The following is a 57,671-nucleotide window of genomic DNA, read 5'->3' as shown; positions in this document are numbered from 1 at the left end:
GGCATTTACAATACGCCCGATCGCCTCGATGAGTATACCTGGCAGGCCATGGATCTGGATGGAGAAATCCAGGGCGGACAGGGCCCCAATTACGCAAGATTTATCGTCGAAGAACTCAAACCCCTGATCGATAAAACCTACCGCACCCTCCCACAACGCGAAAATACAGCCGTAATGGGTTCCTCCTTGGGGGGCCTGATTTCCTTTTACCTGGGGCTGCACTATCCCCAGGTTTTTTCTAAAATTGGCATGATGTCCCCTTCGATTTGGTGGAAAGATCGCGTCCTTTTGCAAGAGGTTCCCAAACTTTCAAAAAAGCTTAAAATCTGGCTGGATATGGGCACCCGTGAAGGTCAAGCGCCTGAAATTATGCTTCAGGATGCCCGTGATCTCGCTCAAGCCCTTGAAAAAAATGGCTTTGAGCATTTTCGCAACCTGGCCTTTCATATTGAACCCAATGCAGGACACAATGAACAGGCTTGGGCAGCACGGATTTCACACCCTTTAAGTTTTTTTTATGGCTCACCCGCCTCAGCTTCGCTTTCGACCCGCACTTCACGCTAAGGACAGGCTCTGAAGCCGTTTAAATCAAGGAATTGGCGCTTGGAGTTTGTTGCCAAGCATCTGTATTCTTGGTTATACTGGATTCAACTACCACCACGCTCAAGATGAGAAAATACAACCTATGACACACCTTCTTCGCGTTCCCGAACGGATGCAGTATGTTCCTACCGTTGTCGAACAAACCGGACACGGTGAACGGGCCTACGATATATTTTCGCGCCTGCTGAAATCCCGGATTATCTTTTTGGGCACCCCGATTAACGATCAGATTGCCAATCTGGTGGTTGCTCAGTTGCTCTTCCTTGATGCCGAAGATTCCGATAAAGAAATCTCACTCTATATCAACAGCCCTGGTGGTTCAGTCACCGCTGGTCTGGCCATTTACGATACCATGCAACATATCCAATCACCGGTCGTTACGATCTGTGTCGGACAATGTGCCAGCATGGGTGCCGTACTTCTGGCCGGTGGAGAACCTGGCAAACGCATGGCTTTGCCCAATTCACGGATCATGATTCACCAACCCTTGGGAGGGGCTCAAGGCCAAGCCACAGATATTGAAATTCAGGCCCAGGAAATTCTGCGCATGAAGAAACGTTTGAATTATCTGTTGGCACACCATTGCAAGAGCGACATTGAGATCATCGAACGGGACACCGATCGTGATTTTTATATGACGGCTGAAGCTGCCAAGGAATATGGATTGGTCGATCAGGTTCTGGAATCTGCCGCTGTCAAAGCCGCAGAGAAAATGGAACAGGATCGTGAAGGTCAGGAGAAATCCGAAACCAGCCCAGATAAAAAGAAATAAAGTGAGTTCCCATGGCAAAGTATAAAGGTAATCAACCCAAGTGTTCTTTCTGCGGTAAAAGTCAGGATCAGGTTCGCAAACTAATTGCAGCTCCCGGCGTCTATATCTGCAATGAATGCGTTGATCTGTGTAATGAAATTCTCGAAGAAGAACTCTACGATGGGGAAGAATCTGCCCGCAGTGAGGGTGGAGCACCTTTTATTGACCTGAAGGACATTCCCAAACCCAAAGCCATTCGCAAAATTCTCGATCAGTATGTGGTCGGCCAAGAGAAAGCCAAAAAAGTCCTCTCTGTCGCCGTATACAATCACTACAAACGTTTGGCCAGCAATCTGAAAACCGATGATGTTGAAATTCAGAAGTCCAATATTCTGCTGGTAGGCCCTACGGGTTCAGGCAAAACCCTGCTGGCGCAGACCCTGGCAAAGATTCTGAACGTGCCCTTTGCAATTGCCGATGCCACCAGCCTGACCGAAGCCGGTTATGTGGGTGAAGACGTTGAAAACATTCTGCTGCGTCTGCTTCAGGCTTCAGACTTTGATGTCAAAAAAGCCGAACGTGGCATTATCTATATCGACGAAATCGACAAAGTGGCCCGCAAATCAGAAAACCCCTCGATTACCCGCGATGTCTCGGGCGAAGGTGTTCAGCAAGCGCTGCTGAAAATGATGGAAGGCTCTCTGGCCAATGTGCCTCCCCAGGGAGGACGCAAACATCCCTACCAGGAATTTATCCAACTGGATACTTCCAATATCCTCTTTGTCTTGGGCGGCGCCTTTGTTGGGCTCGAGAAGGTGATTGGCGCACGCGTCGGCCAGAAAAATATCGGCTTTGGCGCTGAAGTGGTCAGTAAGAAAAACAAAGATGACCAAATGTCTGAACTCTACGATAAAATGCTGCCCGAAGATTTGCTCAAATACGGCATGATTCCCGAATTCATCGGACGTGTGCCGATTGTGGCGACCTTGGAGCCCCTCGACAAAACGGCCCTACAAAAAATTCTGGTTGAACCCAAAAATGCGATCATCAAGCAATACAAAAAGCTGATGGCCATGGACGGGGTTGAACTGACCTTCACAGATGAAGCGCTTGAATCGATTGTAGAAGAAGCCCATAAACGCAAAACAGGCGCACGTGCCCTGCGAGCCATTGTTGAAGAGCTGATGCTCGATGTGATGTATGAAGCCCCCTCCCATGCAGAGCTAACCAAATGCAACGTGGACAAGGAATGGCTTGAGCACCATGGCAAAGGCGGGAATATCTTCAAACTGATGGCAGAAAACAAGAAAAAGCCCCCGGTTCAACAGGATGAGATTGCCTGAAACACCGGTCTATGCCAAAATCAGAAGCTAGCATTTCCAGCTCGGAGAAAAAAACAAAGCCCCCTTCCGCTCCTCGCCGCAAGGCCGGGACTGAACAATTGACTTTGCCGATTGTCCCCCTCAAAGAGATGGTGGTCTTTCCGCGCATGATTCTGCCCCTGTTTATTGCCCGCCAACCCTCAATTCAAGCCTTGGATGACGCGATTGCAAAAAACAGCCAGATTGCCCTTTTTACGCAAAAAAAAGAAAAGCATGCCTATCCCAGCCCAGCAGACTTGCCTGAGATTGGTATTCTGGCCCAAATTCTGCAAACCCTCCGCCTTCCCGATGGCAGTACCCGGATTATGGTGGAATGTCGTTCCCGCTTAAAGCTTTTGCGCTTTCAAAAAAAGACCCCCTATTTGCTGGGGCGTTTTGAAGCCATCGAAGAACCCACCTTGAAACTCAAACCCGATCAGGAAGTCTTGACCCGTTTGATGATGAAACAATTTGAGCATTATATGCAATTGTCTCATCAAATGTTCCCTGAGGCGATGGAGCAGGTCCCGGTGATTGAAGATCCCGGCGCTTTGGCCGATGTGATCGCCGCCTATATCAACAGCCCTGTTGCTGATAAGCAGATCATTCTTGAAACCCTTCTGCCCATTCCCCGCTTAGAAGCTTCTGGCCGCTTGCTCAGCAAAGCCTTAGAATTGGCAAGTCTCGAAAACCAGATTCACAGCCGGGTGCGCGAATCGATCGATAAACACCAAAAAGAGTTTTTCCTGCGCGAAAAGCTGACTGCGATCCGTGAAGAGCTGGGCGAAGAAAATGATCCCGAAATCAAAGAATACAAAGAAAAAATAGCCCTGCTACCCGCCGGTGAAGTTCAGGACAAAGCGAATAAAGAACTGACCCGCTTAGACAAAATGCACAGTTCATCCGCTGAAAGTGGCGTGATTCGCACCTGGTTGGACACCCTTTTGGCCCTGCCCTGGGAACCCGAACCCGCCCCAGATGTCGATCTCAAAAAGGCCAGCCGGATTCTCGATCGCGAACATTTTGGGCTTGAAAAAGTCAAAGATCGCATTCTCGAATACCTCGCTGTGCGTAAACTTTCAGGCAAAGCCCCCCATACCCTGCTCTGCCTGATTGGCCCCCCCGGAGTTGGAAAGACTTCTCTCTGCCGCTCGATTGCCCATGCCACTGGGCGAAAATTTGAACGGATTGCCTTGGGCGGTGTAGGTGATGACGCCGAAATTCGGGGCCACCGCCGCACCTATGTGGGGGCGATGCCCGGTCGCTTGATCGAGGCTGTTAAACGCGCAGGCACCTCTCATCTGGTCATTCTGCTGGATGAGGTCGATAAACTCACCCGGCATTACCACGGAGACCCGGCATCAGCCTTGCTGGAAGTTCTCGATCCTGCCCAAAACTCAGCCTTTCGCGATCATTACCTCGACTTGCCCTTTGACCTCTCCTCGATCTTGTTTTTATGTGCTGGCAATGTCAGCCATACGATCCCCAAACCCCTGCTCGATCGCATGCAGGTGGTTTCGCTCAGCGGCTATACCGAAGAAGAAAAACTGGCGATTGCACGGGATTATCTGATCCCCCGCCAACTTGAAGAAAGTGGCCTCAAAGCCCAGGGCATTCAAATCACCCAAAGCGCCCTGCGCAGCCTGATCCGCCGCTATACCCGTGAAGCGGGAGTGCGCGAATTGGAACGCAGGATTGGCTCACTCTACCGCCGTCTGGCCCGCCGGATAGTACAAAATGAAGCCGTACCGCATCGGATTCAAAGCTTAAAAACGCTGACAGAATTGGCGGGGCCGCCAAAGTTTGCGGAACCTGCAGCTGATAAAAACAGTGAAATTGGCTTGGTTCGTGGTTTGGCCTGGACAGAAGTCGGGGGTTCTATTCTGCCGATTGAAGTCGCCCTCAGCCCTGGCAAAGGCAAACTGCTCATGACAGGTCAGCTCGGCGATGTCATGAAAGAATCTGTGCAGATCGCCTTGGGCTATGTACGCCAAAAATCTGAAGTTTTGGGTATTACACGCAATGCCCTTCAAAATCAGGATATCCATGTTCATGTGCCTGAGGGCGCCATCCCCAAAGATGGCCCTTCTGCGGGAATCGCCTTGGGTACCGCTTTGATTTCAGCCTTAACCCAACGTCCTGTTCGCGCCGATATTGCCATGACAGGTGAAGTGACCCTGCGTGGAAAAGTCCTGGCAATTGGCGGTTTAAAAGAAAAATCTCTGGCGGCCTTCCGGGAAGGCATTACCCATCTGCTCGTGCCCTATGAAAATGAAAACGCACTTGAAGAAATTCCCCAGGAAATTCGCTCACAAATTGAATTTACCCTGGTCAAAGAGATGGCTGAAGTCTTGGATCAAGCACTTCTTCCCGCCCCGAAAACGGCAAGCCCGAAACGCAGCAGCTCCCGAAAACAGGTTTAGACACCGCGTGCAGCGCTGTTTCAAGTGTGGGAACCCACTCGTTTCAATTGAAACAGAAACCTGTTTGCGTTGCCAAGACTCATCTTTTCAAGCCCAGCCCCGTTTTTTAAAGAGTTTGCTCTGGATTCCCCTGGGATTGTTTAAGGTCTATACTGCTCCGCATCTCCGGAAGCTCGCGCTCTGGCCTTTGCTAATCAGCAGCCTGGCGCTTCTTTTATTGCTCTATCTGGGGCTAAATTTTGTTTTTCAAAATCTGAACCTCTGGCTCACGCAAAGTTTCACCCAAACGGCTTGGACTCAAGCGCTTCAAGGCATGCTGGTTTTATTCACAGGGCTTGCGCTCTCATTGTTCTTTCTCTATCTCTTTCTCCCTGTTTCAGCATTGATTTGTATACCTTTTTTAGACGCCCTGGCGCTTCAGTTTGAAGAAGATCTGCTGGGCCCCCAGAAAACGCCTCCTCCCGCTCCTTCACTGGCGTTTATGCTAAAAGAAATTTTTCGCCTGCTTTGTTTTAAAACCCTGGTTCTGCTGCTCGTGCTCCCCCTCCTGCTGATTCCGATCGTGGGGCCTTTGCTCTTTTTAATCCCGATCACCCTTTTAACGGCTTTGGATTTGCTGGATATGATTCTTGCCCGCAAAAGCTATCCGCTCCAGGAAAAGCTTCAGTTTTTCAAAAACAACTTCGCTTCCTTCTGTCTTTTTTCTATCCCACTTCTCCTGATCGGATGGGTCCCCTTCTTACAGCTCATTTTATTACCGGGAGCATCAGCCGGTGCTTTACTCTTTTATCTAAACTGCCCCTCTAAATTTCAAGCCCGGAAGGCAGAATGAAACCCGAAGAGACTGAAGCACAGCTCCAGAAGGCCCTGCACAATTTAAAAGCAGGCAAATTCCAGGAAGCCGAACAGGAGCTGCAAACCCTGCTGCAAAGCAGCTCCCATCCAGGAGCCTTGCTTTTACTTTCAAGTCTGAAACTCAGTCAGAATCAAGTTCAATTGGCGATTCAGCTTTGTCTGCAAGCCCTTCAGATCGCCCCCGAGGATCCAGATGTTCATTACAGCTTGGGACTGGCCTATTACGCCCACCAAGAAGTCGAACCAGCGCTTACCCATTTGCGCCAAGCCACGGCCCTCAACCCAAAACACACCCACGCCCTGCTCAGAATGGGTCAAATCTATTTGCGCCATGGCCTGCCCTTTCATGCCTTTGCCTGTCTTGAACAGGGGCAAGGTCTTTTGCCTGAACAAGCCGTCGATGCGCGGGCTTTCAGTCTGGCGGCTTGGCTCTGTGGTTTTTTCGAGCCCTTTCAGAGCTGGATTCAGCGTTATTTCAAGCAATTGAATTCCCCTCCGCTTCAATTGGAGGTCTGGAGCCGTTATCTTGATTTGCTGGCCTCTCAATCTGAGGTTTCAGATCAAACCCTTGAGACTCAACGCCTACAAATTCAATGGCCTGAATGGAATCAGCCCCCCTCCCCCCCAAAGCGTTCAGAAGCTTTACTCAAGCTGCTCTTTCTGCTCTCCGCGTCAAAAGCCCCCCCCACTCCCCTCTTAGAGGAATGCAAAAAAAGCCAGCGTTGGGAGATTCAGGTCCTTTACGCAGAAAGCCCCCAGCCAGGCACCCCCCTGGTTTGGAGAACTGAGCAGACCCAGCAGGCGATTGACCCCGTTGCCTTTTTACAAACCCAGCCTCCCAATTGTATTCTCGATTTATGCGGGCCCGAGTTAAGCGAAAGCCTTCAATTGGCCCCCTATGCACCGCAAACGGTCTGGTTAAAGGGCCTCGAAGCTGAAAACGGGATTCCTGAAATCAAGCCCATCAAGAGATTTAAACTGTCGCACAATCAGCTTTGCGACAAGAATTCCTGTTTGCCTTTGCTTTGGACAGACTCCCTGCCTGAGCTGCCTGTTCTGCCCTTCCCCCAAGGGGCCCCAGTGGCAGGTTATGCTGGCCCCTTGCGGTACCTTTCCAACCAGACCCTTAGCTATTGGGGAGATTTACTGCTGCACTTACCAGACCTAAGATTGTGCCTGTTTACTCAGGCCTTTGATGACCCCCTGATGCGTCAATATATTGAGCAGGTTTTCCAACGCCGGGGTATTTCAAGCTACCGTTTGCGTTTCTGGGGTGCTTGCACCTCTCAGGAACCCTTGCGCTTTTTTCATCAGCAGATACATCTGGCTTTGGCCCCCTTTCCCCAAAACAGTCTCAAGGCCAGTTGTCAAGCTCTGTGGCTGGGTCGCCCGCTGCTCACCCTCAACCACCCCAACTGGGAGCAAAGAAATGCAGCTGCAGCGGTATTAAACACCCTGGAACTTCGTGAATGGGTCTGCACAAGTCAAGACGAATTTTTAACCCGGGCTGAAAACCTGATCGCCCATCCTCCTGAAGGGACGCTCCTGCGGGAAAAACTTCAGAACTCCAGTTTGTTAAATCGAAAAAACTGGATCGATTGCTTTGATCATTTCCTGAAAAGAGAAAGTGAAGACCATGCTGCCTGAAAAACAATTGCAAGCACGCCTCAAAGAGCACAAACCCAGTTGGGAGACGGCGCCAGGTCCTTCATTGACCCCAGCAGCAGTCTTGCTTCCCTTGTTTTTTAAAAAGGGGGAATTGCATATTCTCTTGACCCAACGCACCCATAAGGTCAGCCACCACAAAGGCCAAATCTCTTTCCCAGGCGGAAAATTTGACCCTGCCTCAGATCGTTCAATTCAAGAAACGGCCCTGCGTGAAACCTGGGAAGAAGTGGGCATCGAACCCGAAGCTATCCGTATTTTGGGGCAAATGCAGGCCATGCCCACCTTGACTGAGTTTCTGGTCTACCCCCTTGTCGGCATTTTTCCAGAGGCCTACCCCTACCGTATCAATCCGGGCGAAATTGCAACCTTGATCGAAGTGCCCTTAAAGCATCTCTTAGACCGCAAAAATCAACGCACCCAACCCAAAAGTTTTGGCGGCAAAGTCTACCAAATCTACTATTTTGACTATCTCGAATTCACCATTTGGGGCATCACGGGTCATCTGCTCTATGACTTTTTAAATCTGACCGGTGATTTACTTGAAAATCTTTGAGTGAATCATAAAAACAAACTCACAAAGTGAAAAACCCCCCAAAAATTTGGGGGGTGTAAGCTTCAAACAAGGAAAGGGAAATAATTTACTTTGTGATGGATTTAATACCTTTATCATCTTGGCTGCGAGCAGCACCATAAATCGCATAACCGGCAGTACCGACAACCGCAGCACCAGCCACAGCAATCGCACCCCATTTAGCAGCTTTGCCAAAACCCTTGCCGGCCTGTACGGTCAGATCTTTGGCAGGGCCAAAAGCCCAGGTGCCTACTTTGCTCATAAAACTTTGACCGGCAGTACTGGCAACTTTTGCACCCCCCATACGGGCGAACATGCCCAAGGTCATGCCTGCACCGACAATTTCAACGCCATTGTTCATGGCCATTTTGCCTGCGCCAACCGCGACGGTCTTGCCCAGTTTCAGCGCTTCCATTGCGCCTTCAGAGGCTGAATTTACTTCATTTTCAAACAATTTCACTTCAACCACTTTGCCATTCAGCGTGGCATGGGTACGGTCGCCAGGGCCACGGTTCTGCAGGCTGCTGAAATCCATATTGTCGCCATAGGCGATATAAAATTTGCCATTTTCAGGATCTTTATAAACGAGAGAGTCAAATCCATCACCATCAATAGCTGTTGCCAACTGGTTCTGCGTAACGCCTTCCTGAAGTTCACGAATATACTGGGCGTTTACATTAACACCGTTGACCATCATATTTCCCATTGCTTGAAGCCTCCGTTTGCGATCTGTTTGAATTGCTTACATACAGGTTATACCCAGTTACCTGGGAAAATATTCTTAAACACCCTCTATTTTTCCATTAAATCTTGATAAACAGCTCAAACCCTTTAATAGACTGGGTTTCAAACAAATCATCAAGCACAAAAATAATATCTGGACGAAAACAGTTTAAGAAGTGTTTAAAGTTCCGAATCTTTGACCTGGGTTGAAAATAAATACTTTCTTTTCTTGACGGGTCAAGCATTTCAGATAGGTTTATTATACCCTGATAAGTCTCAAATATTGAACCCTCCTGCCCCCAAGAAAAATGAACAAAACACGTATTTTCTATCTTTTGATGCTTTTACTTACAGCACCTGTCAATGCGGAGCCCCATTAGCTCAAAACAAACCAGCTTCAGTTCAAAGAGGAACGCAATTCCTTTCAAATCAGCTCTCAAGCGCAAAGCCAATGTCTCAGCCCCAAACCGGCAACACGTTTAAAGACTTCAGACACTCTGCTTCTTGAGCGGAATAGGGTCTATCTTCGGAGTAAATGAGGACAAAGATTGAGTTCTGCGTTTAAGCAATTGAGAGAAAGAAAAGATCTTCAATTCCCGTCCTCCTAAGCGACTTGGGCTGTGCTATCCTGAATCTGAAACCTATCCAAAAGGAGAGAGATTATTATGGCTACCCGTGTTGGTATTAATGGCTTTGGCCGCATCGGACGTCAGGTCTACCGTGCTGCCAGCGAAATGGAAGATATTGAAATTGTAGCGGTCAACGACTTGACCGATTCAAAAACCTTGGCCCATCTGCTGAAATATGACTCTATTCATGGAACATTCCCTGGCGAAGTACGTGCCGAAGGCGATACGATCTACGTCAATGGCAAAGCGCTCAAAGTACTTTCTCAGCGCGATCCTGCAGCTTTGCCCTGGGGCGAAATGGGTGTAGATATCGTGATTGAATCTACCGGTTTGTTTACCAAAGCCGAAAAAGCTGCTGCCCATCGCACAGCTGGTGCAAAGAAAGTCATCATTTCTGCTCCTGCCAAGGGTGAAGACATCACAATCGTATTGGGTGTCAACCATGAAAAATACGATCCCCAAAACCACCATATTATTTCCAATGCCTCCTGCACCACCAATTGTCTGGCACCCGTTGCCAAACCTTTGCATGACGCTTTGGGAATCGCCCGTGGCCTGATGACCACCGTTCACTCTTATACCAATGACCAAAAAATTCTGGATCTTCCCCATGACGATCTGCGCCGGGCCCGTGCCGCCGCGATGTCAATTATTCCCACCACCACAGGTGCGGCCAAGGCGGTTGGCCTGGTAATTCCTGAGCTGAATGGCAAGTTGAATGGTTTGGCCATGCGCGTTCCCACGCCCGATGTATCTGTTGTGGATTTGGTCTGCGAAGTCAACCGTGACACCAGCGCTGAAGAAGTCAATCAGATTCTGCGTGATTTCGCGGCCAAGACCTATCCCAATGTACTGAAGGTTTCTGATGAGCCCTTGGTCTCCATGGATTATAAAACCTGTCCCATTTCTTCAATTGTCGATTCAGCCCTGACCATGGTGCTCGACAAACGGATGGTCAAGGTCATTTCCTGGTATGACAATGAGTGGGGTTACTCCAACCGCGTTGTGGATCTTGTTCACTACGTGGCAAAATCCCTCTAAGCCCTGAAAAAGCACAAGCCCCGCATGAATATGCGGGGCTTCTTTTTTGAGCCTAAAACTTTTTTTCAGATTTACAGGCTTACTCTTCTCACAAGGGCAATTCAGCTATCAGTTAGCTTTTCAGTACGGTTTTGCTGAATTTTTCATAGTCCATGGTTTTATAGGAACCCGTTTCAATAAACTTCAGCATGCCTGAAAACTCTTTGGGCCCCAAATAGCCGGGAATTTTGCCAATCACTTTGCCATTGGATTCCATGAAAACCAAGGTGGGAAAGCCCTGGACCCCATGAATAGAGGTCAATTCTTTTTCAGTCACCAATTGGCCTTCGTGGGCAACCTTATTTTCAGAGCTTTCAGTGACACGTACAGGTACAAATTTTGAAAGTTCTTTCTGAACAGCTGAATTGGTAAAGGTTTCCTTATCCATTTTGCGACAATAACCACACCAGGTCGCGAAGAATTGTACAAAGACAGGTTTACCTGTTTTTTTGGCCTCTTTTAAGCCCTTATCATATACTCGCCAGGAGACCTCTCCCTTGGCATAAGCTGGCGCTGACTCCTGGGCGATTTGAGGTAGAAGCGTCAAAGCAGTTCCCCCTGCAGCCAAAAGTCCAAAAACAAGCAACGATGCAATCAAAGGATTTTTTTTCATGGGTGTGCCCCCGAAGAACTTCATTTTTTTCTATCATAACAGTTTTAGCTTAGAAACTGAGAGCAAATCCCTTTTCAAAAATTCGCTTATTTGGAATTTTCAGCGGCGTCTTTGGCCAGCGACTCGGCCTGTTGAATCAAGGCTTGGGCCAAATGTTCAGGCTTAATATACTTCATCCGAATCAAAATTTCGCCCAACATCAACTTCTCGTCACTTTGTTTTTTCAAAGCACTCTGGAGTTGGTCTTTGTTGAGGTGTCCCTGTTTGATCAAAATATCGCCAATCCGATTGCTTTGACCGGGCGATTTGAACATGTTCAGCAGTTTAAAACCGAGTGAACTGCGTGGGATCGTCAAACCTGCACTGGGTTGGTAATGCTTAAGCGCCAATTTATCGGTAGGATCAAAATGGAGAGCCACTTTAAACTCTGCCTGGGCATAGCCCCCCCAATTTTTTTTCTGCAGTGCCAAACCCAATTGACTGTGATATTTGGCAACATCGTTAGAAAGCCGAATCGCTTCTTGGAATTCACGAATGGCTTCATCCAATTCATTGCGTTTTTCATATTCCTTGCCATTTTGGAAATGCAAATCGGCCTGTTCTTGGCGGGCTTGCCGGGCCTTTGCTGCAGATTCTGCAGCAGCGGGAGAGGGCTGCGCTTTGGGAGTTTCAGCGCTGGCAGGGGGCGCAGTGGATGAATGGGCAGCCTTTGCAGATTCAGCAGCTTTTGCGGCAGCTTTTGCAGCGTCGGCTTCCGCCTGACGTACCCGATCAAGCGTGCGTTCATAATCTTTGCGCTTAAAAGGGTCGCGGAGGGTATTGAAAGCATCGCTAATCGAGATAAAGGCTTTTTCAGCCTTTGTTTTCAAATGCGCGTCGGTAAACATATCGGGATGAGCCTGTTTGGCGAGTTTTTTATACGCCGAACGGATATCATCTGGGGAGGCATCAAAATCCAGCCCAAGAATGCGGAATAAATCCGTTTCTGCTAAAATCACATCCAGATCAATTTTACTCATGCCACTTCATTAGCCCTTTATAAAACCTTATTTTACCTGATCTCAGCCTCAATGAGGAGGGTTGAAATCTTGAACCGTTCAGAATTCACAAAAGTTTCAAGAGAATCAAGCCCTTCAAAATATGCCCGCAAGTCAAAGGGTATGTTAGACTGAACTTCAAAAGTCCTCAGACAAGGATGGATTGCTTTGATGATTCGATTTGAAGAAGATGATGAAGATGATGAAAAAAGCCCAGTGAAAGATTTACTTGAAAATCTTTCCGAAGCGCGTCTGTTTCAGAAAAAATTTCTGGAAAAACGCAAAGTTTTTCTCTGGGGTCCCGTCATGGATGCCTCGGCCCGTGATGTCGTCAACCGCTTGATGTATCTGGAAGCCGAAAAGCCTGGCGAGGAAATTACCCTCTATATCAACAGTCCTGGAGGCGTTGTAACCTCTGGCATGGTCATTTATGACACCATCAAGATGATCACCTCCCCCGTCTCTACTGTGTGTATGGGTTTAGCCGCTTCAATGGGCTCCATCCTGCTTTCTGTAGGAGCCAAAGGCCGTCGCTTTATCTATCCCAGTGGACGCGTCATGATTCACCAACCCAGTATCGGTGGCCTGATTCAAGGGGCAGCAGCAGATATCGCCATTCATGCCAAAGAAATCGTGAAAACCAAAGAAATGGGTGCACGTATTTTGGCTGAAAATTGCGATCAACCCTTTGAAAAAATCATGAAGGATTTTGATCGCGATTATTGGATGGATGCCAAAGAATCCCTGGAATACGGTATCGTCGACGGCTTACTCGATAAAATCGATTTATAAAGATTCCTGAGCGCATCGCCTTAAATTAAAGAGGCCACTCAAAAAGTGGCCTCTTTTGTGCATAAAGGTTTTCATCTGCCCCACTCAGGGAGCAGTACCACCCATCAGAGAATACCAGGCAAAAACAATTCCCATCAAACACAGGGTAAGGGTGCCAAATCCTGAACGCATCAGTTTCATGCGTTCAGCTTCATCCTGTTCTTTAAAACCCGCCACAAACATGCTCAGCGAAATATAGCCAAAGACGGCGGCCACCAGCAAAAGTATCCAAGCCACGTGCTAACTCCTGGCTGGGGGTTGGCGAAAGAGCTGCAATAACGAGGCATTGAGACGATCTGCCAACTGGTCAATCACAGCGCTCACCTCATGGCTTTCCGCTGTAGAGAAATGTGCCATGCTCACGGCATGTTTCAGGGCTTCCTGCAAAAGAATCACCGCCATCTCAAAGCTGATCAGCGAAAACTCAGCGGACCCTTCTTGAATTTCACGCGTTAAGCGGGCTGGCAAAAGTTCGCGCTGTTTAAACTCTTCAGGGCTGACCCGCTTGTCCAAGAGATCAGAAAGGGCTGTTAAGACTTCAGACAGCACAGGCTTCATCCGCCAAACTGCATTGGTCACTTCGGGCACTGCATAATTCTTGGTTTGGGTTTCCCATTCCTGCTTGATCAATTCTTCCTGCTTGCGGAAAAATTCCAGCCACCTGAAATTGGGGCTTTCAGCCAAAACAGGCGCAGGTTTTTCTTTTTCGCGAGAAACCAAGGCAGGGGCCACACGTACTTGGTTTCGGCCATTTTCTTTGGCCACATAAAGAACTTCATCGGCCGCTGCGATAATTTGTTCTCTTTGCCCAAGTTCAGGAGCCAAAACACCCCCCACGCCCAAACTGGCGGTCACTTTCAGCGGAGATTCAAAACTGCCCTTAATTTCTTCGCTTTCAATGCTTTCACGCAGGCGAGCGGCCACCTGTTCGGCAATTTCGAGCGGGGTATTGAGCAAGAGCACAGCAAACTCTTCGCCCCCATAACGGGCGGCAATATCGCCAGTACGTAAGGTTTTACGAATAACCGCTGCCACCTGCTGCAAAACCTTGTCGCCCTGCAAATGGCCATGCACATCATTGATTTGCTTAAAGAAATCGATATCCACCAGAATCAGAGAAATCCACTGATCTTTTTGGTGAGCCAAACGCAATTCTTCTTCAAAGCGCTGTTGAAAATAACGGTGATTGTAGAGATGGGTCAAGCCATCGGTAATCGCCATTTGCTGCGCCCGCTCATGTTTGCGATATTCTTCAAGATAGGAAGAAAGCTGTGCAGCCACTGTTTTCAGCGTGACCTGCTCTTCAACCGTCAGCAAATGCGAGGGCGCATGGTAGATATCGATAATCCCCATCATTTCCTGCTGATGTGAAATCGGCAGAGAATAGCGATTGTACATTTCATGACCCGTGAGAATATCCCGGCGCTCCGACATCACCTGTCCCAATTGACTCTGGCTGCCCACTTTCACAGCCCAGGAAGGGCTGTGCTGCAAAAATTCCATATGCTTTTTGCTCACGCTGGCAGCACAGGATAAGCTCTCTTCTTTGCCCTCTTCAATCAGAAAAATATGACATTGCCACAAGCTAAATTTTTCAACGATCAGATTACAAATTTCCTGAAGCTGGGCATTCAGCGCCAACCCGACCTTGAGCAAAATCTGACAGACCGAATAGTGAAGCTGCAGTTTGCGGTATTTGTAATACAGGTCATTGAAACTCAAATCCTGCGGATTGTCAGGACGGGGATTGACCCATTGTTCCCCTTGATTTTCAGCGCCCGTGTTTTTTTCGGGGGGCAAAATACTGAAAGGAGTGGATTTCTCCTCAGAGTCAAGCGGCAAAAGAGGGCGCTTGGGCTTGCCACTGGCGGTACGGGGCAAAACCTTATTGCGCTCAAACAACTGACTGAAGCTCAAGAGATTGTCATCTCCAGGCTCACGCTCAGGCATGGGTTCAGCATCACGACGCTCCTCAAGCGGCGTCTGACGGCGCTCATAGATATTTTTCAAACCCAGGTTAATTTCAGACCGGGCTTTCATAAACTGCTTAACAGCAGGTGAAACACCCGGCTGCCCCGGAAGTTGAATGGCTGCATTGGCAGGTTTTTCTTTCTTCTCGGTTTTGCGTTGAATTGTATTTCTTGTGAACAGGCTGGTTAAATCCTGCTCAGGTTCGGGAGATATATCAAACATGCGCTATCCAGGACAGTTATTCGTGTGGGTTCATTATACGCAAACCCATTTCTAAACATCTGTGCCCAGAGTTACAGCGCAGGCTTCAGCCCCCAAAATGATTGAGCAGACTGGCCAAAGCAAGCTTATTATGCGCGTAGGCCAAGCCTCCTTGCAAATAGCCCACATAGGGAGGACGCAGGGGACCATCGGCGCTCAACTCAATCGTTGAACCTTCTGCAAACGTACCCGCTGCCATGATCACTTCATCGCCATATCCTGGTGAGGCTGCTGGCTCGGGAGTTACATAGGCATCAATCGGACAGGCCTGTTGAATCGCACGGCAGAAAGCCACCAGTTTGTCCCGTTCTTCAAAACGCAGGGCCTGAATAATATCTGTACGGGGTTCATCTGCGGCGGGAGAGACCTGAATGCCCGCTTTGGCCAGGGCATGTGCGGTCAGCACAGCGCCTTTTAAACTTTGAGAAACCACATGGGGAGCCAGAAAAAAGCCTTGAAAAGCCAAACGATTAAAACCCAGCGTAGCCCCCAGTTCACGCCCCATCCCCGGCGCAAAAACCCGACAGGCCACCTTTTCAATCAAATCTTCCCGCCCACAGACATAGCCCCCACAGGGCACCAAGCCGCCCCCCGGATTTTTGATCAGGGAACCCGCGATCAAATCTGCTCCCACATGGCAGGGTTCGCGTTCTTCAACAAATTCTCCATAGCAATTGTCAACAAAAACAATCATGTCAGGCCGACAGGCTTTAACGGCTTTGACAATTTCAGCAATCTGAGCAATCGGGATCGACGAACGCCAATTATAGCCACGGGAACGCTGAATCTGAACCACTGTGGTTTCAGGCCGCAGCCATTCTTCCCAAGGGGCTTCGGCTGGGCTGGCAAAATCACGGATATCCACTTCGCGGTACTTGACGCCCCAATCCATTAAGCTGCCGGGATTGCCTTCACCGCGCACCCCCACCACTTCTTCAAGGGTATCGTAGGGGTGACCGGTCACAAAAAGCAGTTCCTGACCGGGCCGCAAACAGCCAAAAAGCGCAGAGGCAATCGCGTGGGTTCCTGAGGCCAGATGGGGTCGCACCAAGGCGGCTTCCCCGCCCAAAGCCTGTGCGAAAACAGCTTCCAGCGCTTCACGCCCCAAATCATCATGCCCATAGCCATAGGACCCCTGTAAATGATGCTCGCCGATGCGGTGATCCTGAAATGCCTGTAAGACCCGGGCCTGGTTGATAAAAGCCCTTTCTTCAATACCCTGAAAAACAGAGGCCAATTCGCGTTCTAACTGGGAAAGGGTTTCTAGGTGACGGGTCCAGAATTCTGACATGTTCAATTTCCTTTTCAAGATGCTCTCTATGCAGTTTGCCTGAAAATAGAAGACCCTGGACAGAGGATAGCCCCTTCAAAACAGGACCTGTGCATGCGCTCTCGCCAAGATCAAAACCCTTAAAAATATTCGCAAAAACACCCAAAAGCATCAAAAACAAACCTAAAACTCAAAAAATAGAATTCGCTTCAAATCTGAATTCCCGCGTATAATAAAAGCACCATGGTCATTACACGTGTTTTTGAAATCAAAACAGATGGAAAATTGACGCTGATAGATATTTCAGGTCAAGTCGAACGCTTATTGCGCAACAGCCGTCTGGCAGAAGGCATTGTGACGGTTTTTATTCCTGGCAATACCGTGGCATTGACCACCGTGACCTGCGAAGGGGGCAAAACGTCAAACCAGGAACAGATTTGGCAAAAACTGCAAATTTTTGGCAGTGAGCCTGCGGAGACGCAACTCAAAACCGCTTTGATTGGAACCAGTCTGACGGTACCCTTCAGCCGTGGCCAAATGCACTTGGATACCTGGCAACAGATTGTACTGGTAGATTTTGGTCAAGGCGAACGCTGGCACCAAATCACCGTGCAAATGCAGGGCGAATAGCCAATGAGTTCAGAATTTCTTTCCTGGCAGGAACAGGATTTTTACGCCTTGCTGGGCATCACCCGCATGGCCACAGAAGAAGATATTCGCAAAGCCTTTCGTTTGCGCGCCAAGGAATGCCATCCTGATCGCTTCCCACTGGGTTCAGAAGACCGTGAAGGTGCAGATTTGCGTTTCAAAGAACTGAGTCACGCCAAAGACACGCTGCTCGACCCTCAACTGCGTGAAGCCTATGATCGCCAACAGGATCTGGTACAACAGGCTTGGTTTGATGCCGTGGTCTACCAAGTACCTGTGCAAAAGAAGGCCCCCCCCAAAAGCAGTTTTGGTGAAACCCTGAAAAAGGTTTACCAACAGTATCAGGAACAGGAAGAAGAACACTTCAACGCCTATGATGGCGGCTTGGTTGAAGAAGAGGATCCAGAACCTCAAAATAACAAGGGAGTGCCCGAAGCCTCACGTAAAAATGCCGCCAGTTTTTACTATTCTCAGGGCATGCGTTTGGCCGCTCGGGGCCAATACCGCAGAGCACTCTATGCCTTAAACAATGCCCGCGTACTCGACCCAGATTTGCAGATCTCGGAGAGCCTGATCAGTCGAATCAGAGCCAAGGCCTGGTATTCCCGCGGCTAATTCGCGGAAGGAGAAGGGCTGGGAACGGGCAAAGGCTTGAGTTTCAAGCTGCCAAAGCGATCCGGGCGATGTACCCCGCCAAAGGTAAACGACCAACAGGCATAGGGCACGATTTCCTGAGGACGGCGACGGCAAAAATTGCCATAGCGCAGATTGCCCACCGGCGGGCTTTGAGAGCCCAAACTGAGCCAGGGAATCGCCATTTCAAGAAACCACCCCTGCTCACCCCGACGGGCAGCACTCTGCCAGGCCCCCTTCCATTGGGGATCCCAACTGGTCTTCTGGTAACGGGTATTGATCGGGTTGGCCACAAAATAGGCATATTTTTTTGGATCTGGCCCTGTGCTGAGAAAAACTTCAACCGTATCGTCTTCGCTCACCACCCGCTCAGAACCATCAACCCGAATTGTGCTGCGCAGGCGATCCATACGCGGTTCCTGATTGCTAAAAGCCAGATAGAGATTTTGGGCGTCATACCCCAGCTTAATATCTGTGCGGGCCTGGCTGCGTGCGGCCCCATTGTTCCAAAAGGGCTGGGGCAAAAGCACGGCCTGATTCCAAGCGACATCATCCAGCAGGCCATTCAGCTCAGGTGCCACACTCATTTCAGGGATTTCAAGCTGAGGCAAAGCCCGTGCTTCGGGCAAAATCACACTTGGGGGTGAAGTTGGAGGACGGTAACTGAAACTGCCAGGCTCATGCGCAGCAAAGACTTGGGCCAAAGCCTGGGCATAGCCCAAGCGAAACTGAATTTCTTTGCTTAAACCTGCAGGCAAGGCCCTCTGATTCTGAAGTTCGGTCTGCAATTGCAGCATCCAGCCCGTAATTTGAGCGGCATTGACCTTGCCATTGCGAAAACTTGCGCCTTCCAAAGTCTGAATCATGGCAGCCAATTGGTAAACCATGCCCTGCAAACCAGGGTGACGGGGCACGGGTGCAAGCCCTTTTTCAGCATCTCCCGGCAGCATCAGCCAGGCCCGCAAATCCTTCAGTTGGGCCTGAATCGCACCTGGCAAATTGGTATGCGGCACCCTGGCGGGTACACGAAAAGGGCCAGCTTTCAGCAAGCGCAGGGTTTCGGGACTGAGATTGCGAACGGCAAAGATATTCACGCCCGGAATATGCCGGGCCTGGAGTAAGCCCAATTGATTGAAAATTTCAGAGGCTTTGCGCTGGGTTTGATGCGCCCCCAAAATAGGGTAGAGCAAATCAGCACGTCCCCCTTGGGTCTCCCAATCCAGCCAGAGATCAAGTTCTTCAATCGTGCGGGCATACATCATCGGCGCGACAAAATCGAGCCAGTTATTGTTGCTCCAATGCCGCCAATTCTGCATTTTGGTATTGCGGGCATTGACCTCATTGCGAAAGACTGCAGCCCCCAAAGCCAAAGCGGGATTGAAGCCTGCCATTTGCAAACGCAGATCCTTGACCAGGCGATTGACCTGTTCCTCGCGCCAAAGGTGCCAGTCTTCCTGCAGGGGGCCGAGCGGGTCAATCCGGGCAGGGGGAAACTGGCCTACCTTGCGAAAATAGTCCAATTGAAAACGGGTCTGGCTGAGCTGATCTTCGGTCTGGTTATTGCCGTAGCGGATATAATCCAGCAAATAGCCTTCAATCGGATAACGGGCCGATAAATCGGCCAGCGTGCCAATCAAAAGCTGACGCCATTCTTCAGCAGCAGGCGAAATAAAAGCGCGGGTTTCATTTTCAACATTTTCATCTGAACTGGTATAGCCTTTGCCATCAAGCGGTTCAGCCCGCAAAGCAGGCAAGTGTTCCAAAATCGGATTGCGGGTGGCTAAATCAGGGGAAAGAATGCGAAAGGCCCAAATCCAGGGCAAAACCAAGAGCCCCTCCTCATGCGCAATTTGCACAAATTGACGCAGCGGATCTGCCCCCTTGCGGGCATACTGAAGCTCCTGCTCGGTCAGACGGTTGGGATAAAGGGCAAACCCCCGCCTGAAAACCTCGGGGAAGAGGGTATTAAAACCCGCCTCTTTCAGCTGACGAATTCGGGCACGAATGCCTTCAGGTTCAGGGGGGATCAAATCCATATTCACCAGTGCCCCCCGCATTTCCACACTGCGGCTGGGCATCAGACGCACCTGCAATTCAAACAGGTCTTGGGCCGTTTGGGAAAAACGCCCGGTAGCCCCTTCAGCCTGGTGATCCTGCCATTCCTGCAGCGCTTTGCCTGTTACCTGTAAAAGGCGCTTAATTTCTGGGTCAGAAGCCTGGGGCAATCCGGCTTCCTGAACTTCCTGCCAACGCTTTAAAATCCTTTCTTGCAGCAAACGCACTTCTTCAAACGTACTTTGCGAGGGGCTGATATCCTGCACAGCAGGGGTCAAAGGCGTTTGCGCAGAGACCGGTGTAGCCAGTGTCCCGACTAAGAGGGCAGACAAAAGCAGAGCCAAAGATTTCAAATTCATTTACCTCATTTATTCATCACTTCAGGATACTTGAAACTGCGGGCATTGATCATCTGGGAGAAATCAAAACGGCCCTCAAGTATCTGTTCACAACGCGTCAGAAACAATGCAAGATGCTGACTGAAACGGGCCTGAAACAGGTGATAGAGCTGATCATCATAGAGCGTGCCAATCCCGTAAATCCCATAATTGCCAAGCGCCCACAACTCATTTTCAGGCGCATGTTCAAAACGGGTGGGATACATGGCCCGGTAGCGCAGTCCCTGCGCTTCAGCCTGGAAAGAGAGCTCTTCAGCCACATCGGCGCGTTCATTCTCAATCAAAGAGGGTCGGCCTAACTGTTCATAGGCTTTTTTAGAAAGAAACAGGCAGGAAGGAGCCGCAAAAACATGGGGGACTTGTGCAAGATGGTTCGAAACCTGAGCCGGCCCCACAAAGCTTTGATACTGATGCGCAAAATTCATCAACTGAAAAATGATGCCTTTGTGAAGGGGGACGCAATCAATATCCAAAAATCCAATCACATCCGCTTCAGACAGGCGCAGTATTTCATTCATCCAAAATCCATGGGGCAGGTTTTCAGAAAAATAATTCACAGGAATTTCAAACTGCCGCATCACACGTTGATGGGCTTCCACCATGCGGGGATCCGTATTGTCCCAATAAAGACAATGAATTTCAGCTTTCATGAAGTGCTTATTCCTTTGGGATTTACAGCGGAAGAACTTAGAGAGAACCCAGCCCTATTTTGCCAGAACTGAGTGATTCTTACAAATACAGGGGGATATTGAAAAGAAGGAACAAAAGCAGACACGCAAGCCAATACCCACATGAAAAAAAGAAAGAATTTACTCCCTGACCCTGCATGTTTTTATCAAGAAAAGGGTATAAGAAAGTTAAGAAGATTTGCTGACACACGAAAGGAACCCAATCAACATGGCTGGAATCGATGGACGCGTCACAGGCCTCAATAAAGACGTCTTTCAAACCCTGCAGAATATTAAAAAGACAAATCCTGGTGCTTTAACTGAAGCCAATGCCAAGGAACTGCAAACCGCGATCAATAAAGATGGCAAAATTGATAATGCAGAACAGGATTTACTCTCTGAATTGACACAGAGTAAAATTCGGGCCATCAATATCCAATCGGCTGACTCACCCGCAAACAGCGTTGTATTTGGAACCACATCAGGCAAAGCCCGCGCACTCTTACAAGAAACACAAACCCCCACAGCAGAATTGGATCGGCTTGCCACGCAAGGTGCAGACGGGATTCAAGCTCTGACAAAAATTTACCAACGCTCACCTGCTGATGCTGATCGCGTGATCTCAGCCCTGGCCCGCAAAGGGCTCGAAGCATGGGATAAGAGCAGCGTAACCAATGCCTATGGCCCCTTAACCGCTATGATAACCTCAGCATATTCAGGTATCAGCAAAATGGAGGGTCAAGATAATTCAGACGCTCGCTGGATGCTTCACAAAGCAATGCAAAAAATTGACCAAACCAAAGGCGATGCTGTTCCTGATTTTCTCTACAACTGGGTTCGTCCGGGTGGTGTCCTCTAGTTTTTTAGATTTCCTCAACAAGAGCCACTAAAATTAAATTTTAGTGGCTCTTGTTTTTAAAGTCATTTATAAAAGTAAAAAAGCCTGAGCATGGTTTCATGCTCAGGCTTTTTTAGCTTTGCGCTGAGTTCGTCAATTCATGCGGTCGCGCGTCAAAATAGTATTGAGTCCCCTCAAGGCAATCTGATCGTCATCAGTTTGAGAGGTTCCAGCGGCCTTCATGATTCGTGCCATGCCATCCAAAATACGTTGTTTTTGCAAGACAGAAATGGGGGGAGACATTTGATTGGTGGAATTAAACATTTCCTGAACAACCTTCTGTGCTGGAACATTATCCATCGCAGAAGATAAAGTCGCCCCAGAAACCCGACCACTCATGGAGGCCACGCTTTGGGAATTATTCGTGGATTGTCCTGCCATGCTTGATTCAATCGCCTTTGTAATTTGAGCTTTAAACGATTCTTGTAAACGCTGTAAAGCTTCTTGATGGTGCTTATTATTCGCATCTGATTTGTCTTTATAAAACTGAGTAATGGCATTATTGACCATTTTTTGCGCCATTTGATTTAAAACCAACTGGCGTGTTTTCATATCCAAATCCCGAATGGTATCAATAAAATGAGTTAACAAATCACTTAAAAAGGCTTCCCCATTCACTGCCGGGAGCGGCGCCAAGATCAAGCGATCCGCAAGTGCATCTGCTTCATCTACCAACTTTTGCGTGCTTGCACTGAGATGGGGATCCCGAGAAATCACATGATCGCCACTGCTAAGCGGAGGAAGTCCATTTGCGACCATGACTTGATCATTGGCCTGAGAAAGCTGATTTAAACTTTCTGCAAATTGACGATCCATCTGATCCCAGATTGCATTGCTTGCAGATAAATTATTAAAGGTATTGCCCCAAGCTGCAGCTTGTTGATCAGGAGGCAAACTATAGTTATAATCTCGTTCTGCATCAGCAGCCTGATTAAAATCCATAAGAGAAGCAACGACTGGATTACTCGCGGCCAATGCAGTTAAACCGCTGGGACTCATATTCAAGTTCATTGCTGTAGTCGAATATTCAGCTTGTCTGTCTGCTATTGAACTTAAGGGAGGTTCACCGGTTAGATTCGAACGTGCTATATCATTCGCAGTAGACATTACTCCAAATTGCTGAATGGTTGAAGAAATGACAGCACTTGGACTGTAAGTTTTAATCCGAGCTAAAAATTGTGGTGGGGTAAGGACCCTAGTGGCAGGTTCTAACCCCAAACCTGTTAAAACCTGATTTTGAACAGCCAAAGCAGTAGGAGCAACAATCGTACCATTTTCTAATCCTGTAACGATTTGAGTAAATGCCTGATCTTTTTCTTGTGGTGTTCCTGCGGTTTCAAATGCACTAACGACACCTCGAATCACCTTTCGCCCGTGGGTCGTCTGAAGTGGGTCACTATTCAGTCCGGCCTCTAAAGTACGAACCTGACGGCCAACCTTAAAGTCAGCATAAGCGCGAGCCGATGTTGGAGAAAGTTGCCCTGTATTTGTCAGTTCTGTTTGAACAGTCTCTAACATCCGAATCTGAGAGGCCTTTGTCGGCGAGTCAGGCAAAGCACGCAGATCACTAAGTGCTTTTGTCATCGATTCTTGCATGGAATGGTAGTTCTTACTCACTGCACTCAGCTGCTGAATACCCGCCAACTGAGGCGCTAAAGCATCTTGCTTTGCCTTGGACTCACGCAGTTTCCCTAACAAATCAGCGGCCTTGGGAGAGGGCGATTTCGATAATAGATCAATGGCCTCATCGATATTCGTAACCTGAACTCTCAGAACATCTGAATCATTTACTTGCGAGATCAAATCACGCGCTTCTTGATCTAATTCCTGGTACTGCTGTTTTGCAGAATCCAAAATGGGTTGGTATTGCTCAGCAAATTTAGGGCTTTTAATAATTTGAGTGACATAACTGGGGGTTGTATCTTTGCCCGAAGATTTAATGAAAGCCAAGGCTTCTTCGACAGAGGTAACATTTGCTCCCCCCTCTAAGGCTTGTACCTGTTTGACAAAATCATCTCCCAAAACACCGGTTGCCAGATCATTGACCAATTCAGAGTTTTTCAAATTACCAGCCAGCTTCGAAATATCTTGCTGACTTTCCACAAATTTCTCCGAACGAATACCTTTCAAATTGGCCGTAATCTCTTCAGTTGAGCCACTCTTTGCAACTTGTTGAACACTGGCGGCAATACTTTCAGGCGATTCACCTGATTGAACCCCTTGAGCAGCCAACATAAATACGACCTCAGCATCTGCCGTATCAATGCCTTTGCTCTTTAAGTCTTGGTAGGTTTCCAAAACAGTTAAACTGGATTCAAAAGCTCCTTCAGGCGGCGTAATTTTTCCATTTGGGGTTTGAATTGAACCTGTCGGGTTTTGAACCAATTGTTTTAAAATGGCAGCAGCCTGTTTAGCTTCCGGAGAAGCACTGTCATCAGACTCAATTTGCGCAATCGTTTCAAGAGCTTTGGTCTTTCGCTGTTCTTGCTCAGGTGAAAGTGGTTTCACATTGGCAGGATCTTCACCAACGCCTTCCAGAAAAACATTCGATAAGGATGGGCGGGGGGTGGCCGCAGGAGCTGAGCCCGTTGCCCCAGGAGAAGTTGATGCCGGCTGACTAGGCGCAGCAGATGTCGGTGAGGGACTGGTTAAAAATGAGGCATAGGAAGGAAAACTCAGAGAAAGGGAACCTGGATTATATCCCCCCAACCCGCCGGACAGCCCGCCAAAACTTAAAGAAGGAGAATACAAACTGAAAGGATCATTGTAAAGACTGCTCCCCCCCACACCACAAAAGCCAAGAGAGCTTGAAAGTGGGGCTGGGTTCAACAATGAAGAACTGGCAGATGAAAAGTCATAGGGATCAGGAGAGGTAATGATTGGAGACACGCCCAAATTAAGATCCAAACCAGTTCCAAGCATCAATGAAGAGGCAGGATTGTTAACCCCACTGGTGGAGCCAAGATTAAAGTCTCTCAACATAAAATCAGAGGCAATTGCTCCTGAATAGGGTGCAATTTCAATATCTCCCAATGCATTATCGGGAACGGTTACATTCCCTGGAGTACCATCGCTTACAGGAGCAGCCCCCCCCTCGGTCGTGGGCACAGAAGCAGCATCAGTTGTAGGTGCAGGAACAGCTGGCTCCTCAGGCTTCATTTTTTGCAGATTTTGCAAAACCTTATTAAAATCAGCTTCTTGAGCAGGATTTTCAAACTTTACTTCTTGATTATTTTGAAGTTGAGTTAATGCTGCCCGAGTAGCATCCAATTGGGCCTGCAATTGAGTACGCCCAGTATCTGAAATACCATGTTGTGTCAAAAGATTGGCCAAAGTGGACTCAGCCTCTTGCAAATCATTGACCATATCACTGCGGGAGACTGCAGAATCTTGAGAGGATTGGGAGGCCTCATAAACGGCACTTTTCGCCCCCACCATAGCATTTCTGATCGCATCAAGTTTTGCTTGATCTTCAGGTGAGGTTGTTGGCTGAGCTTGAAGTGCAGCTAACTCTTGACGAACAGATTCTTTCGCGGCATCTGGAACAGCAGGATTATCTAAAAATGCTTGTTTAGAGGCAATATCCTCAGCACTTGGAGTCATAACCGGCTCAACATCAAGTGTTTTTTGCATTTGATGCAGGTTTGCATAGATATTATTCAGTTGGGTCATCTGGGCGGCCCCCATGGCCCCACCCTCTTTTAAATATTGCTTCAAATCAGAAACCTGACCCCGAAGCAAATCTATTGCACTTTCATCTGTTCCGCGAATCACCTGTTTATAAAGGTCAGGGTTACTTGCTTTCAAATCATCCAATTGCGCAATCAAAGTACTCGCTTTATCAACAGCTGACTGGGCGTCGGTTTTTGCCAATTCATTGACGGATTCAAGCGTTTGATTAATTTCAGAAACAGCGGCAGGGACTTGTATGTCACCATTTGCAATATTGCTTTTTTGTTCTTTAGCAATTGCACTTGAATCTGTAGCATTCCAAAATGCGCCCAAAAGCGTTCCCATATAGGCAGAATTGATACGGGGGTTATCGGTAGGCGGATTTTGGGCATAGCTGTTCATCAAAGCAGTAAGATCTGATGAATTCACCCAATCTCCTTGCTTTGGATCGTTTTTAAAGTCAGTGATCTTTTTTTGTAAGGTTTCAATTTTATCTGTAACAGCTTGGCTATTAGGGTCGACCCCTTCTCCCATACTGGCGGCCAAGCGCTTACGCACATCCGAATCCGGTGCTGTTGCCTGTTGAAGCTCTTGTTCCAAAGGGCCCATCATATTGATCAGATTGTTACGGTCAAGTTCATGCTTCTGATCCATCGCCATTGTTTGAGGAGGATTCGCTATCGAAGGAATATTTCCATCAGAAATATTCAGTGTATGAGATTCAATATTTGTGCCCCCAAACAAACCAAAGGAGGCTTTCGATAAAAAGCTTTTCGACTCAGTTACCAATTTGAGCTTAGAAAAATTCAGACTGTTGGGATCATTTTCATGGGCGGTTACATTTTTAAGCTCTTGAATATTTTGATCCACGACTTCTTGGCTGGTAATACTGCCACCGATTTGATCAAAAAGCTTTTTCTCTTCGTCCGTCAAACCTGTCGTATCCAATTTCTTGGTGAACAAACCGGTCAGCATGGATTTTTCGTCATCCGTCAGGCCAGAGGCATCTTCAGAAGCAACTTGCACCAAACGCGCAAGTTCTTTGGCTTCAACGGTATTATCTGAAGCCGCTTTATGCACTTCCTGCATGAAACGGGTAGAGACTGAAAAATTATTACCGGATTGAATCTCTGTCATGGTCTTGTCCTTAACCTTTTAATCTTAAAAATGAAACATTATCGCGTTCAATGCCCAAACAGTACATGAGCTTTCGTAAGGCTTACTGTCTTTTTATACCCCACAGCGCGAGGTTTATAACATGAAAACCCCTGCTGAAATGATAATTTTTCAGCAGGGGACATGAAGCCTTGCCTTCTCTTACAAAAGCAGGCAAACAAAGTACTGGGCTTAATTCTCAAACCTGTTTAAAAGCGCGAAAATACCCGGTTGACCCGTAATTTTACTGCCCTCAAACAAAGCCTGAAGCAGTTTTTGCTTGCTGACACGGGTCATCATATTGTCCTGCGTAGGGCCTTCCAGTAACTGGCTAAAATGCGCTTTGAGCTGTTGCTCTGAAAGATTGACGGCCTCACCCGTTTTACTCCCCAGTTGTGCCCCTTCTGCCATGGCCGCTTGCGCGCTGTCGGCATGCATCAAGCCACGTTCAATACTCTTTTCAATTTGGCCCTTGAAGCCTTCAGTCAATTCATTGAGCATTTTTTCGTGGTATTGATTGTTTTGATCGGCCCGTTCTTTATAGAGGCGTGTAATCGCATTGTTCATCATTTTTTGGGTCATTTGCGCCAATACCAGCTTGCGTGATTCAAAGTCCAGATCACGGATACTGTCTAAAAATTTCTGCAAAAGCTCAGATAAAAAGGCTTCACCACTGACCTCAGGGGTTGGTGCCAGAATCGCATTTGCAAACTGATCAGCTTGGGCAACCAAGCTCTTTGCCTCTGCAGAAAGCTGGGGTTCAGCCGAAAAGGAAGGATCCCCAGACAGGGGATCTGAACTGTTGATATAACTCAGATCCATTCCCGGCAATCCTGCAGCTTGCATAAAGGGGTTGATTTCCTGCAAATAGCTTTCAACCCCTTTCATCAAGGTATTGTCGGCATGAGCTGAAATCTGATCCCCTCGCCCAAAGATCCCCAAAACCCCAGCCAATTGAGAGGGCGGCGTCTGGGCAATAATTGTGCCCCTTTGGCGCATCATTTGCGTCATTTCATGTAAAAACTTACCCGGATACCAGCGGTCACGGTCAGGGGGATTAAAGGAGGTGATATTCATTCCTCCCAAATCTATTTTCGGAGGGACAAAGCCTGCTTCATTCATTTGAATGCCCGCAGTAAACAGATTATTAATATCTTGAACAACACGCCCCATAGGCCCCCCCATAGCAACAACAAGCCCTCGATCCCCACCACCAGACGAACCAGAATTTCCGCCCTGCAAACTCACGGCTGTGGTCATGGCTGCAGGATCGGTACCTGCTGCTTCAATCCGTGTAGCCAAGGCCCCTAAATTCGCATTCAGATTCTCAGCAGCTTTTTCAGGCCCCAGCGTCTGTAACTCGTTTCTATAGGTGGCCATAAACTGACGCAACTGCGTTCCTCCCCCGACAGCCCCAATTAAAGCAGCCTGGGTTTCGGGCTTGTATTCTCCGTTGGCAATCTCAGTCTGGGCCATACTAATAATGCTTACATTGTTCAAGATCTGCCCGGAAGTATTCGCCAAAGCCCGCACCTGGGGAGGCTGAGAGGTATTACTAGACAAGGCTGCCAACTCACCTTGAACATCGCTCAAAGCAGGGCCATTGGGCATAAAGGGGGCAGCCAGAAACGCATCCAACTGGGGAGTCGCAATACCCTGTGCTTTGAGCTGATCTCTCATTTCAGTCATGCCAGTGAGATATTCCTGCTTTGAATTCTCAATCATGGTGAGCATCGAAGTTGTTGCTTGGGTATTTTTAGTCTCTAAGGCAACCACAGCCTGGCGAACCTGCTCAATATTATCAAGTTTTTCAAGCTGGCTTTTCATGACCGGATTGTCACTTGCACCCGGGCTTTGATTAATTTTCAGCTTCACAGCCGCAACAGCTTTTTCTATTTTTGCAAGCTTTGTTGCATCCAGACTTTCAAGGTCTTCAGGTTTTAATCCCTGTTCTGCCAAGGCTTTGTCCATCACCGCCATCATTTCTGGGTCTTTAATCAAATTCGCCAGACTGTTTTGGCTCTCTTTAATCTGTGCTTTTTCCTGAATCGTATTTAAGTTTTCTTCTGCCAAATCTTTGACCATGCCTGCGTTGTCCATAAAGACTGAATTCACGCGCTGACGCATTTCACGGTTTTCATGGGCCAGATCAAGGGGGCCTACTTTCTTGGCAATGGTATTCATCCAGGTCACAGCTTTAATTTCACTTCCACCGCTGGAAGAAGTTTTGCCCATGGCATTCATATTTTCTTTAAAACTGTTCAAGCTGATCAAAGAATCAAACCCAGAAGTCAACTCGCCGCCACCATTTCCTTCGGCTTTCTGGCGTTCCCCCACCTTTAAGATCGCTTCAATTTCATCGACCAACTTTGTTGCTGCGGCATTGGCCAAATGGCTGATACGATTGGCCTGAAGCATGAGCATTTGGGCTGCTTCTGGGCTTAGATTCGGATCCTTGAGCAGGTTTTGGATTTCCTGAGGAAAGGTATAACTGCCTGATTCATCTTTGGCAAAGACCTGGGTTAGATTTTTGAATGAGGGAGCTGTTTCTAGTTTTTGCATCAAGGCAGGAGTGGCCTTCAAATCATCCAGCACATCTACTGTGGCTTGGAGCATAAACCTGTCACTCAAACTCAGCCCTTGGGGTTTACCCTGGGTAGATATCGCCTGCATCACCTTATCTAATTTTTGCTGTTCAGCTGAATCTGCGGGTGGAAATTCACCCTTGTTGATCTGCCCCAAAGCCCCATTGATGGTTTTCAGCTGTTCCTGCAGTTTTGCTTTAACGGGCAAAGACAAATCAGGGTTGGCGATCAGGGTTTCCAAGTCTTTCTTTGCAAGCGTAATTTCAGCCTTGAGCGAATCATGGGCCTGAATTTGATTTTGCAGGGCGCTTTGTGCCGCATCTAAAAGTGAATCATTGTTCCAATGCCCAGAATTGATCGCTTCTTTGCCGTTTTCACCGGCCTGAACCTTATCCAATTGGGCTTTGAGTTCAGGCTGCTCTTGAGACAAACGCTGAAGAAAATCTGACATTCCCGCCATTTCAGGCGATTTTAAAGCTTCAACCAATTGCTGGCGTTGGTCTTCAGGCATTGAAGCCAATTCTTTTGAGAGTGCTTCAGCCCGGGCAGATCCCCCTGGAACAGAAAGCCAGAGGGGGGTAGGAGGCGCAAGAGGAGCAGCCATCAGTGACAAGGGCCGGTTACTCAAACCGATCGTGGGAGCTGTTAATTGAAATGCGCCTGATGAAGCATTGGAGCTGCCAAAGGTTTGCCCCAAACCCAAATCAAAGCTGCTGTTTCCAGTGGGTGTGAGTTCATTGTCATTTGGAATCAAACTTGAATCCATGCTCATCGAAGAAAGAGCCAAGGAAGGCGGCATGAAGTAATTGTCCAAATTAAAACTGGGAGAATAAAAGGCCCCCCCCAGTGCCAAGGAGCCAAAACCAAACGAACTGAACATATCTGCAGTGAAAATCGCATTCACTTTTTCAGTATTGCCACTTTCAAGTGCAGTTTTCAATTCCTGTTCTGAAAAGGTTAAAAAAGACTTTTCAGAAAGATAGGTCAATATTTTAGAATACTCATCTGCCTTGGGCAGAATTCTTACCAACTCAGGATTCTTGATCAACAAATCCAGCTTTTTTTTATCTTCTTCTGAGCTGAGTTTGTCTTTGGCAACCAAGAGGGCAGATTGGGTTTCCTCAGCCAGAGGTGCCGACCCTTTGCTGATTTCGGTTTTAATATACACTTCATCCAAAGCAGAAGAGATTTGATTTAAAATTGAAACCTTATCCTGTAGCTCCGGGCTCGCCTTAAGTGCATTCAGTTTTTGCTCAAGAGCAGCCGCATCTGCTGCCTGGCCTTCGTATTGATTGGGATAAGCCTTTAAATAGGCTAAAACAGATTCTCCTTTTTGGGCAAAAGCATCGACAGCACGAACAGCGGCAGAGGCATGGGCCTTTAATTCTTCAGCCAATTCTTCACCGGTTTTCAAATCCCCCAAACTGCTGGAGGTTCCCGTTAAGGCCTCCATTTGATGGTTTAAATTGGAATATTTTTGTTCTACATCTAATACAGCCTCTTTAAATTTGACATAAGACTGTTCTTGAGCCGCAGGAACGCTTTTTTCAAAGGCATACAAATTAGAATAAAGATTGGATCTTAAATCTGAATAACTTCCGGCATTGGGTTGGGTCAGGTACTGATCCGCTGATTTTACAAGACCCGCACGGTAGGCATTTATTTGAGGTTCAGAAAGAGGTGAGGGCTCAGTGTTTAAATAGGCCCCCAAAACATCTTCTGGTGTTTGACCCTTTTGAAGCTGAAGTTCACCCTTCGTGAGATTGTCGATCGCACTTGAAATTTCAGACTGTAATTGCTGGTTGTTTTCTTGCTGGAAACGGGTTTCTAAACGCAAAGCTTCGATTTGCGCTTGAATGCCGTTGCGCGCGTCAGAATCGGTGACCGATTCCAATTGCGTTTCCAATTCCTGAATTTGTGTGCCCAAGGTTTCAAGTTTTTGATGGCCCGTTTCAAGGGATGCTTTTTTATTCAGAATATCACTTAAAGAGGCACTTAAATTTTTGCGATCGGAGTCTGAAATCAAACCTTTTTGCTCTAAATCATTTAAAAGATTGGGATTAAATTTGAGCAGTTCCAAAAAACCTTTGCCAGCATCGTTTTCAACCAGACGTTTCAAGCTTGTTTGCAGTTGTTCATTGCTCACCGCCTGGGGATTATTCAAAAGCTCCCTTAATGCTTTGACCTGGGTCTGCAAATGATTTACAGATTGCGAATAGGCCGACTGGTTGGGACTCAGCACCTGAGCCTGTTCCTCGGTTAAATTGGCAGGCACAGCCACTTGCGGGAGCTTCACAGACGGCGTGGCTGTAGGGGTATAGTTTTCCTGGGGAAGATACGGATTGGGAACATTCATTGGAGCAGAGGAATGGGCTGCAGGTTTGGGCAAAGGTGTATCAGTGGGAACAGAAGGTGTCGAAGCAGGAGAAGCACTGGGTGTATTAGCGGGAGTTTCAGTCGAACTTGCTGTCTGATTGGGAACCGGATCGGAACTGGAATCTGGTGGTTCTAAATCCTGGATATGCAAAGCGCGGGTCGCATCACCAAACCAGCCATCGGTAGTGACCTGCATGCCTTCAAAATTTACTTCATTGGGTTTCATTCCATCCTGAAAGGCCTGCAAGCGTTTCAGATTCGCTTCAAGAATTTTCTTGTCAGTGCCAACATTGACCCCTAAAACAGTATGCAAATCTGTGAAAGACTCAATGATTTCTTTTGTAATTGCAGCATCTGGGCTCTTTGCCTCTGCACTCTCCAAATGCGTTTTTAAGGCCGCCAACTTGGCTTTATCGGCACTGTCGACCTGGCCATCCTGAAGAATCTCTTTGACCAGTTTTCGCGAGGTTTCATCGCCAAGCTTTTGTGCAAACTGTCTGGAAATATTCAAATCACCCATTGAAGTAATAACCTTTTGCTTTCAAATCTGTTACTGCCTTTTGTATACCCGAACTTACATGCTTTAAAACAGTTTGAGAGCAAACCGAAACGCGCAAAGAGACTGGGATAAACTACATAAACACACAAAAACACCGGGCTGAGTGCCCGGTGACAAGTGTTAAAAGAGGAGACAAGGCCCCACCCGAAGATGGGGCAGATTCATAACTATTTCTGTTGGTAAGCCTGAAGGATCTCACCAGAGCGGTCAGCCACAGCTGCGGCTTGACTGCGAATACCGTCAATGCTCTTGTCTACAACTTGAGCACGGTCAATATCACGGGCGCTACGGGCCTCGAAAAGCGCATCATAGAGCTTTTCATTGGCATTCATCGCAGTCTGTTTATCTGCCTGGGGATTGTAGCTTTCTACTTTACCAGCCAGGGTACGCAGGGCAACGGCTTCTTCTTTAAAGCCCTGATCTTTGCTGTGGCCTACCAAGGCTCCAATTCCAGCCGCTGCAGCAGCGCCAATACCGGCACCAATGGCAGCATTTTTCAGATTTTTGCCACCGGCAAAGAAACCAATCGCGCCCCCAGCGACGAGGCCAATACCAGCGCCGACGCCAGCATAGGGTGTTGCACGGCCAGTGGCCTGAGCATCGGTTGCATCAGCTTTGCTGCGCAGACGTGAACCAATCACATTGGCTGATTCAGAACTGTTTTCAATGGCGGTGATATTGCTGAAAGCACGGCTGATGGCGGCATCAGTCCCCCGGATATTCGCTTGCAGATCAGGCAAATCACGGGTTTGCTGTTCAATCGCCTTCAGGCTGTTGTTCATGGTGGCATAGGCTGCCTGAAGATTGGTATTGATCATTTCCTGTTCGCGAATATGGGGCTGCAGACGATCATAGTAGGGATCCTGGGGAATCACAGGCTGGCTATTGTCATGGTTGCCGCCGCCATTGAAGGGATCGTTGCCATAAGGATTGTTTGAACCCACATTGTTGCCATTGCCAGGTTTGAAAGGATCCACACCATTGGGAGAACCATTGTGGCCACTGCCGGGTTTGAAGGGATCCACGCCATTGGCAGAACCACTGTTGCCGCTACCGGGTTTGAAAGGATCTGTTCCGACTGCATTGCCGCTTCCGCCTTGTTTAAAAGGGTCATGGGTTTCACGGTAGCCACTGCCTGAGCGGGGGCTATAATCGTTGAACCAATCACGGGTCTGGCTGATATTCTGCTGCATACGCGCAGTCCAGGTACGCCAACTTGCACTGTTGAGGGTCGTTTTGGCCTGAATATTAATCGCACGGGTGGTGGCATCATTGCCATTGGCGGTCATGTCTTTGATTGAGTGCAAGGAGCTTTCAAGTTTGTCGATTGCGCCATCATAGGCCCGGTTGCTGTCGAGCAGTTTATAGTAGCGATCGCGGGAATTGTCATCGCTGTAAACAGTAGGTGTCCAGACATGGACGTTGGAAATACCATTTTGCGCGGTGGAATGAACGCTTTTGAGGGTTTCAAGACCTTCGACATAAATACGGAAGCCTTTGGCTTCTTGAACTGTACCCTGACGAATTTCGACTGCATCGGCTTTGATCGCGTTGGTCAATTCAGCAGAACTGATCTCACCATTTTTATCACTGTCAATTTTGTTTTTAATATTGGGATCTGCTTGAAGTTCATCCATGACCTTATTGTTATTGCGATCCAAGGAACGAACCAGCCATTCGGCGTTACTGAACTGAATACTGCCTGCCATAAAATCCTCCAGAATAATCTTTAACACTTGATTTTGATAATTTATTTGTCGGCAAGAACCCCGCAAAACATTCTTAAGTCCCAGCCAAGCTTAGGTTAATAAACACTTAATCTTAGTTAAAGAAAAATGGGTATCCTGCTGAAACAACCCTCAATGGTTGTTTCCAGGCTATAATCAGGCTATGCAGAATAAACCCATTACAATTGGTCTGGCACAAATCAGCCAACAGGTTGGCAAAAGCCATTATTTTCCCTATTCAGTCGGTCTGCTCCAGGCCTACGCGCTGAAACATGCGAAAAACCCTGAACACTTCAGCTTTCTTCCCCCAGAATACCGACGTTTAAACGAAGCTCAGGCCAACCAGCATTTTGCACAGGCCGAGATCATTGGCTTCAGCCTGTATATCTGGAATCTGCGCAGGTCTCTGAAACTGGCCCAAGCCCTCAAACAAGAAAATCCAAAACGTCTGATTATCGCAGGAGGGCCTCAGGTCCCCGATCAAGCAGAGCACTTTCTGCGTGAACATCCTCAGTTGGATCTTGTCTTTCATGGGCCTGGCGAAAAGAGTTTTCTTGAAGTGATTGAACGCTGGCCCCATCAGGATTGGGAAGATATTCCCGGTATCAGCTATCTCCAGGGGGATCGGTTTATTTATCAGCCTCCCGCACCCCGGGAAACAGATTTGAGCGTGTATCCCTCGCCCTATCTGGAGGGTGTTTTTGATCCTCTCTTTGTTGACAATCAAGATTGGATTGGATTGCTGGAAACCAATCGCGGTTGCCCCTTTGCCTGTACTTTTTGTGATTGGGGCTCTGCCTTGCAAAGCAAAGTCTATCGCTTCCCAATCGAAAGGGTCTTTGCTGAAATTGAGTGGATTGCCCGCAACAAAGTCGGCAATGTCTTTACCTGTGACGCCAATTTTGGGATTTTGCCACGGGATATCGAGATCGCCAAGCATGTGGCGTCGATGAAAAACAGCTACGGCTATCCGCTCAGTTTTCAAAGCCAGACTTCCAAAAACACGCCTGAACGCGTGATTGAGATCCAAGAGATTTTACACAAAGCGGGTTTAGCTACCTATGCTGCAATCTCCTTGCAATCGGTAGACCCCCATACCCTGCGCAGTATTAGACGCGAAAATATCTCTCTGGATGCCTATCGCAAGGTACAGGCAGCAGCTCTGCAGTCAGGAATCGTTGCCTATACGGATATGATTCTGGCCCTGCCCGGAGAAAGTTATGAATCCTTTGTAGAGGGTATCAATACCGTCATTGAAAATGGTCAACACACCAAAATTCTTTTTCACAATGCCACGCTTTTGCCCAATGCCGAAATGGCCTCCCCCGCCTATCGTGAACGCTTTCAACTTGAAACCACCTGGGTCAGTCTGCCAGGCCATACCCCCGCAGAAGATGGCATTCCTGAATTGATGGAAATCATCATCGCCAGCAATACCCTGAATCGCTCAGATTGGATTCAAATGCACATTTTTGCCTGGTTTACAGCCTTTCTCTACTATACGCATAAATTGCTGCAACCCACGCTGATGGTCTTGCATGCCGTATCACGGCTTTCTTACCGGCAATTGATTGAGCACTTTGTCACGGCCCCGCTGGAAAACTATCCCGTTTTAAACGAAATTCGCAAAGCTTTCACTGACACCGCTCACAAATACCAGCAAGGCTATCCTGCCAGCCAGCAGGAAACTCTGATTTGGACACTCTTCGATGGGATGTACCTAACCCCAGATAATTCCATGCAGATTCAGCTCTGGAACGCCAATCTGATAGATACTTTTTACAGCGAAGCAGGGGATTTTTTAGCCCGAAGAATACAGCATGAGAACCCCCATTTTGATTTGCGTCTGCTTGAAGAAAGCCTGATGTTCAATCGCAAACTCTTTTTGCGTCTCTTCAGCAACCAGCGCTTTCCGGTAGAAATCGCCCAACGCCCACTGAGCGAAAGTATTTTACCGCTGCATTATAATCTGCAAGCGTTTTATCAGGCCAAACTCCAATCTCAGACCATGAGTTTGCGAGAAATTCCTGAAACCTTGGTTCGAATTTAAATACACTCTGTATTCTTTTTTTCTAAAATTTGCATGAATCAGCCCGTCTCATTTCCTGCCCAAGGGAAGCAGCACCCTATTTTAACAGGAAACAAGTGCATTTTTGCTCCCTTAAGGTTTTACACTTTCGAACTTGACACCTGAAATACAAGCGTATAATATTGTATTTATTCAATCGCAAAAGCATTGAAATTTAATTAAAAACACAGGAGTTTTGCAATGGCCAGCGTCAGTACCTATCTCAATTTTTCAAATCATACGGAAGAAGTTTTCAAGTTTTATCAATCGATCTTTGGCGGAGAATTTACTTCTCTGCATCGCTTTTCGGATATTCCCAATCTGCCAAATGCAGATCAGATGTCAGAAGCCGATAAAAACGGCATCATGCATATTGAATTGCCCATTTTAGGTGGACACCGACTGATGGGAACCGATGCACCAGAATCCATGGGTTTTAAGCTGAGTTCAGGCAACAATGTCCACCTCAGTCTTGAGCCCGACTCGCGGGAAGAGGCAGACCGTCTCTTTCAAGCACTTTCTGAAGGTGGCAAAATCGAAATACCGCTTCAGGATATGTTCTGGGGAGCCTATTTCGGCTCTTGTGTTGATAAATATGGCATTCACTGGATGCTCAATTTCCCCAACGGAAACGAGTAGCGACTCTCTTTCCCACCCAGGACATAAAAACAGCCCCCAAAGCGCATTGACGCAAACGTCAAAGATCTGGGGGCTGTTTCAATTCTATTGAATATAAATCGGTTCGCGGGCTTGCCGTGATTCAATCGCATCGCCAATCGGATGGGATTGAACATTTTTTTCTTCCCGCAGACGTTCCTGAAGCATGAGCAAAGCTTCAAGAACAGCCTCAGGGCGAGGTGGGCACCCCGCAACATAGACATCCACCGGAACAATCTGGTCGATGCCTTGTACCGTACAGTAATTATTGTAAAAACCACCTGAACAGGCACAAGCCCCCATCGAGATGACCCATTTGGGTTCTGGCATCTGCTCATAAATCCGTTTCAGAATCGGAGCCTGTTTGTAATTAACCGTTCCTGCCACCACCAGCAAATCCGCCTGACGGGGAGAAAAACGAACGACTTCAGCACCAAAACGGGAGAAATCAAAGACAGAAGACATTACGCTCATAAACTCAATCGCACAACAGGCCGTCCCAAAAGGCAAAGGCCACAATGAATTTTTACGCCCCCAGTCTAAAACAGAGTCCAGGGTGGTGGTCAGAAATCCCTTGCCAGCTAAATCCTCTAATCCCATTTTAAGGCTCCTTTCTTCCAGATATATACATAACCTGCCAACAGAACAGTGAGGAACAAAAGCATTTCCCACAGTCCGGCAATTCCCAGAAGCTTGAAGTTAACAGCCCAAGGATAGAGAAAAACGGCTTCAACATCAAAAATAATAAAAATAATGGCCGTTAAATAATATTTAATCGAAACACGATCATCTGCAGTTCCCACTGTTTGGGAAATACCCGATTCATAGGGCAAAAATTTACTTGGCGTGCCGCCATGTTTGCCGCCGCCTAAAAGATTCGAAATTATCAAAATGGCAATGGGAACAGCAACTGCCAAAAGCAAAACTGTGATCATCGCCAGGGCATTTTCGGACATAAGCCATCGACTTTCTTGTCTGATTCTGTATGGGGGTATTATACCTGAGGATCCCCCTTTGCATAAATCGATTATAATGAGAGCCATGCATACTCTGGTACATCATTCAAAACTTGAAAGTAAAAACTTTGCGCCAGAAATCTGGCTTTTGGAATTATCTCCCACGACTCCCAAGGGCTTGGGAACCCTATGGCCCGAACTATTTAAATTACTTGAAAAAAGCAGAGTCTGCCTTTTGATTCGTTTTTTTGCCCTGGATCACCTCAGCACTGAAATGATTCAGGATTTGATTAAACTTGAAGAATTGGCCTGCGAACCCGAACTCAGAATCTATTGGTGCGATCTTTCCTCAATTCTGCAGCAGTTTCTAAAAGAAGCCCATCTTGACGCTATTTTCGAAATTCACAGCACCCGTTCAAAAGCCCTGGCCAATATTACAGCCCAGTGGCAAGAAGAAAAGCGTCTGTTTGTGGATATGGATTTTGAGATTCAAGGAAGTGGCAAAGGCTGAGGCAGGGGCTGAGGCAAAGGTTGAGGCGGAAGAGGCACCTCAATGGGTACAGGTTGTTTTTCCTGAGTGGGTGGAACAGGGCGAGTTTGCTCTCCTCCCACGGGCTGAATTTTATCGGCTCCGGGGGGCAAGGGCGCTTTTTCACTCGGAGAGATAGCAGCGTTTTCTGAGGCATTCAAAAGCTGCGAATCCCAATCTTGAACCGTCCCATCGGGATGATAGAGCTTATAGCTGTGCCCATTGTTGCTGCGATATATATTCTGATTCTGATCCAATTCTTGGTTGCGATCCTGATCGTAACCCACCTGCACTTCACGCAAGCCATTGCCTTCCGAATCAAAGGCAAGAATCACCAGAATATTCATAACTTCCAACTGTGTTTTCTCTGGCACGATCACCGGAATTTGGGCCATGTCTTTGAAATTATTAAATTCCAATTCAATCACGTGTTCACCTGATTCAATAAAAGGCAGGGTTTGCTCAAGCGGTTGTTCTGGGCTTAAATTGGATAAATCCAGACTGAAGGCCGAATTAAAACGCAGGGATTTCAATGAAGAAGCGACCAAAGGAATGGTTTGACCACTTGGAAGTTTATTGAGAAAAACCAGATGTACCTGCTGTAAATTGACCTTTTGAAATTTTTGGGCCAGATTGGCCACCAAAGCAGGCGAAATACCTTTGCATGCAGAAACAGACAATACGCCGAGCATGCTCAAAGCGAGTATTCCTGTGTTTAGAATTCTGTTGAAAGGCTTCATCGTTCTATTCTCTCTATTTTCTTCACTGAGTTCAGTGACGGGCTCAGGGGGCAAAGAGTTCCTTGCCAGGAAAACCCAGCAGGCGTCCCTGATACCTTGATCATACCGCAATCACAATCATAGGCAGTAGCAGATAAAGCATAAAAAAAGCCACCCTTTGGGTGACTTTTTCTAAAATTCTTAACGTTTATGAGATCGATTGACCGTCTTTGACCATGGCGGAATAGGCATTCACTGAGAAATCACCATTGGCCAATAAATCAAGCTGTTTACTGGAGATTCCTTTTTCTTTGATACCTTCACTGATCACGTCGATCAGGTTGCGGCCAACAAAATTACCATCACGGCTGGACTCCACCTTGCCATTTTTCATGACACCTTCAAGAAACTTTGCCACATTGGCCATTTGATCTTTGGAATAGCCTTGGGCTTTCATATGTTTATAAATGGCTGTCGCAGGAGACTGACCTTCGCGTACTGCATTCTGAACTTCTGCTACTGGTTTGCCAGTTTTAGCTGCTTTATGCCATTCGTCTTGCATACCTTGCAAATCTTCTTTAAGAAACAGCTGAGCCGTTCCTTTTTTCACTTCAGAGACATTCAGCTTTTCTTGGGGAAGTTGAAATGGATCTTTTTCAAGCACAGGGCCCTTCGGTTGTGCATCAAGGGGCTGTTTTTTGAGAATACTCAGAGGGTCCAGGCCTTTCATGCCAAGAGACTTATTGGGGTCATTAATTATCATACTCATCTTCTCTTTTCATTGATGCTTATTTTTAGTATAGGCGCTTCGAACCGATTTTATGCGTCAATTAACAGAAATTTAAATCTATAGAGTCTTTTATGCAATACTTTGGCCATCCTTCACCAAACCCAAATAGGCTTGAACTGTAAAGTCTCCATTTGCCAATAATTGTACCTGCTCTTCTGTGATCCCTTTATCACGAATACCTTCTTTCATCACATCAATCAGATTCGAGCCTACAAAATTTTGTTCACGACTGTCTTTCACCGTGCCGTATTTCATGACCTGCTCCATAAAATTGGCAACCTGGTTACGTTGTTCACGGCTCAAACTTCCATTTTTATTCAAATATTCGCTTAAAGCAATGGTCGGTGATTTTCCATTTTTCACTGCCATTTGAATTTCAGGAATCTGGTGCCCCTGTGAGGCTTGATCCCAGCGCTGAGTTTGTTCTTGAAGGGAATCGCCCAAAGAGACTTGTGCAGTACCCCGACGACCTGAATTTGAGGCTTCGACCCGCAAGTTTTCACCTTGGGTCAAAGTATGAGGTTTGACTTCTTCTGCAGCAGCAGGAGGTGAGGGTGGAGCCACCGTAACAGGGGGTTTACGCAAACCAAGGGTCTGCAAAAAAGAATCATATTTTTGAGAAACCCAACTCATTATACCTGTCATCATCATTCTCCTTTGGCGTAAAAGCTTACACTCTGATCTATCGTCAGTTTCAGGTCAGACCTGTGTAAATTTACGCAAGCTTAAATCAGAGATAAGCTCAAGCTTCAAGAAACACCTGAGCACAGGCTAAAATCCGCACCAAACAAGTATTCTTCAAGCAAAGCCATCGACTTAGCTGAACATTACTCCTGTCGCAACAAATCCTTAACCTTAACCACCACCAGAGTCATATCATCTTCCATGCCCTTGCCCTGAATATGGCGTTCCCAATCTTCACAGAGGCGTTCACGCAGTTCATGGGCGTCTAGTTGATGGTACCAATGCATCATCTTTTCAAGCCGCTCCATGCCATATTCTTCTCCAGCCTGGTTGGGCGCTTCATGCAGACCATCGGTATAGTAGAGCAGGATATCTCCCGCTTCAAGCTGCACTTCGTAATCCTGGCATTTGAATTTTTCGGGGGAACGTTGCCCCAAAGGGAAAGCCCCTTTAAACTCAGGAAAGCCCGTCACCTCTTGCGTACGTGCACGGTAAAGATAGGGAAACCAATGGCCTGCACTGGCCATGCGGCAGGTTAAACTTTCTGAATCAAACAGAGTATAAATAAACGACATCAATTTGCGGTTGCTACGCTCTGTATATTGTGCAATTTCATTGATCGTCCGGTTCAGCGCCGCCATCACCAAAGGCACATCAGGATTACTTTCCACCTGATTATACAGACAACTTTTCGCCATACTGACAATCATGGCGGCATCGATCCCATGCCCGGTAACATCTCCCAAACCAATAATAAAACGTTGGTTGCCCAGGTCATACCAATCATAGTAATCACCACCCGTTTCATCGGCGGACTCTGACCAGCCGGTCAGCTCAAAACGCTGTAAATCCAGCTCTTTTTGCGGCAGCATGGAACGCTGAATCGCGCGGGCCTTCAACAGAGTTTGCTTCATCGCTTCTTTCTCAGCCACCTCACCCGCCAATTGCGAGCTATGCAGGGTAAGCGCCAACTGTTGGCCAATACTCTGAAAGAGTTGACGATCCTCAATCGTATAATCCATTTCGGATTTTTTCTCGCCTAAAGTCAAAAGACCAATCAAGTCGTCCCGATAAGGTTCAGAGCCCTTCCCCGGAATTTTGACAGTCAAGGGCAGGGTCAAACTGTTTTTAATCGATTCTAAAATCGCAGGATCAATTAATTCACCCGTAATCCGTTTAGCCAACAAAAAGGGAATTGGAGAGGGAACCGGCCCCTGTTGCGAGATCGCTGAAAGATTCAAAGCCCCTGTTAAACGGGTCGTTAAACTCTTTTTTTTCATCAAGCCCATAGCGGTCATCAAGGTCACGTCATCCATCGGGATTTCGTCTTTCATTTTCAAATTGATGCCATGGCTATAGGCCTGTTTCAAACTATTGGTTTCAGGATTTTTCAGAAAAATCATGACATGTTTGGGATGAATAGTTTTCTCAATCGTTTCAACCAGTTTGGGAAGCAACTCGTCCTTATCGATGGTGGTACGGGCTGCGTCAACGAACTCGCTTAAAGCAGTACGGAAATCATATTTTTTGCGAAAAAACTTCTGATCAATAAAATTGCGGATATTCAGCTTCAGGGGTTCAAAGAGCAGGATTGTCACAGCGGTGGTCAGCATATAGGAAGTAATTTCTGAATTGTTTGTCATCAAAGGCCTGAACATTTGTTGCAGGCCCTCTGCCAAAAGTACATAGACCGTCCCCAACAGAACCACCAGGGCAGAATAGGTCATACTCTGCTTTAAGACGAAATCAATATCAAACATTTTGTGCTTGATAATTGCATAGGCAATGGCGACAGGGAAAACAATAAACAGAATCCAGCAGATGGTTGCAATCGCGGGGCTAAGGGGAATATGTAAAATCTGGTCCATGATCATCCAGAAAATCGTCATGGGCAGATAGGCAATCACGCCTCCCAAAAGGGCAACCTTGGCCTGGTTTTTAACTATCTGATTTTCAGCCTTAAAAAGTGAATGCACGATCAAGGCGATCAAGCCGACAAAACCGACAATTAACGACCAAAACAGAGACATATCATAGAGATCAAAATGGAGTTGGAAAAGATCTATTATGCCATTCTGCTGATACCCCAAATACCCCAATCCCCGATAAGCATATTCCCACGTACCTAATAAAAGGAAGCTGATGGCATAGGGAACCAAAACCAGTTTGGGAAAGCGATCCAGCCATTTCTTTTTTTGAGGAAAATAAAAACCTAGATGCAAACAGGCACCACCAGTCAAAGCCACTGTTGCAATCCAAATACGAGGGAAAAGCATTGAAGTATCATAATCAGCAGCAAGGTTTGTCGTCATACCTATCGCCAGGGTCATAAAAAGGTGCGCACGTGCGGCAGGATTGCTTGGCCGCGCCAGATAGGCCACAGCCCCCACTAAAATATGCAGAAAACCGACAATATACAAAATCAGAAAACTGCGGAAAAAATCCATCAGGGTAAAGGTTTGAACTACAATTTTCAAATTGCTTTTGGCTTTGGTTTCTTTGGACTCGATTTCGTACTCTAAAACCTGCCCAATCTTACTGTCCTGAATCTTTTGCTTAAAATCCTTGGGAGAATAAACTGATTGGCCATCTATCGAAAGAATACGATCATAGGTCTTGATACCAGCTTTCGGACCGTTCCAATAATCCTCATTGACTGCAGAAACAGTCAATGTAGGCTCTATCCTGAAACCTGCAAAGGGTTGACCTATCAGGCCGATGGTAGCAAAGACAACCACAACAGAAGAAAGGGTTGCGAGCGCAATCAGAAAAAGGCAAAATAAGCCAACAGGCTTCTTAAGCTCTTGAATGGAATCAGAACTCAGTAATCTCACAAAATTTAAGTTTCCCTGCAAATTTCAAAGTTTAATCAAACAAAAGATGCTCAATTATACCGTACCATGCTGAGAGAACCCTGAGAGAAAAACTGCCAGAGACGTCTCTAAAAAATAATTTTCTTATTTTTTAGTTTTTTGAGACTTCTGAATTTGACTGCCCGCACGAGCGCAAATCAGCTTAAAATGGGCCTCAGAGACCGGCTGAACTGAAAGTCGGGCCCCTTTTTGCAAGACCATCATGCCATCCAGTTCAGCCATCTCCCGCATTTCGGGCAAAGAGACGATCTGTTTGAACTGCTCAAGAAAAGCGATTTCGACCATGATCCAGCGGGGATTTTCAGGATCGGCCTTGGGATCATGGTATTTGCTGGCAGGGTCAAATTGGCTGGGATCCACCAAACCGGTTTTGGAAACTTCTGCCAGGCCCACCACACCGGGGGGCTCGGCATTGGAATGGTAAAACAGCACCCGATCCCCAATTTGCATCTGATCGCGCATCAAGTTCCGGGCCTGATAATTGCGAACACCGTCCCAACCCGTGGTTTTGTTTTTTTTCAAATCCTGAATCGAAAAGGCTTCCGGTTCAGATTTCATGAGCCAGTATTGCATTGCTGTTTTCCGTTTCTGACAGAGGAGTTGCCAGCATTTTAACAGCCCAATCCCCTCTCAGCCTAGAATTTATCAGGCTGAGAGTCGGTTTCAGTTTGCCGCCACCTCAAGCGATGCCTCGCTCAATTCTTGCCACTCACTGCGTTTTTCACGAAACTGCACAATCGGCATGTCCAAAAGCATCGAGCTTTGATCGGGCTTGCGGAAAACAAAATGCACAGAGGAAATATAGGGTTCGACGATATGGGTTTTGTCATTGGGTGTAACCACCAGCAGTTGTAAATCCAACTGGCGGCACAAATCCATCAGATAGGTAGCCTTTTCATCGTCCTGGTTGCTGAAGGATTCATCAACCGCAATAAAGCGGAAGGAATGTTCAGGCTCATTCTGGGTAATACCAAACTGGTAGGCAATGGCCGAGCCTAGAATGGTATAGGTCAACTGGGCCTTTTCACCCCCTGAAAGTTCACCCATGCTGCGGTAAACCTTCATCTGACGGCCTGTTTCACGGAAGAACTCTTCAGCATAGTATTCATTCCAATTGCGCACGTCAGTGACATAGGCTTTCCAGTGCTCTTCCTGATCGAGGCGCTCAATCAGTTCACGAATCGCAACAAAACTCTGACGCAATTGCGCAAGCTCATCTTCGCCCTGGCTATTGGGCACCCAATTTTCGAGCATTTCTTTGAAACGCTGAACATGGGGCGCATTATTGCGCTGGGTTTTAAGCTGAATAAAGGTTTCAGGATTGTTGCGAAAATTGATCTTTTCAAGCGAATGGTTGAGGTCCTGCACCGTTTGCAGAATCTCCTGCTCCTGCAAATAAAAGCTCTCACGGAAATCTGCCATTTTTTGAATCATGTGCGTGGTCAGATAGCGCTCAAATTCTTTGTTATAGCTGGGCAAATCATCCTCTTCGATCCGGCGGCAGATATTCAGATAGTCCTGAACATAGGCAATATCCTCAGAAAGCTGATAGGTATCCGCTGACCAATCCGGAAATTTATAGAGAATCTCCTTATCGGGGCGTTTAAAGGCAATCATGGCGCGTTCCAGCTGACGCTCAAGCTGCTCACGTTTCTGCCGATCCTCGCGAATTTGCTTTTCAATCCGGTCATGAATGCTTTTGCTGATACGGGGCAAACTGTCGAGGTTCAAGCCTTCAAGCGTTTCAATATAGGTCTGTTCAAAGGCTTTGAAGCGCTCAGGCAGACTGGCCGTATCCAAGTCCTCATCGGCGAAGGTCAGGGCGATATCCTCTACCTGGGCCCGGTAATCGGCCAAGAGACTGCGCACATCCTGTTCACGACGCAGCAGATCATCGCGTTGGTTTTCAAGCTCCTGAATACGTTGAATCAAAGCTTCGGCCTGGGTGCGCATTTCCTGCAGGTTATTGCTGCCCCCTTCCAACAAGAGTTGTTGCTGGGCCAGTTTTTCCTGCTCACGCTGCATGGCCTGCCAGTGAATCAGCTCATAGTCTACATACTGTTCAAATTTGGCGAGATTGCGCAGCAACCAGACAAACTTTTCCTGGTCCTGGCGCAATTTTTCAACACTGCGTTGCTGGGCTGCGAGCATATCCTGAAGGGCATCGAGCTGGTCTTTGTAAAAATCCACTTTGCCCTGGCTCGACCAACCGAGCACAAACTGGCTGCGGTTAAAGTTCTGATCGCGGTCATCCTTTTCATGGCGCGCACCCGATTTGGTAAGCCCCTGACGAGTCACCGCCTTTTTATAGGTTTCAAATTCGCCAAGATTGTCAGCACAGAGATAATCAAACTGGGCCATGATCTGGTGTTTCACCCAGGTGCTGTAGGCCGAGTCAGGGTGAAATTCGAGTTTATTCACCAGCGCTTTGGGCGGTGCGAAAAGTTTTTGAGCGGGTTCAAAATGAACGGGCACTTTAAAATAAACCAAACGACCGCCAATATTGACCCGGTTCAAATAGGCATTGACGCGGGAATAGAGATCTTCAGGAACAATCAGACTGGTGGCAAAACCCCGCAAGAGTTTTTCAATCGCCCCTTCCCATTCTGCCTCGCGGCGGGGAACCTGCACCAACTCGCCCACAAAGGGCAGAGCAGCAGGCGAAACCTCAAGATAATCCGCCAGCTCCTGGCGAATCTGGCTGAGACGACCGGGAATATTGTTGCGTTGTCCACTCATGGAACGGATTTCAATTTCTTTTTCACGCAGTTGGCGCAGCGTGGCTTCCTGCTCTTTTTCAATACTGAAAATCCGGTGTTCTAAATCGCGGCGATCCTGCTCCAATTGCTTTTCGCGTTCCTGAGAAGACTTCAGCGAACGCTTAAAACAGGCCTGATCGGGATTTTCAGGAAAATCGAGGGTTTTGGCAAGCAGGTTATAGCGCACCAATTCTTCCTGGCGTTTGCGCTTTTCCTGTTCATGGCGGCGGTGGGCCTGTTCCATCTGAACCAATTGCTGGCCAGTGGCATCGGTTTGAATGCTGTGACGCAAGTTTTCTTTGAGGTCGCGCTGCTCATCAAGGGTTTCACGCAGATGTGCGGCCTGCAGTTGAATATCGCGCTCGCGTTCTTCGAGCCGCAGAATTTCAGCGCCAAGAAAATCGCGCTTGCGGTTGGAAAAATAGAGATTGACGATTTCGTGGGGGTCTCCACCCAAGGGGCTGAGGTCTTTGAGCTGCTTCAAGGCTTCGGCATGGGCCCGCACAGGGCGTAAAAGCTCCAACTGGCGCTCGGCCTTTTCAATTGCATTCTGAGCCGTCAGCAAGAGCTTATAGGTGTCCTTGAGCTTGCTGAATTCCTCTTCAATACTGCCCGCTTCAAGCATATGCTGGCGAATAAAATCGGTCAAATTGCCAAGCACCTTGATACCCACGGTTTGGTTGAACAGAGTCAGGGCCTTGGGAGAGCGCATGCCAAAAACCCGCTGCATCCGCCGGGCATATTTGCTGGCGCTGTCGAAGAACATCAGCGGTTCAGCGGTTTCAGTGGTGGGGTATTTTTCACGCAGGCGTTTGCGCCAAAGCCCCTTGGGGTCAAGCGGAATCAAATCCTCAGAGATTGTCAAAGGCACTTCGGCAATCAGGTAAATCCGGCGCAGTTCCTGATTGACGAACCAACGGCACTGAACCAGGGTCAGGTGTTTGCCTGCCTGATTGGAAAAATAGGCCATCAGGATCGAAAAGGTGCTCTGTTTATCAGGACGTAACTGCATGGCTGTGGAATGGTTACGGCCCTCTTCCTGAATGCTGCCATACTGGCCCAGCACATAGGATTCCTCACTGCGCTCGGTCTTTTTCTCGCTGCCAGAGGATTGGTTATAAAAACGGTATTTGCGCTCAGGCACCATCAGGGTGAGCAAAGAGTCAATCAAAGTGGTTTTGCCTGAGCCATTGGCCCCAGTCAAAAGCGAGGAGTGACCTTGGGGATTGATTGTATAAATACGGTTGTCAAAAGTACCCCAGTTATAGAGCTCCATGCGCTGCAGGCGGTAGCCGGTTCCCACCGGCTGGGCCTCAGACAATGGAAGCATCCTGTTCCATGGCATATCGGATGTCTTCGAGTACATCATTGGTAATTTTCGCCTTTATGATTCTTCGGATTTCATAAATGCGCTCATCCAGCAGTTCGCCTTCTTGAATCACCCGCAGGAAACCCAATTCGACAATCTGCTTAATATAGCGGTCAAGCTGGCGCAAAAGCTTGACCTGATTCGATTTTTCTTTAAAAAAGAGTTCAATCTGCTCGCGGATTTGCTTGTGGGTGATATGGCAATAGGGGGAAGAGGAAGGATTCATATCAAAATCCTCAAGCATTTCACGCAAAACCACGCAGATCAAGGTCACTTCGTAGGAAAGGGGATTGCGTTTGATCAGGCCAATCGTACGGCCTTCTTCATCCAATTCGACCTGACGCAGAAAGGCAAAGCCCTCTTTGGGGTCAATCACCACTTCCAGGCCAATCCGGGCTAAGTATTCAGACACGGGAGCCCGAAAATGGAGCAGATCATTCCAGAGGCGATCATCTTCGGTGAGTTCGCCGCCCAGAAGTTTAACAATCACGGGGGCATAGGGTTCGACTTTTTCGGGAGTGCTCATAAAATATTACCTGTTAAACCTGACTTCGGGCATGACCAAAGCCCGCTGATTTTCATGGTCAAAGAGGATCAAATCGCGCTTTTCAGTATCTATCTCATGTTTCTCGGCCTGCGAGGCAAAGCTCAGATAGGCAAAAAGCTCGGGCAGCCCTTTTTCAATCGGGAAATCGCGCAGAATATCCTGGAGAGAGAGTTGGCGGTTGTCTTGCAAAAGGCGCGCCAATTGTTTTTTAAGTGCTTTTTTATCGACAAAGAAAGTCTGAAAGAGACGGTCCATGACTTCGGGCTCTTCTTGCCAGTCAAATTCACCACTGGGCTCTTCAGGCTGTTGAGAAAAGACCGGATCAATGCTGGGGCGACCCAATTTACGTTCCAGGGGCATGAAGATTTCGGGCTGGCCTTCGATAGAGATAAAGGCTTCTGAACTGAATTCTTTTTCAGCCAATTTTAAAGCCACTTCTTTGATTGAGCCAATGGTTTCTTTCAGCCGACGGGTTTCCTGGGGGTCGCGCTCAATAATGATCCGGCTGAGTTTTTCGGCCATGCGGTCATTTGATTCCAAAACCTTCTGGGCTGCCTGATGCAGAAAACTCTTGATTGATCGCAAGAGGCTGTCCTGGGTATTGATCTGGCGATTTTCAAGCACCATATACAGCTCTTCGGCCAGGTTTTGCAGTTCCTGATGCCCCGAGCTGCGCAAGAGGGAATCCCAAAAGGCGTAAAAGCTCTTGCCCTGCTCGCTTTGGCGCAATTCTTCAATGGCATCAAAGGCATAGCGCAGAATCTGGCCCTTGCGGCTTTGTTTCTCGGCATGCTTTTGGTAAATCGTGCGCGTAATCTGGCGGAAATTGTCTTCGACCTCTTTAAAATCTGCAAGCAGGTCGCGGGCCAGACGGTTGAGTTCCTGAAAGCGTGATTTGATCTGGTAATCATCAAAGGAACTGACTTCATTGCATTCCCGAATTCGGGCAATTTCAATCTCAATTTCTGCCTTGCGGCGCTCGAGTTCAGCCACTCGCCGGTCGGGGTCTTCAACTGTATACTCTAACAATTCACGCAGTTTGCCGAGAATATCCCGAAAACGGGATTCAGTGCCGACAAAATCTTGTTTTTCAAGGGTTTCTACCCAGCGCAGGGCTTTTTCACTGTCGGCAGTCAGCTCATAGCAGACCTTGCCCTCTTCGGTCAGAAAATTACGCAGATAGCCCTGGTCTGTCCAGCGGGCCAGCAAGTGTCGGGCCTGGGCCTCATAGACACGATCGACCCCCTCTTCAGCACGGAAACGGATGTCTTCGAGCAATTCAGCCAATTGTTCCTGCAGGCTCTCTTCATCTAAAATCAGACGGTTCTGGGATTTAAACAGAGACTGAAAGGTCGCCAGAATCAGAGGGGCATAGTCGGATTTTAAGAGACGCAAAGGCAAAGCGTCTTCAAGCAATAGGCTGAAGCGCTCAAACACTTGGTGATTGAGGTTATCCATTCCTGGTCAAGAAATCTCTCTCTAAATCTGTCGCATGATCTGAAGGAGTGCCTGTAGAGGCACCGAATACGCACCTGCGGGGTGGATCTTCAAGGGGCAAACTCAAAGAGCTTGGGTCTTAAATGCAAATGTATACAGGTGAGGCATACAAGATTGATCAGATCACTATACATATAGGATACCGCAAAACGGATCCCCCTCATAAGTACATTTGACACAGATTTACGGTTTTTTGTCTGCCATTTCCCCCCTAGAAAAGCAGCTCAAAACAAAAGCAACGCTGTAAACACAAACCCTTTCAAGCATGCTTTCTCTGAAGAGATTTTCAAACTTATTGACGGTATGGAAATGGCTTTGTGAAAATTTCCAAATAATTAAGACAGCCGGTGAGTAAAGGCTTTGATTGTAACGAAATCTGGCAAGCCTGAACTTGATTCTGTTTGCTGCTTTCAACCAGAGATTCAGTGTGATTGTGTATGACAAAGCGTTAACGCAAATTCTACAAATCTGAAAATACGTTGACAAAATCTTTAAATTCTTTTGCTAGACTTTCGGACATCCTACTATTGCAACCTTGATGGAGCCTAACCGATGCAACACAATCGTCTCTCACCTCTCGCACTCGCATTGAGCCTGGCACTGAGTGCCTGCCAACCCCCAGTGGTGCAGTCCCCACGTCAGAACAGTTTCAAAACCCTGAGCACCCAATCGAAGCCATTCGCAAAGCAGACAACCAGATTTACTGGCGCAAAGGAGGCATAGGCAAAACCACCCTGTTCTGGAATGGTCGAACCTCTACTGCTACGGGCGCTGAAGGTTTCAGCCTGTGGGACGGGCATTATACCCTGCGTTTGCGCAGCAATTCGCGCGTGAATAGCGACCAAACAGTGAGTTATGGGGTGATACCGCATCCCGAAATGAATTATGCTACTTTTCTGAAGCCCTATGTAGAACGCCAAGTTGAAATGGGAATAGATGACAATGACCCAAATATCGACGAGAAGAAAGCGGTTGCAAATTGGCAGGATGCCACGCATCTGGTGGTCAAAACCCCGATCTACGAACCCGTCAATAAGCTCGACCAGGTGGGCGTTGAGGTTAGCAGTCTGAAAGCCTCTGCCAGTGCCGCAGATGGAACCGCCTTAAGCTCCAGCTTTGTCTATGACGGCACCAGTGAGATTCTGACCCAAACCATCACGATACCCAGTGAAACCCCTGCGGATACGGTCAATCTGGTACTCTATGCCAGCGACAAAGTCGCCAACGACTGGACCGAGCGCTTCACTGTAGTTTCGGAGATTTTGAAGTTCCAAAGAAGAGGGCGTACTCTGTAAACTGTTGTTTCGGAGAATTAAGCAGCCGCACATCGCATGAAATCTTCCAATGAAGTATTTTTGTTGAGGAGACCGTTTTGAAGTACCCCCTGAAAAATTCTTTAGGTATTGAAAATGTTGGAATAGAACTTGTTGAGACCAAGCAATGTTTGAAAGCAAAATAGAATTGGAAAACACAGAACTGCCTGTAACAGAAGCTGAGTTGACATTGTTTGAAGAAAAACACAACATCCGATTTCCTGATGATTACCGTCAATTTTTATTGAGCCGTACGGGCAGCTTGGTCGAACTTTGGTGGTTTGATTCAATCGATGACGAGGGCTATGTCTTTAGTGCAGAATTGATGGATTTGTATTCTCTAACTGAAATAGAGGAACTGTGGGATGTTCATCTTGAGCAATGCAGGAGTTTTCAGGAGGATGGTGGTTTTCCTGAGCCTGAGTGTTTTCAATGTATTGGTTTGGCAGCGGGAGGGGATAAGTTATTTATGGGGTTAAACAAATCTTATTGCGGAAAGATTTATCTTTATTACTATGAGCTTTATCCAGACTTTCACTTGCTCGCCAATTCATTTACCGAATTTATCAAAATGCTTAAAGTGCCAGATCCTATAGCTGACCAGGAAGAGTGATTTCCTTCCCAGAATCGGACTTTGGCGAAAGGGTTAAAGATGAACCCACTCAGTGGCAATTTCAACCTGGCTGAGTTGCAGGGCCTTGGCAATTTTAAGCAGGGTAACACGTCGTGGCATTGAAGCCGAGCCAAAGAACCGTGACAGAGAGGGTTGGGGAATACCTGTTAACTCTGAGAGTTTTGAAATGCCCCCATTTTCTTCTACTTTGATCCGCAAACTGTCTTTAAAGGCTGTAATATGTTGGGCGATGGTTTCTAGATCATTAAAACGCACATAGACTCCCTCTACTTTTTGAGTTTGCCCACATTCATCAATCATATCTTGGATATCAGCAATGATTTCCTGACGTTCGCTGGTTTCGTCTTCTGTGTCCCATAGATTCATCAGGTCGTAGACACCTTCAAAGACCAAAGCCGTTTCGACTGCTGTAGCGATGAATTCAGCCGACAAGCCTGAACAACGCATACGCTCAGCAATACCGAACAAGGCTAATTTTTGAGTTGGAGCCAATGTCTGCATATTATTCAAGCCTCCCACAGGTGGTAAATTGTTGACGGCGAATTAATTCGAGATGTGTTTTAAAGCGAGCTAAATAGCGACGCTCTGCTTTCTCATTGGATTTTACATAAGCCTCACATAAAAAAGCTGAATCAAAAATCCCGACAGGTAAACGCAGTTGAACTCGTCCAGAACCCAGTTGATGCCATTTCATTTTAAATCCATCTGGAATCGTCTGACCTTGAAAGGTTGCTGGAGACCAAAATTTATTGTTACTGAATTCAGTTGACTGTGGAAAATCTTTTAACAAGAGAGCTTTGGGACGAATCAGGTTTTCATAATCTTCTTGCGTGAAAATATGTTTATGTTTTAACTCAAGGTAGGCATCTAAGGCCCAGGCAGTAATCACAATCTCCATAGATCCCTCAATAAACATTAATAACACACATAATATTTATAACATATTTTCAATAACAAACCCCAAAAAAACAGAGCGATGCCCAGCGTCCAGCCCTGCGGACAGAGCTGAATCGGGTCAGTTAGGACAGCGATGCTGATCAGAAGGTCACTATCAGGTGGGCGTTGAGGTTAGCAGTCGGAAAGCCTCTGCCCGTTCAGCAGAGGAAACACGCAATGCTTCAAGTTTCAGAGATGATGCAACTAGCAAAATTCTGAGCCTGGCCATCACAATTCCCATGCCAAGCCCCTTTTGAGGTATTCTGAATTGGAGAGGTTTCCTGATAATCCGTATCCAAATTGGCAAGGAGAGTTATTCATGCTCGCATTAAGAAAAACATTTTTTGCTGGTCTCGGATTGAGCTTCACGCTCCTACTTTGTCAGCAAGCCCAAGCAGCCCCCATTCCGAGTACTGCCTATTGGCTGAACAGCCACACCCTGGCCTGGGAACCCCCGCTCTCAGCCAAAGCACAAACCTCGGTTTATCTCTGCCAAGACCCCCTGGCCCAGCTTTATCTTGAAAATAGAAAGCATCGGGGAGGGCAGTGCCAAGCCTTAAGAGCGCAGGGAAAACTTCAGAACCACCCCACACTGAAAAACCGAGTCCCCCATTTAAATCATCTCAACCTGTATGCCTTACCTGAAAACTGGGCCCAGACCAGCGAAGAACTGCTGCAAAACCAGCTTTGGCTGGAACTGCGCAATGCCCAAACCCAAGAGGTATTGGCTCACTCAGGCCTACAACTGGCCGAAATTCTTGATCAGGAATACAGTTATTCTGGCAACGATTTAGGGCTCAGTTTTTCAAGTTCAGGAGCCCCTCAATTCAAGCTTTGGGCTCCTACGGCACAAACTGTTGAGCTTGAAATCTTTCGCCCCGATCAACTCGCCCAAGCGGCAGAGACCCTGCCCCTGCAAAAAGGCCCGTCAGGTACCTGGAGTCTGAGCGGCCCTGCCGAATGGAAAAACCTCTATTATCGCTACCGGGTCAAAGCCTATCGTGCCGATACAGGTCGGATTGAAACCCATTCCGTGACTGACCCCTATTCTGTTTCTCTGGCCGCCGACAGCACCCACAGCCAGATTGTGGATTTGCAAGCCCCAGAACTCAAACCCGCAGGTTGGGACAGCCTGGTTTTGCCAACTCTGGAAGCCCCTGAAGATGCTGTTTTATATGAGCTGCACCTGCGAGACTTCAGCATTTCTGACCCCAGCGTGCCCCCCGAAGCACGCGGAAAATACGCAGCTTTTAGTTTGCCCGACAGCAATGGCGTCAAGCATTTGCGCCAATTGGCCCAATCGGGGCTGAGCCATGTACATCTCTTGCCCGTCTTTGATATCGCCACCATTCCTGAACGCTTCGCCCGCCAGCCCCAAATCCCTGCCGCCCCCCCCGATTCAGACCGACAGCAGGATGCCCTGGCACTGGTACGCGATAAGGATGGCTTCAATTGGGGCTATGATCCCCTGCACTATGGAGTACCAGAAGGCTCCTATGCCAGTGACCCGCAGGGCAGCAAACGAATTCTTGAATTCAGACAAATGGTCAAAAGCCTGGCAGAGATGGGGCTGCGCACTGTTATGGACGTGGTCTATAACCATACCCATGCCGCTGGGCCTGTTCCGCTGTCTGTGCTCGACAAAATTGTACCGGGCTACTACTATCGCCTGGATGCCCAGGGACAGATTCAAAACACGACCTGTTGCCCGGATACGGCCTCAGAACACCTGATGATGGAAAAACTAATGCGGGAGACCCTGCTGCGCTGGGCCACAGCGTATAAAATCAGTGGTTTTCGCTTTGATCTGATGGGGCATCACAGCACCCAAAACCTCAAAAAAATCCGGGCCGACCTCGATGCCCTGACCCCAGAAACGGCAGGCATTCAGGGCCAGGAAATTCTGCTCTATGGCGAAGGCTGGAAATTCGGCTCACTCGATGCCATTCAACCGCAAAACGCCATGAACCAGGTTGCGGGCAGTGGCCTGGGCGTGGGCATGTTTAACGACCGCCTGCGCGATTCTGCCCGAGGGGGCAACTATGACCACAGCACGCGCTCAGACCAAGGCTTTGCCACAGGCCTGTATACCGATCCCAACCTCAGCCCGTTTAACCGCGATACCCCCACTGAGGCGCAGGCCCAGAAAGCCCTCTTGCTGAACTATGCCGACAATCTGCGTGTGGGACTGACGGGGGGATTAAAAGACTATCGCATTGAGAGTGCCCAAGGCCAGGAAGTCTCAGGCCAGGAAATTCTGTACAGAGGCTCACCGGGCTCAGGCTTTGCCCGCGACCCACAGGAGAGCATCAATTATGTTTCGGCCCATGACAACTACGCACTTTGGGATCAAATTGCCGCCAAAGCGCCCTTTCGAACCCCAGATCGCCAACCCGCTACAGCCAGTGCAGAAGAACGGATGCAAATGCAGGTTTTGGCCTTGAGTTTGCCGCTTTTGGGGCAGGGGATTCCGTTTTTGCACGCCGGTTCTGAACTCTTGCGCTCAAAATCAGGGGATGGCGACAGCTACGATTCTGGCGACTGGTTTAATCTGGTCGACTGGCGCGGCCTGCAACAGAACTGGGGTGTGGGGCTTCCACCGGCCTGGCGCAATGAGCAGGAATGGGATTTTTGGCACCCGCGTTTAACCCAAACGGAGTTCAAAGCTTCGCAGGTTCAGATGCTCACAGCTCTGGCCCAGGTACATCGCCTGCTTCAGGTACGTCGCAGCTCAGCCCTTTTCCGTTTGCGCAGTCTTGAAGAAATTCAAGCCCGTGTTCGCTTCAGAAACACAGGCCCGAATCAAGTGCCGGGTCTGATTGCCATGGAGATTCGCGACGATCTGCCCGATCACACCAATCTCGACCCCCTGCGCAAGCGCATTCTGGTCTTCTGGAATGCCAACCGCGGCACCCAGTGGTTCTGTCAGCCCGACTGGAAAGATCTGAAGTTCGAAGCCTATTCCCGTAGCGGAGAAGGCCCCCTGCTGGAAAGGTCCTTGCCCCTGCAAGTCGGCGGCCAGGATTGGGTACTGGCTCCCCCTGCTTTTTTGCATACAGAAAAACTTCCCTCGAATCACCAGGCAGGCTCCGCCTGCTTCGCAATTCCCTCACGCGCCACATTGGTGTATCATGAACGGGAGAATCCGCTAGGTGATTGAGAAGGAGTAAACGACATGTTCCGAGTCCCCCATACCCAAGCCTTATGTGGCCTTTTGGCCGCCGCCCTGATTTCAGTGCATCTGCCAGCCCAGGCTGCAGGTGGCGAATTGATCGGACGCGTGAACAGCTCAGTGCTTACTCCCTCGGTCTTGCCGAATGTCGGAGGAGATCCCAATGCTGGTGGCATGACGACACCTGTCATCGCCAAAGCCCTGGCTGTTGCAGATTTTAGCAATGATACGGGCGATGCCCGTTACGACAATCTGAAACGTGGAATTTCTGAATCTCTGGTTACCAAACTGGCCAGACGCCCCGAACTCAAACTGGTCGAACGCAGCCAGATTGACAAGGCGATTAAAGAATTGGGTTTTGGCCAAACCGCTTTCGCCGACAGTTCCAAAACAGCACAAATCGGCAAAATGACGGGTGCAGGCGTGATGGTCACGGGTAGCCTGGTCAAAGCCGGTTCCAAAATGGAAATCAACGTGCGCATGCTCGATGTCGAAACCGGTCAGGTAGTGGTCAGCGAAAGCTATCTCTTTCAATCTGAAGACGATATTCTGCCGGTGGTCAATTATCTCTCCCTGCTGATTCCCAAAAAATTGAATCTCTATGTCAGTGACGCTGAAATGGAGCTGGCTCGGGGCCAACTCAAAGGTGTGACGATCAAAGGTGAAGACAATACCTGGATTTACTGGACGATTGGCGGTGCCGTCGTCGTGGTCGGTGCGATTGTCGCAGGTGTGGTCTTGGTCGCCCGTGCCAATGCCAAGGCCAATGAAGGCCCAGATATTGTGATTACCAATCCCCGCGATGGTTCAGGAATTCAACTCCGCTCTCAGGCTCCCTTACAATTCAATCTGCCTGCCATGAAATTCTAAGGCCACTCAGGGGAGAGCCGGCCTCTCCCCTGTCTGAAGCATGATTGTAACTTCCCTGCCCCGCAAATACTACAGCAAGTGGACGGAGATTGATCTGTCTGCTTTAGAGCATAACCTCAAAAGGCTTCAAAACGCTTGCCAGCCTGCTTCTGCCCAAATCATGGCAGTGGTTAAAGCCAATGCCTATGGGCACAATGTCTCCCAAATCGCCCCAGCTCTGTTTCAGCAGGGTATCACCCATTATGGCGTGGCGACCTTGGGAGAGGCACTGCATCTCAAGCAATTGCTGCCCCAGGCGGAACATATTCTGATTCTGGGAGCCTTGAGCGTTTCTCAGTACCGTCTAGCCCTGGAAGAGGGCTTTGCCCTGATGCTGCACACCCTGGCCCATCTGCCCATTCTTGAAGATTTGGCCCGTGCGATTGGCCGCCCGGCTGAAGCACATCTCAAAGTTGATACCGGTATGGGCCGGGTGGGCATTCTGCCGACAGAAATGGGAGCAGCACTTGATCAACTGGCCCTGACCGAATGGGTGAATCTGCGCGGAATCTGCTCGCACCTGGCAACCTCTGATCGGCCCGCCTGCCCCCATATTCACCGCCAGATTCAGATTTTTAACGAGGTTTTGAGCTATGCCCGAAGCCATTTGCGTGAGCCTGAAGCCTTGATCTACCATCTCGCCAACAGTGATGCGGTCTTTCAATACCCTGAGGCCCATTATAATCTGGTGAGACCGGGCATTTCACTCTATGGCTATGGCGGCGCACAGGGAACCGGTTTAAAACCCGTCCTGGCACTCAAAGCCCAAATTACCCAGTTGAAAGATGTACCCGCAGGAACGGCCCTGGGCTACGGGCGCAGCTTTATCACAGCCCGCCCCAGCCGGATTGGCGTGATTGCCCTGGGCTATGCCGATGGCCTCAACCGCCTGCTTTCAAATCAGCAGGAGATTTTGGTCAAGGGCCAACGCCTGCCGCTGGTGGGGCGCATTTCAATGGATCAATGCACGGTTGATTTGACGGATTTGCAGCAGACGATTGAAGTGGGCGAAACCGTGACCTTTATCGGCCAAGAAGGCGATGAAACCATCACAGCCCAAGACTGGGCCGATAAAATCGGCACGATTCCCTATGAGGTGCTGACTGGATTGGGAACCCGCCTGCCGCGCTGGGCAGCGGAATAACACTGAGAACGTTCAGGTTTCAAACCGGCTCAGGCATTTCAGAGCCTTCGTTCTGAGGCTCTGGCTCGGACTCAGATTTACGCAGTTCCAGGCA

General features: G+C 48.0%; 43 protein-coding genes (1 of these 43 running past the window's edge). 20 read left to right on the top strand and 23 right to left on the bottom strand.

Annotated elements, in window-relative coordinates; genetic code table 11:
- From COW20_06185 to COW20_06155, 7 genes are all read left to right on the top strand, one after another.
- Positions 1-564: the 3' portion of an esterase gene (locus tag COW20_06185; GenBank protein PIW49389.1), read on the top strand. 405 nt of this gene lie to the left of the window's left edge; only the last 564 of its 969 coding nucleotides appear in the window; the start codon falls outside the window, past its left edge; the stop codon is at positions 562-564.
- 151 nt (positions 565-715) lie between these two features.
- Positions 716-1,375, top strand: a complete 660-nt coding sequence (clpP, locus tag COW20_06180) for an ATP-dependent Clp endopeptidase, proteolytic subunit ClpP (GenBank protein ID PIW49399.1) — start codon at positions 716-718, stop codon at positions 1,373-1,375.
- 11 nt (positions 1,376-1,386) lie between these two features.
- Positions 1,387-2,697, top strand: a complete 1,311-nt coding sequence (locus COW20_06175; GenBank protein PIW49388.1) for an ATP-dependent Clp protease ATP-binding subunit ClpX — start codon at positions 1,387-1,389, stop codon at positions 2,695-2,697.
- Between the two features lie 11 nt (positions 2,698-2,708).
- Positions 2,709-5,138: an endopeptidase La gene (gene lon / locus COW20_06170; protein ID PIW49387.1), complete on the top strand. Its 2,430-nt coding sequence runs from the start codon at positions 2,709-2,711 to the stop codon at positions 5,136-5,138.
- Positions 4,981-5,970 carry a hypothetical protein gene (locus tag COW20_06165; protein PIW49386.1) on the top strand — a complete coding sequence of 330 codons (990 nt, stop codon included), beginning with the start codon at positions 4,981-4,983 and terminating at the stop codon, positions 5,968-5,970. The genes lon and COW20_06165 overlap by 158 nt, the downstream gene beginning before the upstream one ends.
- Positions 5,967-7,640, top strand: a complete 1,674-nt coding sequence (locus COW20_06160; GenBank protein PIW49385.1) for a hypothetical protein — start codon at positions 5,967-5,969, stop codon at positions 7,638-7,640. The genes COW20_06165 and COW20_06160 overlap by 4 nt, the downstream gene beginning before the upstream one ends.
- Positions 7,630-8,214 (top strand): CoA pyrophosphatase, encoded by a 585-nt coding sequence (locus COW20_06155; protein PIW49384.1) that lies wholly within the window; start codon positions 7,630-7,632, stop codon positions 8,212-8,214. The genes COW20_06160 and COW20_06155 overlap by 11 nt, the downstream gene beginning before the upstream one ends.
- 85 nt (positions 8,215-8,299) lie before the next feature.
- On the opposite strand, the gene COW20_06150 is transcribed toward COW20_06155, so the two are convergent.
- On the bottom strand, positions 8,300-8,929 hold the full coding sequence (locus COW20_06150; protein PIW49383.1) for a hypothetical protein: 630 nt from the start codon (positions 8,927-8,929) through the stop codon (positions 8,300-8,302).
- Between the two features lie 691 nt (positions 8,930-9,620).
- On the opposite strand from COW20_06150, the gene gap reads away from it, so the two are divergent.
- Positions 9,621-10,625, top strand: a complete 1,005-nt coding sequence (gene gap, locus COW20_06145; GenBank protein PIW49382.1) for a type I glyceraldehyde-3-phosphate dehydrogenase — start codon at positions 9,621-9,623, stop codon at positions 10,623-10,625.
- A gap of 112 nt (positions 10,626-10,737) precedes the next feature.
- On the opposite strand, the gene COW20_06140 is transcribed toward gap, so the two are convergent.
- A complete protein-coding gene (locus tag COW20_06140) occupies positions 10,738-11,301 on the bottom strand; it encodes a hypothetical protein (GenBank protein ID PIW49381.1) in 564 nt (187 codons plus the stop codon).
- A gap of 62 nt (positions 11,302-11,363) precedes the next feature.
- Entirely contained in the window at positions 11,364-12,296 is a 933-nt protein-coding gene (locus tag COW20_06135) for a hypothetical protein (protein ID PIW49380.1), read from the bottom strand.
- A gap of 189 nt (positions 12,297-12,485) precedes the next feature.
- Between COW20_06135 and COW20_06130 the strand changes: the two genes are divergently transcribed.
- Positions 12,486-13,106 (top strand): ATP-dependent Clp protease proteolytic subunit, encoded by a 621-nt coding sequence (locus COW20_06130; GenBank protein ID PIW49379.1) that lies wholly within the window; start codon positions 12,486-12,488, stop codon positions 13,104-13,106.
- A gap of 84 nt (positions 13,107-13,190) precedes the next feature.
- On the opposite strand, the gene COW20_06125 is transcribed toward COW20_06130, so the two are convergent.
- The 3 genes from COW20_06125 to COW20_06115 form a co-directional block, all read right to left on the bottom strand.
- On the bottom strand, positions 13,191-13,382 hold the full coding sequence (locus COW20_06125) for a hypothetical protein (protein PIW49378.1): 192 nt from the start codon (positions 13,380-13,382) through the stop codon (positions 13,191-13,193).
- Positions 13,383-13,385: 3 nt separating this feature from the next.
- Positions 13,386-15,338 carry a hypothetical protein gene (locus tag COW20_06120; GenBank protein ID PIW49377.1) on the bottom strand — a complete coding sequence of 651 codons (1,953 nt, stop codon included), beginning with the start codon at positions 15,336-15,338 and terminating at the stop codon, positions 13,386-13,388.
- Positions 15,339-15,423: 85 nt separating this feature from the next.
- Positions 15,424-16,668, bottom strand: coding sequence for an aluminum resistance family protein (locus tag COW20_06115; GenBank protein PIW49376.1), 1,245 nt, complete (start codon positions 16,666-16,668; stop codon positions 15,424-15,426).
- A gap of 222 nt (positions 16,669-16,890) precedes the next feature.
- Here COW20_06115 and COW20_06110 point away from each other — a divergent pair, with 222 nt between their 5' ends.
- Positions 16,891-17,277: a hypothetical protein gene (locus tag COW20_06110; GenBank protein PIW49375.1), complete on the top strand. Its 387-nt coding sequence runs from the start codon at positions 16,891-16,893 to the stop codon at positions 17,275-17,277.
- Between the two features lie 3 nt (positions 17,278-17,280).
- Entirely contained in the window at positions 17,281-17,910 is a 630-nt protein-coding gene (locus COW20_06105) for a hypothetical protein (GenBank protein PIW49374.1), read from the top strand.
- On the opposite strand, the gene COW20_06100 is transcribed toward COW20_06105, so the two are convergent.
- Together COW20_06100 and COW20_06095 are read right to left on the bottom strand one after the other, a co-directional pair.
- Positions 17,907-20,342 (bottom strand): hypothetical protein, encoded by a 2,436-nt coding sequence (locus COW20_06100; protein ID PIW49373.1) that lies wholly within the window; start codon positions 20,340-20,342, stop codon positions 17,907-17,909. The genes COW20_06105 and COW20_06100 overlap by 4 nt on opposite strands.
- A gap of 5 nt (positions 20,343-20,347) precedes the next feature.
- Positions 20,348-21,031, bottom strand: a complete 684-nt coding sequence (locus COW20_06095; protein PIW49372.1) for a hypothetical protein — start codon at positions 21,029-21,031, stop codon at positions 20,348-20,350.
- A gap of 247 nt (positions 21,032-21,278) precedes the next feature.
- Here COW20_06095 and COW20_06090 point away from each other — a divergent pair, with 247 nt between their 5' ends.
- Complete coding sequence (locus COW20_06090) at positions 21,279-21,908, top strand: hypothetical protein (protein PIW49371.1); 630 nt, start codon at positions 21,279-21,281, stop codon at positions 21,906-21,908.
- A gap of 132 nt (positions 21,909-22,040) precedes the next feature.
- Here COW20_06090 and COW20_06085 read toward each other — a convergent pair whose 3' ends face one another.
- The 3 genes from COW20_06085 to COW20_06075 form a co-directional block, all read right to left on the bottom strand.
- Entirely contained in the window at positions 22,041-26,756 is a 4,716-nt protein-coding gene (locus tag COW20_06085; protein PIW49370.1) for a hypothetical protein, read from the bottom strand.
- A gap of 210 nt (positions 26,757-26,966) precedes the next feature.
- A complete protein-coding gene (locus COW20_06080; GenBank protein PIW49369.1) occupies positions 26,967-32,255 on the bottom strand; it encodes a hypothetical protein in 5,289 nt (1,762 codons plus the stop codon).
- A gap of 206 nt (positions 32,256-32,461) precedes the next feature.
- Complete coding sequence (locus tag COW20_06075) at positions 32,462-34,003, bottom strand: hypothetical protein (GenBank protein ID PIW49368.1); 1,542 nt, start codon at positions 34,001-34,003, stop codon at positions 32,462-32,464.
- A gap of 157 nt (positions 34,004-34,160) precedes the next feature.
- Between COW20_06075 and COW20_06070 the strand changes: the two genes are divergently transcribed.
- Both COW20_06070 and COW20_06065 read left to right on the top strand, forming a co-directional pair.
- Positions 34,161-36,071: a hypothetical protein gene (locus COW20_06070; GenBank protein PIW49367.1), complete on the top strand. Its 1,911-nt coding sequence runs from the start codon at positions 34,161-34,163 to the stop codon at positions 36,069-36,071.
- A 219-nt stretch (positions 36,072-36,290) separates the two neighbouring features.
- The gene (locus tag COW20_06065; protein PIW49366.1) at positions 36,291-36,728 is read left to right on the top strand and encodes a VOC family protein; all 438 of its coding nucleotides are present in this window, start codon (positions 36,291-36,293) and stop codon (positions 36,726-36,728) included.
- Between the two features lie 84 nt (positions 36,729-36,812).
- Here COW20_06065 and COW20_06060 read toward each other — a convergent pair whose 3' ends face one another.
- Complete coding sequence (locus COW20_06060) at positions 36,813-37,346, bottom strand: NADH-quinone oxidoreductase subunit B (protein PIW49365.1); 534 nt, start codon at positions 37,344-37,346, stop codon at positions 36,813-36,815.
- Positions 37,337-37,702: an NADH-quinone oxidoreductase subunit A gene (locus COW20_06055; GenBank protein ID PIW49364.1), complete on the bottom strand. Its 366-nt coding sequence runs from the start codon at positions 37,700-37,702 to the stop codon at positions 37,337-37,339. The genes COW20_06060 and COW20_06055 overlap by 10 nt, the downstream gene beginning before the upstream one ends.
- A gap of 85 nt (positions 37,703-37,787) precedes the next feature.
- Between COW20_06055 and COW20_06050 the strand changes: the two genes are divergently transcribed.
- Positions 37,788-38,213 carry a hypothetical protein gene (locus COW20_06050; protein ID PIW49363.1) on the top strand — a complete coding sequence of 142 codons (426 nt, stop codon included), beginning with the start codon at positions 37,788-37,790 and terminating at the stop codon, positions 38,211-38,213.
- Here the strand turns inward: COW20_06050 and COW20_06045 are convergent.
- The 8 genes from COW20_06045 to COW20_06010 all read right to left on the bottom strand — a co-directional run bounded on the left by COW20_06045 (position 38,192) and on the right by COW20_06010 (position 49,430).
- Positions 38,192-38,923: a hypothetical protein gene (locus COW20_06045; GenBank protein ID PIW49362.1), complete on the bottom strand. Its 732-nt coding sequence runs from the start codon at positions 38,921-38,923 to the stop codon at positions 38,192-38,194. The genes COW20_06050 and COW20_06045 overlap by 22 nt on opposite strands.
- A 235-nt stretch (positions 38,924-39,158) precedes the next feature.
- Positions 39,159-39,713, bottom strand: a complete 555-nt coding sequence (locus COW20_06040; protein PIW49361.1) for a hypothetical protein — start codon at positions 39,711-39,713, stop codon at positions 39,159-39,161.
- A 96-nt stretch (positions 39,714-39,809) separates the two neighbouring features.
- Positions 39,810-40,373, bottom strand: coding sequence for a hypothetical protein (locus tag COW20_06035; protein ID PIW49360.1), 564 nt, complete (start codon positions 40,371-40,373; stop codon positions 39,810-39,812).
- Positions 40,374-40,567: 194 nt separating this feature from the next.
- Entirely contained in the window at positions 40,568-43,258 is a 2,691-nt protein-coding gene (locus COW20_06030) for a hypothetical protein (GenBank protein PIW49359.1), read from the bottom strand.
- Between the two features lie 123 nt (positions 43,259-43,381).
- Entirely contained in the window at positions 43,382-43,870 is a 489-nt protein-coding gene (locus COW20_06025; protein ID PIW49358.1) for an EVE domain-containing protein, read from the bottom strand.
- A gap of 90 nt (positions 43,871-43,960) precedes the next feature.
- The gene (locus COW20_06020; protein ID PIW49357.1) at positions 43,961-47,425 is read right to left on the bottom strand and encodes a hypothetical protein; all 3,465 of its coding nucleotides are present in this window, start codon (positions 47,423-47,425) and stop codon (positions 43,961-43,963) included.
- Complete coding sequence (locus COW20_06015; protein ID PIW49356.1) at positions 47,370-47,951, bottom strand: hypothetical protein; 582 nt, start codon at positions 47,949-47,951, stop codon at positions 47,370-47,372. The genes COW20_06020 and COW20_06015 overlap by 56 nt, the downstream gene beginning before the upstream one ends.
- A gap of 6 nt (positions 47,952-47,957) precedes the next feature.
- A complete protein-coding gene (locus COW20_06010) occupies positions 47,958-49,430 on the bottom strand; it encodes a hypothetical protein (protein ID PIW49355.1) in 1,473 nt (490 codons plus the stop codon).
- Between the two features lie 917 nt (positions 49,431-50,347).
- Here COW20_06010 and COW20_06005 point away from each other — a divergent pair.
- Together COW20_06005 and COW20_06000 are read left to right on the top strand one after the other, a co-directional pair.
- Complete coding sequence (locus COW20_06005) at positions 50,348-50,764, top strand: hypothetical protein (GenBank protein ID PIW49354.1); 417 nt, start codon at positions 50,348-50,350, stop codon at positions 50,762-50,764.
- 145 nt (positions 50,765-50,909) lie between these two features.
- A complete protein-coding gene (locus tag COW20_06000; GenBank protein ID PIW49353.1) occupies positions 50,910-51,395 on the top strand; it encodes a hypothetical protein in 486 nt (161 codons plus the stop codon).
- A 33-nt stretch (positions 51,396-51,428) separates the two neighbouring features.
- On the opposite strand, the gene COW20_05995 is transcribed toward COW20_06000, so the two are convergent.
- A complete protein-coding gene (locus tag COW20_05995; protein ID PIW49352.1) occupies positions 51,429-51,917 on the bottom strand; it encodes a hypothetical protein in 489 nt (162 codons plus the stop codon).
- Position 51,918: 1 nt separating this feature from the next.
- Positions 51,919-52,314 carry a hypothetical protein gene (locus COW20_05990; GenBank protein PIW49351.1) on the bottom strand — a complete coding sequence of 132 codons (396 nt, stop codon included), beginning with the start codon at positions 52,312-52,314 and terminating at the stop codon, positions 51,919-51,921.
- Between the two features lie 357 nt (positions 52,315-52,671).
- On the opposite strand from COW20_05990, the gene COW20_05985 reads away from it, so the two are divergent.
- From COW20_05985 to alr, 3 genes are read left to right on the top strand one after another with little or no spacing between them, the layout of a single operon-like run.
- Positions 52,672-55,512, top strand: a complete 2,841-nt coding sequence (locus COW20_05985) for a DUF3372 domain-containing protein (protein PIW49350.1) — start codon at positions 52,672-52,674, stop codon at positions 55,510-55,512.
- Positions 55,513-55,527: 15 nt separating this feature from the next.
- Positions 55,528-56,394 carry a hypothetical protein gene (locus COW20_05980; protein PIW49349.1) on the top strand — a complete coding sequence of 289 codons (867 nt, stop codon included), beginning with the start codon at positions 55,528-55,530 and terminating at the stop codon, positions 56,392-56,394.
- A 40-nt stretch (positions 56,395-56,434) separates the two neighbouring features.
- On the top strand, positions 56,435-57,577 hold the full coding sequence (gene alr, locus COW20_05975) for an alanine racemase (GenBank protein ID PIW49348.1): 1,143 nt from the start codon (positions 56,435-56,437) through the stop codon (positions 57,575-57,577).
- The last annotated feature ends 94 nt before the right edge of the window (positions 57,578-57,671 follow it).

This window comes from bacterium (Candidatus Blackallbacteria) CG13_big_fil_rev_8_21_14_2_50_49_14 (assembly GCA_002783405.1).
GTDB lineage: Bacteria > Cyanobacteriota > Sericytochromatia > UBA7694 > UBA7694.
This window is presented reverse-complemented; position numbering and strand designations above follow the sequence as displayed.

Excerpts from the sequence above, each read along its gene's own strand:
- lon (PIW49387.1), top strand. The coding sequence starts at position 2,709 with ATGCCAAAATCAGAAGCTAGCATTTCCAGCTCGGAGAAAAAAACAAAG.
- COW20_06100 (PIW49373.1), bottom strand. The coding sequence starts at position 20,342 with ATGAATTTGAAATCTTTGGCTCTGCTTTTGTCTGCCCTCTTAGTCGGG.
- alr (PIW49348.1), top strand. The coding sequence starts at position 56,435 with ATGATTGTAACTTCCCTGCCCCGCAAATACTACAGCAAGTGGACGGAG.
- COW20_06090 (PIW49371.1), top strand. The coding sequence starts at position 21,279 with ATGGCTGGAATCGATGGACGCGTCACAGGCCTCAATAAAGACGTCTTT.
- COW20_06005 (PIW49354.1), top strand. The coding sequence starts at position 50,348 with ATGAATTATGCTACTTTTCTGAAGCCCTATGTAGAACGCCAAGTTGAA.
- COW20_05980 (PIW49349.1), top strand. The coding sequence starts at position 55,528 with ATGTTCCGAGTCCCCCATACCCAAGCCTTATGTGGCCTTTTGGCCGCC.
- COW20_06120 (PIW49377.1), bottom strand. The coding sequence starts at position 15,338 with ATGTTTGATATATCTCCCGAACCTGAGCAGGATTTAACCAGCCTGTTC.
- COW20_06140 (PIW49381.1), bottom strand. The coding sequence starts at position 11,301 with ATGAAGTTCTTCGGGGGCACACCCATGAAAAAAAATCCTTTGATTGCA.
- COW20_06160 (PIW49385.1), top strand. The coding sequence starts at position 5,967 with ATGAAACCCGAAGAGACTGAAGCACAGCTCCAGAAGGCCCTGCACAAT.
- COW20_06000 (PIW49353.1), top strand. The coding sequence starts at position 50,910 with ATGTTTGAAAGCAAAATAGAATTGGAAAACACAGAACTGCCTGTAACA.
- COW20_06035 (PIW49360.1), bottom strand. The coding sequence starts at position 40,373 with ATGAGTTGGGTTTCTCAAAAATATGATTCTTTTTTGCAGACCCTTGGT.
- COW20_06040 (PIW49361.1), bottom strand. The coding sequence starts at position 39,713 with ATGATAATTAATGACCCCAATAAGTCTCTTGGCATGAAAGGCCTGGAC.
- COW20_06020 (PIW49357.1), bottom strand. The coding sequence starts at position 47,425 with ATGATGTACTCGAAGACATCCGATATGCCATGGAACAGGATGCTTCCA.
- COW20_05995 (PIW49352.1), bottom strand. The coding sequence starts at position 51,917 with ATGCAGACATTGGCTCCAACTCAAAAATTAGCCTTGTTCGGTATTGCT.
- clpP (PIW49399.1), top strand. The coding sequence starts at position 716 with ATGCAGTATGTTCCTACCGTTGTCGAACAAACCGGACACGGTGAACGG.
- COW20_06095 (PIW49372.1), bottom strand. The coding sequence starts at position 21,031 with ATGAAAGCTGAAATTCATTGTCTTTATTGGGACAATACGGATCCCCGC.
- COW20_06015 (PIW49356.1), bottom strand. The coding sequence starts at position 47,951 with ATGAGCACTCCCGAAAAAGTCGAACCCTATGCCCCCGTGATTGTTAAA.
- gap (PIW49382.1), top strand. The coding sequence starts at position 9,621 with ATGGCTACCCGTGTTGGTATTAATGGCTTTGGCCGCATCGGACGTCAG.
- COW20_06080 (PIW49369.1), bottom strand. The coding sequence starts at position 32,255 with ATGGGTGATTTGAATATTTCCAGACAGTTTGCACAAAAGCTTGGCGAT.
- COW20_06135 (PIW49380.1), bottom strand. The coding sequence starts at position 12,296 with ATGAGTAAAATTGATCTGGATGTGATTTTAGCAGAAACGGATTTATTC.
- COW20_06060 (PIW49365.1), bottom strand. The coding sequence starts at position 37,346 with ATGGGATTAGAGGATTTAGCTGGCAAGGGATTTCTGACCACCACCCTG.
- COW20_06055 (PIW49364.1), bottom strand. The coding sequence starts at position 37,702 with ATGTCCGAAAATGCCCTGGCGATGATCACAGTTTTGCTTTTGGCAGTT.
- COW20_06115 (PIW49376.1), bottom strand. The coding sequence starts at position 16,668 with ATGTCAGAATTCTGGACCCGTCACCTAGAAACCCTTTCCCAGTTAGAA.
- COW20_05990 (PIW49351.1), bottom strand. The coding sequence starts at position 52,314 with ATGGAGATTGTGATTACTGCCTGGGCCTTAGATGCCTACCTTGAGTTA.
- COW20_06010 (PIW49355.1), bottom strand. The coding sequence starts at position 49,430 with ATGGATAACCTCAATCACCAAGTGTTTGAGCGCTTCAGCCTATTGCTT.
- COW20_05985 (PIW49350.1), top strand. The coding sequence starts at position 52,672 with ATGCTCGCATTAAGAAAAACATTTTTTGCTGGTCTCGGATTGAGCTTC.
- COW20_06165 (PIW49386.1), top strand. The coding sequence starts at position 4,981 with ATGAAAATGAAAACGCACTTGAAGAAATTCCCCAGGAAATTCGCTCAC.
- COW20_06045 (PIW49362.1), bottom strand. The coding sequence starts at position 38,923 with ATGCTCGGCGTATTGTCTGTTTCTGCATGCAAAGGTATTTCGCCTGCT.
- COW20_06155 (PIW49384.1), top strand. The coding sequence starts at position 7,630 with ATGCTGCCTGAAAAACAATTGCAAGCACGCCTCAAAGAGCACAAACCC.
- COW20_06025 (PIW49358.1), bottom strand. The coding sequence starts at position 43,870 with ATGCAATACTGGCTCATGAAATCTGAACCGGAAGCCTTTTCGATTCAG.
- COW20_06105 (PIW49374.1), top strand. The coding sequence starts at position 17,281 with ATGAGTTCAGAATTTCTTTCCTGGCAGGAACAGGATTTTTACGCCTTG.
- COW20_06075 (PIW49368.1), bottom strand. The coding sequence starts at position 34,003 with ATGGCAGGCAGTATTCAGTTCAGTAACGCCGAATGGCTGGTTCGTTCC.
- COW20_06150 (PIW49383.1), bottom strand. The coding sequence starts at position 8,929 with ATGATGGTCAACGGTGTTAATGTAAACGCCCAGTATATTCGTGAACTT.
- COW20_06085 (PIW49370.1), bottom strand. The coding sequence starts at position 26,756 with ATGACAGAGATTCAATCCGGTAATAATTTTTCAGTCTCTACCCGTTTC.
- COW20_06065 (PIW49366.1), top strand. The coding sequence starts at position 36,291 with ATGGCCAGCGTCAGTACCTATCTCAATTTTTCAAATCATACGGAAGAA.
- COW20_06110 (PIW49375.1), top strand. The coding sequence starts at position 16,891 with ATGGTCATTACACGTGTTTTTGAAATCAAAACAGATGGAAAATTGACG.
- COW20_06175 (PIW49388.1), top strand. The coding sequence starts at position 1,387 with ATGGCAAAGTATAAAGGTAATCAACCCAAGTGTTCTTTCTGCGGTAAA.
- COW20_06130 (PIW49379.1), top strand. The coding sequence starts at position 12,486 with ATGATTCGATTTGAAGAAGATGATGAAGATGATGAAAAAAGCCCAGTG.
- COW20_06050 (PIW49363.1), top strand. The coding sequence starts at position 37,788 with ATGCATACTCTGGTACATCATTCAAAACTTGAAAGTAAAAACTTTGCG.